This window comes from Streptomyces sp. NPDC094448, assembly GCF_044763775.1.
GTDB lineage: Bacteria > Actinomycetota > Actinomycetes > Streptomycetales > Streptomycetaceae > Streptomyces.
This window is the reverse complement of sequence record NZ_JBIWGU010000005.1, coordinates 391432-449102: the sequence shown is the minus strand read 5'-3', so window position 1 is coordinate 449102 and position 57671 is coordinate 391432. Positions and strand designations below refer to the sequence as shown.

Annotated in this window: 42 protein-coding genes, 1 tRNA gene and 1 pseudogene (2 of these 44 only partly in view); 21 read left to right on the top strand and 23 right to left on the bottom strand. The window is 71.6% G+C overall.

Features of this window, described 5'->3' with window-relative positions; genetic code table 11:
- The 5 genes in view from ACIQ9E_RS12950 to ACIQ9E_RS12930 are tightly spaced (at most 38 nt apart) and all read right to left on the bottom strand, a layout consistent with a single transcriptional unit that may run on beyond the window.
- On the bottom strand, positions 1-73 hold the start of the coding sequence (locus tag ACIQ9E_RS12950) for an AAA family ATPase (RefSeq protein ID WP_403706186.1). The gene continues 458 nt to the left of window position 1, outside the view; only the first 73 of its 531 coding nucleotides appear in the window; the start codon lies at positions 71-73; its stop codon lies beyond the left edge, outside the window.
- Positions 74-111: 38 nt separating this feature from the next.
- Positions 112-987 carry a glycosyltransferase family 2 protein gene (locus ACIQ9E_RS12945; protein WP_403706184.1) on the bottom strand — a complete coding sequence of 292 codons (876 nt, stop codon included), beginning with the start codon at positions 985-987 and terminating at the stop codon, positions 112-114.
- Positions 981-2216 carry a hypothetical protein gene (locus tag ACIQ9E_RS12940; RefSeq protein ID WP_403706182.1) on the bottom strand — a complete coding sequence of 412 codons (1236 nt, stop codon included), beginning with the start codon at positions 2214-2216 and terminating at the stop codon, positions 981-983. Before ACIQ9E_RS12940 ends, ACIQ9E_RS12945 begins: the two co-directional genes overlap by 7 nt.
- Positions 2213-2917 (bottom strand): hypothetical protein, encoded by a 705-nt coding sequence (locus ACIQ9E_RS12935; protein WP_403706181.1) that lies wholly within the window; start codon positions 2915-2917, stop codon positions 2213-2215. The genes ACIQ9E_RS12940 and ACIQ9E_RS12935 overlap by 4 nt, the downstream gene beginning before the upstream one ends.
- On the bottom strand, positions 2914-4071 hold the full coding sequence (locus ACIQ9E_RS12930) for a glycosyltransferase (protein ID WP_403706179.1): 1158 nt from the start codon (positions 4069-4071) through the stop codon (positions 2914-2916). The genes ACIQ9E_RS12935 and ACIQ9E_RS12930 overlap by 4 nt, the downstream gene beginning before the upstream one ends.
- A 124-nt stretch (positions 4072-4195) precedes the next feature.
- Here ACIQ9E_RS12930 and ACIQ9E_RS12925 point away from each other — a divergent pair, with 124 nt between their 5' ends.
- The 3 genes from ACIQ9E_RS12925 to ACIQ9E_RS12915 all read left to right on the top strand — a co-directional run bounded on the left by ACIQ9E_RS12925 (position 4196) and on the right by ACIQ9E_RS12915 (position 9252).
- Entirely contained in the window at positions 4196-5200 is a 1005-nt protein-coding gene (locus ACIQ9E_RS12925) for a helix-turn-helix domain-containing protein (protein ID WP_403706178.1), read from the top strand.
- Positions 5197-5766 (top strand): peptide deformylase, encoded by a 570-nt coding sequence (locus ACIQ9E_RS12920; RefSeq protein ID WP_403706176.1) that lies wholly within the window; start codon positions 5197-5199, stop codon positions 5764-5766. The genes ACIQ9E_RS12925 and ACIQ9E_RS12920 overlap by 4 nt, the downstream gene beginning before the upstream one ends.
- 780 nt (positions 5767-6546) lie before the next feature.
- Entirely contained in the window at positions 6547-9252 is a 2706-nt protein-coding gene (locus ACIQ9E_RS12915) for a tetratricopeptide repeat protein (RefSeq protein WP_403706174.1), read from the top strand.
- A 274-nt stretch (positions 9253-9526) separates the two neighbouring features.
- On the opposite strand, the pseudogene ACIQ9E_RS12910 reads toward ACIQ9E_RS12915, so the two are convergent.
- A pseudogene (locus ACIQ9E_RS12910) lies at positions 9527-9879 on the bottom strand (site-specific integrase); the annotation flags it as partial.
- Positions 9880-10152: 273 nt separating this feature from the next.
- Positions 10153-11433, bottom strand: a complete 1281-nt coding sequence (locus tag ACIQ9E_RS12905) for a transcriptional regulator (protein WP_403706173.1) — start codon at positions 11431-11433, stop codon at positions 10153-10155.
- Positions 11434-11652: 219 nt separating this feature from the next.
- On the opposite strand from ACIQ9E_RS12905, the gene ACIQ9E_RS12900 reads away from it, so the two are divergent.
- The 5 genes from ACIQ9E_RS12900 (at position 11653) to eccCb (ending at position 20448) form a co-directional block, all read left to right on the top strand.
- Positions 11653-12042, top strand: coding sequence for an ATP-binding protein (locus ACIQ9E_RS12900; protein ID WP_403706171.1), 390 nt, complete (start codon positions 11653-11655; stop codon positions 12040-12042).
- A gap of 322 nt (positions 12043-12364) precedes the next feature.
- Positions 12365-12781, top strand: a complete 417-nt coding sequence (locus ACIQ9E_RS12895) for a hypothetical protein (RefSeq protein ID WP_403706169.1) — start codon at positions 12365-12367, stop codon at positions 12779-12781.
- A 190-nt stretch (positions 12782-12971) separates the two neighbouring features.
- Positions 12972-15059 (top strand): restriction endonuclease, encoded by a 2088-nt coding sequence (locus ACIQ9E_RS12890; RefSeq protein WP_403706167.1) that lies wholly within the window; start codon positions 12972-12974, stop codon positions 15057-15059.
- Between the two features lie 192 nt (positions 15060-15251).
- Positions 15252-15704, top strand: a complete 453-nt coding sequence (locus tag ACIQ9E_RS12885; protein WP_403706165.1) for a hypothetical protein — start codon at positions 15252-15254, stop codon at positions 15702-15704.
- The gene (eccCb, locus tag ACIQ9E_RS12880; RefSeq protein ID WP_403706163.1) at positions 15658-20448 is read left to right on the top strand and encodes a type VII secretion protein EccCb; all 4791 of its coding nucleotides are present in this window, start codon (positions 15658-15660) and stop codon (positions 20446-20448) included. The genes ACIQ9E_RS12885 and eccCb overlap by 47 nt, the downstream gene beginning before the upstream one ends.
- 157 nt (positions 20449-20605) lie before the next feature.
- Here the strand turns inward: eccCb and ACIQ9E_RS12875 are convergent, their stop codons facing one another.
- From ACIQ9E_RS12875 to ACIQ9E_RS12850, 6 genes are all read right to left on the bottom strand, one after another.
- Positions 20606-21790, bottom strand: a complete 1185-nt coding sequence (locus tag ACIQ9E_RS12875) for a pyridoxal-phosphate dependent enzyme (RefSeq protein ID WP_403706162.1) — start codon at positions 21788-21790, stop codon at positions 20606-20608.
- A gap of 161 nt (positions 21791-21951) precedes the next feature.
- Positions 21952-23184, bottom strand: a complete 1233-nt coding sequence (locus tag ACIQ9E_RS12870; RefSeq protein WP_403706160.1) for a BTAD domain-containing putative transcriptional regulator — start codon at positions 23182-23184, stop codon at positions 21952-21954.
- 48 nt (positions 23185-23232) lie between these two features.
- A complete protein-coding gene (gene selD, locus ACIQ9E_RS12865; RefSeq protein WP_403706158.1) occupies positions 23233-24258 on the bottom strand; it encodes a selenide, water dikinase SelD in 1026 nt (341 codons plus the stop codon).
- Positions 24255-26150 carry a SelB C-terminal domain-containing protein gene (locus tag ACIQ9E_RS12860; RefSeq protein ID WP_403706156.1) on the bottom strand — a complete coding sequence of 632 codons (1896 nt, stop codon included), beginning with the start codon at positions 26148-26150 and terminating at the stop codon, positions 24255-24257. The genes selD and ACIQ9E_RS12860 overlap by 4 nt, the downstream gene beginning before the upstream one ends.
- On the bottom strand, positions 26147-27616 hold the full coding sequence (selA, locus tag ACIQ9E_RS12855) for an L-seryl-tRNA(Sec) selenium transferase (RefSeq protein ID WP_403706155.1): 1470 nt from the start codon (positions 27614-27616) through the stop codon (positions 26147-26149). The genes ACIQ9E_RS12860 and selA overlap by 4 nt, the downstream gene beginning before the upstream one ends.
- A 52-nt stretch (positions 27617-27668) precedes the next feature.
- Positions 27669-27761 (bottom strand) — tRNA-Sec (locus tag ACIQ9E_RS12850).
- Positions 27762-28230: 469 nt separating this feature from the next.
- On the opposite strand from ACIQ9E_RS12850, the gene ACIQ9E_RS12845 reads away from it, so the two are divergent.
- The 6 genes from ACIQ9E_RS12845 to murF all read left to right on the top strand — a co-directional run bounded on the left by ACIQ9E_RS12845 (position 28231) and on the right by murF (position 32645).
- Complete coding sequence (locus ACIQ9E_RS12845) at positions 28231-28932, top strand: hypothetical protein (RefSeq protein WP_403706153.1); 702 nt, start codon at positions 28231-28233, stop codon at positions 28930-28932.
- A gap of 3 nt (positions 28933-28935) precedes the next feature.
- Positions 28936-29478, top strand: coding sequence for a hypothetical protein (locus ACIQ9E_RS12840; RefSeq protein WP_403706151.1), 543 nt, complete (start codon positions 28936-28938; stop codon positions 29476-29478).
- The gene (locus tag ACIQ9E_RS12835; RefSeq protein WP_403706149.1) at positions 29475-29990 is read left to right on the top strand and encodes a hypothetical protein; all 516 of its coding nucleotides are present in this window, start codon (positions 29475-29477) and stop codon (positions 29988-29990) included. The genes ACIQ9E_RS12840 and ACIQ9E_RS12835 overlap by 4 nt, the downstream gene beginning before the upstream one ends.
- Before the next feature lie 215 nt (positions 29991-30205).
- Positions 30206-30412 carry a hypothetical protein gene (locus ACIQ9E_RS12830; RefSeq protein WP_403706148.1) on the top strand — a complete coding sequence of 69 codons (207 nt, stop codon included), beginning with the start codon at positions 30206-30208 and terminating at the stop codon, positions 30410-30412.
- 54 nt (positions 30413-30466) lie between these two features.
- Positions 30467-31000, top strand: a complete 534-nt coding sequence (locus tag ACIQ9E_RS12825) for a hypothetical protein (RefSeq protein WP_403706146.1) — start codon at positions 30467-30469, stop codon at positions 30998-31000.
- A 259-nt stretch (positions 31001-31259) separates the two neighbouring features.
- On the top strand, positions 31260-32645 hold the full coding sequence (gene murF, locus ACIQ9E_RS12820; RefSeq protein ID WP_403706144.1) for a UDP-N-acetylmuramoyl-tripeptide--D-alanyl-D-alanine ligase: 1386 nt from the start codon (positions 31260-31262) through the stop codon (positions 32643-32645).
- Positions 32646-32661: 16 nt separating this feature from the next.
- On the opposite strand, the gene ACIQ9E_RS12815 is transcribed toward murF, so the two are convergent.
- A complete protein-coding gene (locus ACIQ9E_RS12815; RefSeq protein WP_403706142.1) occupies positions 32662-33216 on the bottom strand; it encodes a hypothetical protein in 555 nt (184 codons plus the stop codon).
- Between the two features lie 127 nt (positions 33217-33343).
- Here ACIQ9E_RS12815 and ACIQ9E_RS12810 point away from each other — a divergent pair, with 127 nt between their 5' ends.
- Entirely contained in the window at positions 33344-34639 is a 1296-nt protein-coding gene (locus tag ACIQ9E_RS12810) for an SGNH/GDSL hydrolase family protein (protein WP_403706140.1), read from the top strand.
- Between the two features lie 19 nt (positions 34640-34658).
- Here the strand turns inward: ACIQ9E_RS12810 and ACIQ9E_RS12805 are convergent, their stop codons facing one another.
- The 3 genes from ACIQ9E_RS12805 to ACIQ9E_RS12795 form a co-directional block, all read right to left on the bottom strand.
- The gene (locus ACIQ9E_RS12805) at positions 34659-35234 is read right to left on the bottom strand and encodes a hypothetical protein (RefSeq protein ID WP_403706138.1); all 576 of its coding nucleotides are present in this window, start codon (positions 35232-35234) and stop codon (positions 34659-34661) included.
- Between the two features lie 94 nt (positions 35235-35328).
- Complete coding sequence (locus ACIQ9E_RS12800) at positions 35329-37284, bottom strand: MFS transporter (protein WP_403706136.1); 1956 nt, start codon at positions 37282-37284, stop codon at positions 35329-35331.
- Between the two features lie 260 nt (positions 37285-37544).
- Positions 37545-39971, bottom strand: a complete 2427-nt coding sequence (locus ACIQ9E_RS12795; RefSeq protein ID WP_403706134.1) for a serine hydrolase — start codon at positions 39969-39971, stop codon at positions 37545-37547.
- A gap of 311 nt (positions 39972-40282) precedes the next feature.
- Between ACIQ9E_RS12795 and ACIQ9E_RS12790 the strand changes: the two genes are divergently transcribed.
- From ACIQ9E_RS12790 to ACIQ9E_RS12780, 3 genes are all read left to right on the top strand, one after another.
- Complete coding sequence (locus ACIQ9E_RS12790; protein WP_403706132.1) at positions 40283-41017, top strand: GPP34 family phosphoprotein; 735 nt, start codon at positions 40283-40285, stop codon at positions 41015-41017.
- 254 nt (positions 41018-41271) lie between these two features.
- Positions 41272-42135, top strand: coding sequence for a helix-turn-helix domain-containing protein (locus ACIQ9E_RS12785; protein ID WP_403706130.1), 864 nt, complete (start codon positions 41272-41274; stop codon positions 42133-42135).
- Positions 42136-42417: 282 nt separating this feature from the next.
- Positions 42418-42627: a DUF397 domain-containing protein gene (locus tag ACIQ9E_RS12780; RefSeq protein WP_403706128.1), complete on the top strand. Its 210-nt coding sequence runs from the start codon at positions 42418-42420 to the stop codon at positions 42625-42627.
- Between the two features lie 153 nt (positions 42628-42780).
- Here ACIQ9E_RS12780 and ACIQ9E_RS12775 read toward each other — a convergent pair whose 3' ends face one another.
- From ACIQ9E_RS12775 to ACIQ9E_RS12765, 3 genes are all read right to left on the bottom strand, one after another.
- Complete coding sequence (locus tag ACIQ9E_RS12775) at positions 42781-45423, bottom strand: NACHT domain-containing protein (RefSeq protein ID WP_403706126.1); 2643 nt, start codon at positions 45421-45423, stop codon at positions 42781-42783.
- Between the two features lie 128 nt (positions 45424-45551).
- A complete protein-coding gene (locus ACIQ9E_RS12770) occupies positions 45552-47150 on the bottom strand; it encodes a N,N-dimethylformamidase beta subunit family domain-containing protein (RefSeq protein WP_403706124.1) in 1599 nt (532 codons plus the stop codon).
- Positions 47151-47289: 139 nt separating this feature from the next.
- Positions 47290-48882, bottom strand: coding sequence for a N,N-dimethylformamidase beta subunit family domain-containing protein (locus ACIQ9E_RS12765; RefSeq protein WP_403706122.1), 1593 nt, complete (start codon positions 48880-48882; stop codon positions 47290-47292).
- A 273-nt stretch (positions 48883-49155) separates the two neighbouring features.
- Between ACIQ9E_RS12765 and ACIQ9E_RS12760 the strand changes: the two genes are divergently transcribed.
- Positions 49156-51744, top strand: a complete 2589-nt coding sequence (locus ACIQ9E_RS12760; RefSeq protein WP_403706120.1) for a bifunctional FO biosynthesis protein CofGH — start codon at positions 49156-49158, stop codon at positions 51742-51744.
- 498 nt (positions 51745-52242) lie between these two features.
- Here ACIQ9E_RS12760 and ACIQ9E_RS12755 read toward each other — a convergent pair whose 3' ends face one another.
- Entirely contained in the window at positions 52243-53529 is a 1287-nt protein-coding gene (locus ACIQ9E_RS12755; protein ID WP_403706118.1) for an epoxide hydrolase family protein, read from the bottom strand.
- Positions 53530-53646: 117 nt separating this feature from the next.
- On the opposite strand from ACIQ9E_RS12755, the gene ACIQ9E_RS12750 reads away from it, so the two are divergent.
- Positions 53647-53865, top strand: a complete 219-nt coding sequence (locus ACIQ9E_RS12750) for a hypothetical protein (protein WP_403706116.1) — start codon at positions 53647-53649, stop codon at positions 53863-53865.
- A gap of 118 nt (positions 53866-53983) precedes the next feature.
- On the top strand, positions 53984-55135 hold the full coding sequence (locus ACIQ9E_RS12745; protein WP_403706114.1) for an ADP-ribosylglycohydrolase family protein: 1152 nt from the start codon (positions 53984-53986) through the stop codon (positions 55133-55135).
- 1 nt (position 55136) lies between these two features.
- On the opposite strand, the gene ACIQ9E_RS12740 is transcribed toward ACIQ9E_RS12745, so the two are convergent.
- Together ACIQ9E_RS12740 and ACIQ9E_RS12735 are read right to left on the bottom strand one after the other, a co-directional pair.
- Positions 55137-57077, bottom strand: coding sequence for a protein-arginine deiminase domain-containing protein (locus ACIQ9E_RS12740; protein WP_403706112.1), 1941 nt, complete (start codon positions 57075-57077; stop codon positions 55137-55139).
- A gap of 227 nt (positions 57078-57304) precedes the next feature.
- On the bottom strand, positions 57305-57671 hold the 3' portion of the coding sequence (locus ACIQ9E_RS12735; protein WP_403706110.1) for a hypothetical protein. It continues 158 nt past the right edge of the window; only the last 367 of its 525 coding nucleotides appear in the window; the start codon falls outside the window, past its right edge; its stop codon occupies positions 57305-57307.

Below are 57671 nucleotides of genomic sequence, written 5' to 3'. Positions count from 1 at the left end.
GGCGGGTCAGGGTCTGGGCGACGGTGGTCTTGCCGGAGCCGGTGAGGCCGACCAGGAGAACGGCGAGGGGCACGGGGTCATCCCTTCCGCGACGGGCGTGCACGAGCGCGGTCATTCTCCCCGATCCCGGGCGGAGCCGGCGGACGGCCGCCAGGTGGTGACGATGTCGCGGGCCTCGGCGGCCCAGCCGTCCGGCGTCCAGTCCAGGCCCACCCGCCGGAACGCGAACTGCGGATCGCCGATGTCGATCGAGCCGCTGTGCCGGCGGACGTGTGACAGGAGACGGGCGGCTTCGCCGCGTACGGCCGGGGTCTGTTCCTGCCAGGTGCCCGTCGAGAAGTGCTGGACCCTACGGCGGAGGTCGTCCAGGACGCCGGAGCGCCACTTGAAGTGGTGAACGGCGCATAGGCGGTCCGGGTCCGGTCTGTGTCCGGGGGATCGGTGGTTGCCGGAGGAGACGGGGATGTCGTGGCGGGCCAGTGCGATCTTGCGGGGGTCCCCGTGCAGGAGCCGGTGGGTGAGATGGCCGCCGAGGGGATACGCGTGATCCAGCCCGTCTTCGGTGCGCCAGCCGGTCAGATGCCCGGTCGCGGTGACGCGGTCGAGCATCAGACCACCCACGACCCGGTGTCCGGAGCGTTCGGCCTGTTCGATCACCTCGGGGAGAGGTGCGGCGTACTGCTGGAATTCATCGGCGTCGGCGAGCAGGTGCCAGCCGCGTCCGGCGTGGTGCCGCAGGGCGTCGCGGAGCTGTGTGTTCGTGTGCTCGTGCCAAGGGCCGGTCGAGGTACCGGTGGGAACGATGCCCAGCTCCCGGCAGGCCGCCTGGAGCTGGTGCTGCTGGGCGTGGGGAACATGCTCGGGGAAATGGAAAGCGATCAAGAATCGCTCGATGCCGAGCTTCCGGTAGTGGTGGACCCATGCTTCGAACAGAGAGGGCTCGACGGGCCCGACGACGGCGATCAGAGCCGGGGGTGTGCTCAGCATCGGGACTCCGTGGCAATGAGCGAGGCGAACATCCGAGTGAGGAAGTCGGCCTGGTCTGCGGCGGTCGGCATCCCCAGAAGGCCGGGAGCCTCAGGGCCGGGTCGCTCAGGCGGTTGGCGGATGACGCTGTGCAGAGCTTGGACGAGGCCGTCCGGGTCGCCTGGGGGGAACGTCCGGGCCCACGGTCGGCCCTGGAGATGGCTGGTGAGCGTGAGGTCGTGATCAGAGAGGATCAGTGGGACGCCGAGGCGGGCGGCGTCCATCACCAGGCCGGACTCCTTGCCGACCCCGGGGCGCCGGGCGACGAGGGCGGCGTCGGCCGCCCCGTAGACCCGTCGTAGCGCGCACTCCGTAACGGGTCCGGGGGTCACGTGCAGGTGGAGGAAGGGCAGGTTCTGCCAGCGTGCGAGTACCGACTCGTCCAGCGGATCGCCCGTGACCACGAGGTGCAGCGGTTCCTTCAGCCGGGCCAGGGCTGCGTCGATGACGTCGAGGTCCTTGTACGGCCACCAGCCGCCGACGAGGCAGACCACGGCATCGGTGACCGGGATCCCGAGGGCCGACCGGCCACTTTCCCGTTCGGAGTCGGCCAGACGGAGACCATCGTCGACCGCGAAGGCTCGGACCACGGCCGGCAGGTCGGGGAAGTCCTCGGCGAACTGGTCGCCGACCGACTCGGTCGGGTACACGGCGATCACTCGGCGCACGCCCCGGCGGGCCAGCCGGCCGATGAGCCGTACGAAGGAGTCTTCAGTCGTGACGGCCTCGTGGACGAACCGGAGATGTGGTTGGCCGCCCAGAAGGGCTGCTGCCCCGTGCAGCGCATCGCTGGCGGTGAGGATCACGACCGCGTCGGCGATGGGCTGAAGCCGACGGGCGGTCCGAAGCGCCGAGGCTTCGGCCAGGCAGCGGGCGATGAGGGTGATCTGGTGTGGCAGCCGCCGCAGACGGTCGGGCCATCGACGAGAGCGAAAGACCCGCCGGACGACCGTCGAAACACCGGCAAGGAGGCGTGATGCGGCGAAGAATCCGGCGGAGACACGCCCCACAGGCACGGTCGCCGTTCGGGCTTCCGTCTCCCGGAGCACGGCCACCGCATCGGGTGCGATTCCGTTCAGGGCGACGACCAGGCTGCAGGGTCGTGCCTGGGCGAGCGCCACCAGAGTGCGCTGATGGTGCCCGCCCAGCCGGTCGGCGTACGGCTCGATCAGGGCGAGTGATCTGGTCACCCGGAGACCGCCTGATCCCCGTGGACCGCAGTGAACCTTTGCCGCAACCACGCCGGATCGTTCAGCCGCTCGAACCGGTCCGGTTGACGGGCGGCCTCACTCGCGAAGGCGACACCCTCCCGAGCCCCCGCTGCGGCGAAGGCGGCGAACTCCCCGTCGCTGCTGCGACTCCAAGCCTCCACCCGCCAGCGGGCGTCGCCGTCGGCCATGCCGTATTCGCTGCCGCGGGTGAGCATCGCGCACTCCCGGAAGCCCGCTTTCCAGGAGTGGAAGGGGCTCTGATTGAAGCGCGTGACACCAGCGGCTTGTTCGGCGAACTCGACGCGCCCGGGCAGCGCGGCGAGGACATCCACCGCCTCGCCCATCTCCCGAAGAGCGCTGCGGCGGATCAGTTTGATGCCGCCGTAGCCGTAGGTCAGTCCGTTGACGGGGTTGACCGCGCGCCACACGCGCATGGAGACATCCTCGTCCAGGGGCTCCACAGCGGCCGGGGCGAAGTCCGTGTCGATGGCGAAGTCACCGTCGGCGAGGAAGAACTGCTCACGGTCGACGGCCTCGGCACACAGCCGGTAGGCCCGGCGCATGCCGTGTACTCCGTGCAGGCGCTTCACAGCGCCCCCGAGGGTCCGCTGGAGGCGGGAGTGGAGGGAGTCGGCCATCGGTTCGTCGTACGAGAGGAAGACGGCGTCGAACCCGGTCACGAGATCGCCTCCAGGTAGCGGGCGGCGACCAGTTCGGGGGTGAAGTCGGCCGTGGAGGCGTGGGCACGCTTGGCGTGCAGGGCGTGGAACGTGTCGTCTGAGGCCAGCCGCTCGGCGAGGGCGACCGCCTCGGACATGGTGGTGAAGCACAGTTCGGGGTCAATGTGCTCGGCGAGCCAGCCCAGTCGCGGCGAGATCACAGGCAGGCCCATGCCCTGGCAGTCGATCACGCTCATCGACCACGGGCAGCCGGGCCGGAACGGGGCGATACCGAAGCGCGCCCCGGCCAGCAGATCCCGATAGCGGACGCGGTCACCCCGGTCCGAGACGATCTGCACATGAGGCAGCGCGGCAAGTTTCTCCCGCATCCTCTCGGGGCTGTCGTTCAGCCCGGTCCGAGCGGCACTGCGCTGCCCGAACAGGTCCATCACCCGAAGCCGCACCGAGCCGGAGGCCGCAAGATCACGCGCCAGGTCCACGAACTGTTCGGTGCCGTAGTGCGCGTACAGCCTGTGGTTGTAGATCCCGATCGGCTCGGCTCCGTCGCCGCTCGGGGTGGTGACGGGCTCGCGGACCAGGCGTTCGTCGCGTGGGGCCGGAACCACCCGCAGCCTGTCGCCCAGATCCACGGTCATCCGTTCAGCCGCGGCCGAGACCCAGGAGGCGGCCGTGGAGGAGTGCACCATCACCCGGTCGCAGACAGCCAGGCCGGCGGCGAACGCCAGCAGCACCGGCCGCCCGAGCCCGCCATCGTCGAGGGATGGGTCGACCAGGAGCCGTCCGCCGTCGTCGAAGGAGTACGGCAGATAGTGGCAGTACCCGGCCAGTAGCGCGCCGGAGCCCGCTTCCAGCAGGGCCGTACGGATCGCGGGGGCCTCCTCAATCTGGTTGGCCACCACGACATCCGGCTTCTCAGCCCGGATGAGTGCCACCAGCTCGTCGATATCTGCCGAGAACCGGGCGCGGTACTTCGTTCCGGGCAGCTTCGTCTGCCGGAAGCCGCACCGGTCGTCCCCGGCCGGTGCCGGCGCGGCGACGGTCACCTCGGCTCCGGCGTCCGCCAGCGCCGGGGCGAGGAGGTCGGCGAAGATCCAGCCGGAGTCCGAGGACAGCCGGTCGGGGTTGGAGATGTTCAGCAGGTACAGCACGCGCATGATGCGTCGCCTCCGTCATCCGCCCGGGGATCGATCCGGGCCGCTGAGGGAAGGAAAGCCGCGACGCGGGCGGTGACGGGATGATGAACTGAGATCACTCACGGTTCATTCATGCTCACCAAAAATGACACGGGGCGAGGATTCGATGGACACCCAGGGCGAGGAGATCACCGCCGAACAGGCAGCCGAGGACTTCGCAGCCGAGGTGGCCCGCTGGCGTGAGGTACGGGGTCTGTCCAAGCGCGCTTTAGCGCAGGCCATGGGCTTCGACCCGTCGTACGTCAGCCATGTGGAGTCGGGCCGCCACAAGCCCAGCGCGGAGTTCGCCCGGCTCGCCGACGAGGTCATGAACTCGGGGAAGGCAATCTGGCGCCGCTGGCTCGACTACGAACAGGCGAAGGCCAGAGAGACCCGGGCACGGCGCCCACCCGCAGCCCCGCCGGCACCGCGAATGCCCGAGCAGCCGTACGCCGCAGGCTCCGCCCTCGTCGTCGAACACGACGCCGCGCACCTCCGCTACGACGGCCGCGCCTACCGGCTCACGATGCGACGCCGACTCCGGAACACCGGAACGGAACCGGTCACCCGCTACCTGATCCGCATCTCGGTCGACCGCTACCCCGGCGACCCGGAACAGTCCAACGCCCACTACCGGGCCCACCCGCTGACGTGGGACGAACTCGACCTCACCGCCACCTGTCGGGGTGAGGCAATGCGCTGGCAGGCCAAGCACGACCGTGACGCCTTCAAGGAGATCTGGCTGCTGTTCGACAACGAACACGGCCGCTTCCCCCTCTACCCCGGCGAATCCGTCTGGATCGAGTACGCCTACACCGTCGGCGACGACAAATGGGGCAACTGGTTCCAGCGTGCGGTCCGCCTACCCACCGAACAGCTCGAAGTCCAGCTCGCTTTCCCCGCCGCTCTTGACCCGGTGGTCTGGGGCACTGAGACCTCCATGACCGCCGAAGCCTCCCCGCTCCGTACCCCACCCGTCCGCCGTGACGACGGCGAACAGCGGGCTTTCACGTGGATCACGACCACACCCGCACTGCACGCTCGGTACCGTTTGGAGTGGCGGTTCCGGGCACGACCCGAACACAAGACGGACCAGGGAGAGTTCAGTTGACGAGCGTTCGGCCCAGCCAGCAGATGCGAGACCTCGGCGTCGTCCAGGAGGGCGCCGCCATCCTCACCACCCCGGCCCGCCCCTTCGACCTGCCCACCGAGCAGGACGAGGCCGAGCGCATCGTGGACGAACTGTTCGCCGCCCTCAACCGCATCAGCCAGGTCCACCCCTTCGCCAAGGGCATGGGCATCGCCGCCCCGCAGATCGGCATCGGCCGCTCCGCCGCCGTGGTCCAGCCGCCGGGGACCGCGCCAGCGATCATCCTGCTCAACCCGTGCATCACCGACCACGCCGACGAGACCGACGAGCAGTACGAGGGCTGCCTCAGCTTCTTCGATGTCCGCGGCCTTGCCTCCCGGCCCCTGGGGATCACGGTCGAAACAACGGGCATCGGTGGCGAAACCGTGGCCAGCATGTACGACCACGGCCTCGCCCGCCTCATCCACCACGAAATCGACCACCTCAACGGCCTGCTCTATACGGCCCGCATGCCGCCCGGCACCAATCCGATTCCTGTGGAGGAGTACCAGCAGACCGGGCGGGCTTGGGCATACGAACAGAAATGACCGGATCAGACCCCACCCGCTTCGCCTCCAACGTGTTGGCCAATCCGGCGTCAGGGCTCGCGGCTAGCTGGTCCACCAACCCCACAGAATGAACGCCAGTACCCTCAGCCCGATACCGGCCATCCACCGCACAACAATCCCGACCACCCGCCGCCGCAGTCTCGGCGTGTGCCATACGTACCGCGCTTTGCGACAGAGAATACGCATTGTCGATCCCATCCGTTGACTTGACCAACCAAGTGATCGGCTACACGACACCTGACCTGTTCGGAATGGGGTTCGGCGAGGCACAACTACCTACGGACCCCAGGTACGCGGTGGTCAGATAGGTGAGGCATAGGGTTCGTAGAAGGTTCGGAACGAACGGGGAACGGCATCGTGGACATCCCGGCAGCAGCCTCGCGTCTGGCTGAGGAGCTGAGGGCAAAGCGGCAAGCATCTGGCCTCTCTCTCGGTCAGATCACCCAGCAGGCCGGGCGGCAGTCTCCTCCCGTCGCCCTGACCAAGAGCACTCTCAGCGCATGGCTCAACGCTCAGAGTGTTCCGCGAGCCGGACGGCCCTTCACCTTCGTCACCGAACTTCTCGACAGCCGCTCTGGTTCGAAGCTCAGACCACGATCCCGTGCCTGGTGGGAGGACCTACGTCGGGCAGCGGCGCAAAGCAGAAGTAGAGATCACCTGGGCAGCGCGCCAACCGGCACCCGAGAAAAACGACAGTCCGGGGGTACTCGCCACGGCTCAAGGCCATTGCGCCTGGGTTTGGTACCCGACCTCGCCGGGGTGCTCGTCGAACGTGAACACCGTGATGTCTTGGCACGTGCCCTGGACACACCGGAAGGCAACGATCTCGGGGACACAGCTGGTACAGCTGTTACTGGACGCTTGATCACAGGGGCCGGCGGAGTCGGTAAAACCTGCCTAGCCGCTGACTACTGCCACCGTTACGCCGACGCGGCGGACAGCGGAGTGGACGTACTGATATGGGTGACGGCAAACAACACGGCGGCCGTGGCTGGCGCCTATGCCCAAGCAGCCCGGAGTCTTGAGCTGGTACCCAGCGATGAGGACACCAAGTCCGCAGCTGAGCGGTTTCTCAACTGGCTTCGATTCACTGATAGTGATTGGCTCATCGTCCTTGACGACGTTCACTCCCCCGGTGTCATGGAGGGATTGTGGATGCCTCGACGCACCACAGGTCGCGGCAGGGTAATCGTCACCACACGTAGCCGCGAGATGGATCTGGCCACAGCAAGTGGACACCCGTTTCTATCTGTTGGCGTCTTCACACCCGAGGAATCCCTTGCCCATCTGCGCAACGCGCTTCAAAGGGCCGCGGCCACCGGCGCCGGTACGGACGAGGAGCTGGCAGGACTCGCCGATGACCTCGGTCAACTTCCTCTGGCGCTGTCACGCGCCGCCGCATATCTCGACTACAACCCCTCCTGCACCATCGCCCGTTATCGACACCAGCTCGCAGACCGTCGGATCACCCTTGAACGACTGATCCCTGGCGTGCGCGGTAGCGCTGCGGCGGGCTCGCTAGCAGCGCTGTGGGACATCTCCATCGACCAGGCTGACCAGCACACCGGCATGCTCGCCCGGCCTATGCTGGAACTGGCCGCCGTCCTAGACGGGACAGTCGGCATTCCCACCCTGCTGTTCACCAGCGAAGCCGCCCTCGCGTGGCTCACCGAGCGCAGCAGGACAGAACAAACCGTGGACGAGCTCGACGCCGAGCACACCCTGGCAACGCTAGACCGGCTACACCTTGTCGATCACATCCCGGGCAAGGATTTTGACGACGCATGGCTAGTCCGCATGCACCAGCTCACCCAGCGCGCCGTGCGCGAGCAACAACCGTCTGAGTCCTCGCGCGGCAATCGATCACAGCGACTGGAATCCGCCCTGCCCGCTGCCGCTCACGCCCTGCTTAGCATCTGGCCAGACACTGGCCTCGACCAAGACCTCGCAGAGCGGCTGCGGGCTAGCGCCCGCTCGCTGGCAGCCCACGATCACCACGACGAGGGTCACCCTCTGTGGCAGGACGACACTGCATACACTCTCCTCTTCCGTCTGGGCACGAGCGCGGGTGAATCTGGCGACGCCTCCTGGGCGCAGGACCATTTCGAGGCCCTCCGCCTCCTCGCCCACCAACATCTTGGAACCGACCACCGGCACACCCTTCTTGCACGGAGCGAGCTCTCCCGTTGGCAAAGAGAAGCCGGCGATCACGCCAGGGCAGTCCGGACCCTGGAAAGTCTTGAGGCGGACCAAATCCGGTTGTTTGGATACGAGGCCGCTGAAACACTCGTCACTCGCCATAACCTTGCAGTCGAGCGAGGCGAGGCGGGCGACACAAACGGCGCCATCACCGCCCTCACAGAGATTCTCACTGTCCGGCAGCGCGACGGAGCCAACCGTGAGGCGATACTTGCCACTCTCCACAATCTTTGTTATTGGAAAGGTGCCGCAGGTGACGCAGCAGAGGCTGCGGACGCCTATCGCAACCTGATCCCCATCATGGAAGAGGAGTTCGGTGCCGATGCCGATGGCACCCTGACCGCCCGCCACAATCTGGCCCGCTGGTTGGGTGAATCAGGCAACGCCGCCGAGGCCGTCAGCTTGCTCGAAGCGCTACTGCCCGACCAAACACGATTGCTCGGGGCCCGTCACCTGCGCGTCCTGACCACCAGGCAAAGCCTTGCCCGTTGGCAGGGAGCGGCTGGCGAGACGAATAAGGCCATCGACGGGTATCAGACGGTGATTCCCGAGATGGGTGAGAACCTAGGCCTAGATCATCCCGAGCTGCTCGCCGCACGCCACAACCTCGCCCATTTGCAGGCAGAAAGCGATCCGGCCACCGCAGCCGAAAGCCTCGCTACCGTGATCGCTGACAGAACGCGGGTCCTCGGCCCTCACCACCCCAGCACACTCACCTCAAGGCAGAGCCACGCCGAGTGCCTGGGCCGGGCAGGGAATCCCCAGAAGGCTGTACAAACGCTAGAGGACGTCCTCCGTGATCAGCAGCACCATCTCGCACCGGATGACTCCGGCACTCTCAGTACGCGTCACAGCCTCGCTGTTATGCGTGGCGTCGCAGGAGCACCCCACGCAGCCATCGCCGCGCTGCAAGAGCTCCTCCCCGATCAGGAGCGCGTCCTAGGTCCTGGCCACGTCCAAACCCTGACATCCCTCGATAGCCTTGGCCACTGGCACGGTGCCACGGGTAACGCACACGCGGCAAGCGACACCTACCAGGCCCTGCTGACCCGCATCGAACGCCACCTCGGCCCTGATCACCTCGGCACCTTGTCGGTACTTGACAAGCTCGCCATGTGGCGCGGACGCATGGGCCACCCAGAGGAAGCGGTCCGCCTGCTCACCCGAATGCTCACCGAAACACAACGCCTCGTAGACCCTACGCATCCCATCATCCCCGTCATCACCAACAACATCGCCTACTGGCAAACGCAGGGAAACCGTTGAGCAACACAGCACCGACGCTGAGACCCACAACCACAGGCTCCATACGGTGGCACTGGGCAGAACGGATGTAGCACACATGCGGCCGGGAAACCTCGTGAACACGTGAGAACTGTGGAGAATTGTTTTCGCAGGTCAAGTAGCCTGCCTAAGAGATTTCCACAGGTCACAGCCATGCCCCAAGAAATCTCCTAAAGCGGGTGTCGCAGGTTCGAATCCTGCCGGGGGCACAACACAGCAAGTCGCTGACCTGGGGTTTATCCCCCAGGGAGGCGTTCTACTCGGCCTCGGACTCCTCGTCCGGGGCCGTTTGCGTGAGCGGTGCGTGAGCGGTGCGTGAGCGGACGGAGAGTTGATCTCCGAAATTTCTCCCAACGGATCAACACCATCCGGCACGGAATCCGGGCCTGGTTCCTCCGCCTCGCCGGGCTCGGGCTCCGGCTTCACGGTGGGCCGCGCACGGGGCACGAGCATGGCGGCGGCCTCGGCGATGGCGAGATCGGCCTCGGGGAGCAGGCTCGTGTAGGTGTCGGCCGTGATGGTGATCGAGGAGTGCCCAAGCATCTCCTGGATGTCCTTCGGGTCGGCACCGGTCACATGCGCGAGTGTCGCCGCGCCGTCGCGGAGGTCGAGACCACTCCACCAACTCCGTAAAGAAGCCGTCGCCCAGCGCGAACTCACCACCGCCCGCCAACCCGCCCGCGTCCTCATCACCCGCATCCGCCAACCGTCGCGCCGAAGCAGCCCGCAGCCGTACGACCCAAGCCGTACTTCCACCGCGCGCCCCGCGCGCCAACGGCTCGCCGCCCACCAAGGCAACCCCAGTCGCTGATCCCCGCCGCGAGTCCCGGCATTAGAGAACAAGTGACAGGGGTGATCACCCCTGTTCGTGTGACGGCTCGGTCAGCGACCGGCCAATACGTTCCCGAACCTGCTCTGGGCCGTGCCGGACATCGTTCGATGCAAGGACTCCGCTCGCGACCGGACCAGCCCCTGGCGGTATGCGTCCGGAAGCCTCGTCCAGATGTCCGAAGCCAGCTCCGCCGCCGCCGACTGATCACCGTCCGCCGACAGGCACAGAGCGGTGTCGATGGACAGGAGAGCGCGGGTCATCACCGAGGGGGACCGGGTCAGGGCGAGCGCCGCTTCCTGCTCCTCGTATGCCTCACGGGTCCGGCCCATCAGGGTGAACGCCTGGGAGAGGTGGACGTGGTGCTTCTGGAGCGGGTAGCCGAACCAGGTGTCGGCGGCCTGGGAGGTGTCCAGTCGGTCGGCGATGGACCGGGCGTCGGCGACCGCGCGCAGAGCGGCCCCGTGGTCCCCGGTTGAGGCGAGGGCCCGTGCGGTGACGGCGGCGGCGAGCGCGGCGGCAGCGGTCGGGGACTTCCCGGCTTCCGTACGGGAGCGCATGGCCAGGGCCGCCGCGGTCTTCGGTGCCCCGTAGTTGAGCGGGACCATGGCGTGCCGGGCCAGGACCCAGGCCAGCATGTGCCGGTCCCCGGATTCCCGGGCCGCCTGTTCGGCGGTCGCGAACCATCCGTAGGCGTCCCGTTGGTCTCCCCGGTCGTGCTGGATGATCGCCACCAGACCGGTGATTCCCGCCGCCGTTCGGGCCAGCTCCGCCCGGGTGGCCGCCGGATGCGGGCGGCCGAGGACCTCTCGTAACAGGCCGAGGTCGGCGGTCATCTCGTCGAGGACGACGCTCGGCGGGCGCCCGTGGTACCCGCCCCGGTGCCTCTCGAAAGCGCCTGCCAGATACGCCAGATCACCGGCGTCGGAGCCGGAGAGGCCGGCGTCGATGCCCTGCCGCGCCTCGGCGATGCCCGGCAGCGAGGCCGTTCCCGCCGTCACCGCCGCCACACCGAAGAATCGTCGTCGTTCCACCGCCGTCTCCTCCTTCCCCTCACCGTCCGGGGCCGCTCGGCGCTGCTGCCTGCGCCGGCGCCTGCTCGCGGCCACAGCGTTGACGATCTCCTCGACCGGACACCCGTAGCCCTTCGCCAGCAACTCGTGCCACACCGGTGTCGGCAGACGGCGTTCGGTCTCCCAGCGTTTGAGGTTCTCCGGGTCGAACCACTTTCCCCCTTGGGCCTCCTGAAGCACCAGGGCCTGTTCCTCGCGGGAACGTCCATCGGCTTCCCGGATTTCCCTCAATAAGGCCCCGATGCCCTCTGGTGCCATCATGCCCATCCCCCAAGCGTCTGAAAGTCCCGTCTCTCATCCTGGCCCCCTGAAGTGGCCCCCCACGCGGAAACGCACCCCTTCCTGGCACCGGTGGCCGGACCGGTCACGGAGTTGACTGGATAGCGGCCGGTCGGCAGGCGGAAGACGACACATACCTTCCCGCGACACGGCCCAACCTCACTCACAGCCCAGGTCCGCCGGCCATCGAAGGGGTCCGTCATGCGCGTACGCGGCAGAAGCTTCTTCCTGGTCCGTGACCCGTCCTCCGTGCCGCTGGGCCGTCGGCGACTCCGCGAACTCCTCACCCAGTGGGGACTCCACCTGGACGAGGACTCCGAGATCGCGCTGATGACCGTCACCTCGGAGCTGGTGGCGAACGGCGTGCTGCACGGCACCGGGACCATGCTCACCGTCGGGATACGCGTCGACCTCGGACACCGCCGGGTCCTGGTCGAGGTGTACGACGACTCGCTCGCCCTGCCGCACCGCCGAGCCGCAGACCTCTACGCCGAGAGCGGGCGCGGGCTGTTACTCGTCGACCGGCTCGTCACCCGCCACGACTCCGGGCACACGCAGGCCAGTGAGACGACCGCCTGCCGGCACAGTTGATCCGTCCCCGAGTACCGCCACCCCTGGACACTCGAAAACCGATCGGTGCTCCCGAGTTCGGGAGCGCAGGAACAGGCTTCCATCGCGGTAGGTGGAGCGATGGCTTCTTCATCCCCCGAACGACACCGCGGATGGGGCAGCTCGGTGCCGGGACGAGCCGCCTGTCCGGGCCGGGCTGCGATCCCGCCGCAGGACCTTCACCGGCCGCAACCCTCCTGTTCCGCTGGGGAGAACGCACCCCCTCCACTGCTCCCGGGCCCAGGAGACATCGGGGGCGGGAAGCAGTCTTCCGCCAGGGTCCCCGCCGCGCGAGGATGGTCATATGGGGGAATCAACCGCGCGCGCAGCGTTCCGTCTGACGTTCACCGACTACCAGCAGGACCCGTACGACAGCGACGTACTTCGACGAGCAGTCACCGCTCACGCCGACCGTATGACATTCGACGACGGGTGCCTCAGTCTCTGGCTTGCGGGCACCCGGGTCGGGGAGTACCCGCTGGAGATCATCGAGTCCGTCTGTCCTCATACGGATTCCGGCAGGAAGCAAGAGTCCCCGGAAGAACTGGCTGCCCGCTACCCGCGCATGGGCCAGCCGTGGCCTCCGGAGGACGACGCCCGTCTGCTCGCGCTCTACCAGCAGGGAGAACACGACATCGACACTCTTGGACGGCGTTTCGGCCGGAAGCCCGGCGCCATCCGATCGCGGTTGGCCAAGCTCGGCCTGGAGAATCTCCTGTGACGCGCAGCGGCCCTGTTCGCGCGGAGTCCGGGAGCACACCGACCGAGGCCGTGGGAGCACCGCGGAGCAGCCGGCGCAAGACCATGGGCGGGCCCTCCGTCGCCGGCTGGAGTCGGGTCCCCACAACTGGTTATGGAGGCAGGGCCCGCTCCATGCACGGCGGGTCGCTGGTGGGGAGGGCCTGTAGAGCATGAGTCGTCGCTCCAGTGGGTTGGTCGGGATCTGGGCCGAGGCGCAGCGGCAGCAGCAGCGGCAGGTGGCGGCGCAGGCCCGGTATCAGCGGGATCGGGAGAGGGAGCTGCGGGCGCAGCAGCGGGAGGTGGCGCGGCGGCAGCGGGAGCAGCGGGCCGCCTATCGCGAGTTGCGGGAGGCGGAGGCGCGGCGGCGGACGCAGGAGATCGACGCGCGAGTAGCCGCCTTGCAGGGGCTGTTGGTGGCGGGGTGCCGGGCTCCGGCGTTCCGGGCGGGGGCGCTGGCGCGGGCCGAGTGGGTGGAGCCGTTCGATCCGGGGCGGCTCGCGGAGCCGGTGCCGATGCCGGACCAGCGCGGGAGCCAGTACCAGGCGGGTGGTGGGTGGACCGCGGCGCGGCGGGCCCAGGCGCAGGCCGAGGCGCGGGCCCGGTTCGAGCGGGACTGGCATGCGGCGCAGGCCGCGGAGGCCCGGCGGCAGCAGCAGCTCGCCGCCTACCGGGCGCAGTACCGGCAGTGGGCCGATGCCCGGCTGGGGGAGATACGGCAGCACAACGCGGGGATCGCCGAGATGACGGCGGGGCTGCGGGGCGGGGATCCGGAAGCCGCGGTGGAGTACTTCTCGGCTGCCTTGTACGCCTCCGAGGGGTGGCCGGACGAGCTGCCGCGCCAGGTGTCGGCGGCGTACGATCCGGGCGCGCGCCAGCTGGTGATCAACTGGGAGCTGCCCCGGTACGGCATCGTGCCGGAGGCGAAGTCGGTGCGGTACATGATCAACGCGGACCAGGAGAAGGAGTCGCCGCGTCCGGTCGCCCAGCGCCGGGCCCTGTACCGCGACGTACTCGCGCAGTGTCTGCTGCTCGTTCTGCACGATCTCTTCGCGGCCGACGAGTTCGGCGCGCTGGAGTCGGTGGCGCTGAACGGTTTCGTGGACGATCACGATCCGGCGACCGGCCGGCGGGCCGCCGTCTTCCTGGGCACGGTGATGGCGTCGCGTTCGACCTTCGCCGGGCTGCACCTGGAGCAGGTGGATGCCGTGAGCTGTCTGGTGGACGGGCTGCGGGGGCAGCTGTCGTCGCGTCCGGACCAGTACGCGCCGGTGCGGCCGGGCCGGGTTCCCGAGGACATCGGTCAGGGTGTCGTCACCCATGGCGGCGGCGATGAGCCCGATCTGTACGCGATGGACCCGATCGCCTTCGAGGAGCTGGTGGCCGAGCTGTTCCGGGCCATGGGTATGCAGGCCGTGTCGACGCAGCGTTCGAACGACGGCGGGGTGGACGTCGATGCGCTCGACCCGGCGCCGATCCGCGGCGGGAAGATCGTCGTCCAGGTGAAGCGCTATCGGAACACCGTGCCCCCGACGGCGGTCCGCGATCTGTACGGCACGGTCCAGGACGCCGGTGCCAACAAGGGTGTGCTGGTCACGACGTCCGGTTTCGGCCCCGGCTCGCACGCCTTCGCCAACGGCAAGCCCCTGGAGCTGGTGTCGGGCCCAGAGCTGGTCGATCTGCTCCACCGGCACGGGCTGCGCGGCAGGCTGGGCGGCGGGGGCGGGCGGCCGGATCCGGCCCCGGTGGCCGCGGCGGACGACGAAGCGGGTACGGACGGCCACAATGTGCTGGGCATGTCCTGGTCGGGGCGGGTCGCCCTGGACGTCTGCGCGCTCGTCTGCCACGGCAACCGGGTGCTGGACGACGACCACTTCGTGTTCTTCAACAATCCGCGGACGCCCGACGGTTCGGTGCGGGCGCTGATACCCGTCGCCCCGGACCGGGCCGCCGTCCAGGTCTACTTCGACGGCCTGCCGGCGCGGGCCGACCGGCTCGTCGTCGTCGCCGCGGTCGATCCCGAGGCCGATCCGGCGGCCGATCTGTCCGGGTTCACCAATGCCGGGATCCGGCTGCTGGACTCCGAGGGCACCCCCCTCGACCGGCTGGACGTGTCGGACGGCCGCCCCGGCGAGACTGCCCTGGTGCTGGGCTCCTTCCGCCGCCGGCCGAACGGCGACTGGGAGTTCGTCGCCGGGGGGAAGGGGTACCGGGGCGGGCTGGAGGAGCTGATTCAGGAGTACGGCATCGAGGTGGTGTGAGGAGGACGGTGCCCAGCGCCCGGAGGGTGCCCGGATGACCGGGGCCGTCGCGGCGCCCGCCCCGGCCGGTAGGCAACGCGCCCTTCACCGGCGGGACAGAAGAAGGGGACGGCATGGCTGCCCGCGGCCGAGGGGCGCGCTATACGATCAGCCGTCGGCTGTGGGTCTGCTCGGGTGGCTTGGGGAGGCAGCGTGTACGAGCTGGTACTGCGCGTGGACGTCGGGGACGAGGCGTCCGCGGAACAGGTGGAGCGTCAGGTCACGTCCCTGTACAAGGACTTGCGTACTTTCGGGCGGTACAGCGTGGCCCGTAAGGAAGCGCCCGCCCCCGAGGGGTCGATGGCCTCCGCCGGGTACGAGATCGGGGCGCTCGTCGTCAGCGGCGCCCTGTCGGCCGCCGGGCTCAAGGCCCTCAGCAATGTGCTGGTGGCCTATCTCCAGCGGTCCAGGGCGCGGGCCGTGAAGTGGGAGTTCGAAGGGAACAGCGGGGAGTTCCGGGCGCTGTCCGCGAAGGACCAGAGCAGGCTGGTCGACGTCGTGGCGGCCCGGATCGCCGCGGGGGGCGAACCGGCCGGTGGGGGCAGCGCGGACAACGGGGATGGCGGGGATGGCGGGGCGCCGGATCGCACTGCTGGTCGCGACTGACGGATACGTCGACCCGGGGCTCAACCAGCTCCGGTCGCCCGCCCGCGGCGCCGACGAGCTGGCGGCCCTGCTGAAGGACGAGGCGGTGGGCCGCTTCGATTTCGTCCGCACGCTCACCAACCGCCCCAAAGAGGAGATCGAACGCGAGATCGAAGCCCTGCTGAGCCATCGCGCTCCGGGCGATCTCGTCCTGCTCTACCTCGCCTGCCACGGTATCCGCAACGACACCGACCGGCTGTTCTTCGCGACCATCGGGACGGATCTCAACCGTCCGCACACCACCGCCGTCCGGGCCGACCTCATCCATCAGCTGCTCGACGAGTGCGAGGCCCGCACCAAGATCGTGCTGCTCGACTGCTGCTACAGCGGACTGTTCCACCGGGCCACCCCGATGTCCCCGGCGCCCGTCGACGTCGAGGCCGCGCTCGTCGGCCGCGGCACCTTCGTCATCACCGCGTCGACGGCACTGGAGTACGCCTACGAGGGCGAGCAGCTCACGATGGACAACGCGCGGCCCGTGTCCCGTTTCACGGCCGCGCTCAACGAGGGGCTCGGCACCGGCTACGCCGATCTCGACCGCGATGGCGTGATCACCCCCGACGAGCTGTACACATACGTCCACGACGCGGTCGCCAACCAGAGCGGCCCCGAGCAGACGCCCACCAAGTCCGGCCAGTACGAGGGCCATGTGGCCATCGCCTACGCGGCCCCCGCCGACCCGGTCACCGGGCTGCCCCGGCAGAGCGCCAAACGGGACCAGCTGGTGCTGGGCTCCCTGCTGCCGCCGCCCGTCGACACCCCCGACCGGGGGTTCATCTGCGATGCGTGGGAGGGCGCGTCCCGGCTGCTGGTGCCGATCGGCCGGACCCCCGCGGCCTCCGGCGGGGACCTCGCCTGTCTGGACCTCTCCAGCCGCAGCGGAAACGTCGCCGTCATCGGCCGGCTCGGCAGCGGGAAGACCACGCTGCTGCGGTCCCTGACGATGTCGCTGACGCTGACCCACACCCCGCGCGAGGCCGAGTTCTACCTCCTGGAAGGAGCCGTCAACCGGCTCGGGGTGCTGCGGTCGATGCCGCATGTGAAGGAGCTGGCCGCGGCCCATGAGCACGAGGCCGTCGGCCGGGTCCTCGCCGCCGTCAGGGACGCCGTCGCCACCCGCCGGGCCCTCTTCCGCGATCTCGACATCGACTCCGTCGAGGAGTTCCGCGAGCTGCGGGCCGCGGGCCGGCTTCCGCACGACGGCGGCAGCGACGTCTTCCTCGTCGTCGACGGCTGGCTGGATTTCGACTGGGAGATGACGGGCTTCGCCCAGGAGGTGCACCGGATCATCAACGCGGGCCTCAACTACGGCGTCCATCTCATCGCTTCCGCCCGCCGCTGGTCCGACTTCGGCCCCAGCCTGCTCGGCCTTCTCGGCACCCGGGTCGAACTGCCCCTCGACGATCCGGCCGAATCCCAGATCGACACCGTCCTCTCCGGCGGTCTCGGCATCGGCTGGGGTCTGTCGCACCGGCGCCGGTTCCAGGTGGCCGTCCCGCAGCTGGAGGAGGTCGACGGCGCCGCGGAGGCCCGCCGTTCGCTGGCCGAGACGGTCCGGCGGATGCGGGACCACTGGCTGGGCGTACCGCCGGATTCGGCGGCCGCACCGCGTACCGACATCCCTTTCACCGAGCTGTACGGCATCGAGGACGCCGAAGCGTTCGACGCGGACACCGCCTGGGCGCCCCGCACCCCCGGGGACCGGCTCCGGGTGCCGATCGGGGTCGGCGAGGACGGCCGGCCGGTGCTGCTCGACCTGAAGGACTCCTTGCAGGGCGGGGACGGGCCGCACGGTATCTGCGTCGGCGCCACCGGCTCGGGGAAGTCCGAGCTGCTGCGCACCCTCGTCCTGGGGCTCGCCGTCACCCACTCCCCCCGCACCCTGAACTTCGTCCTCGCCGACTTCAGGGGCCGGGCGACCTTCGCCGGCCTGGAACGGCTGCCTCATCTGTCGGCCTTCATCACCGGCCTCTCGGAGGATCCGGCCCTGGTGGAGCGGATGAGCGACGCCCTCGACGGTGAACTCCGGCGCCGTCAGGAGCTGCTGCGGGGCGCCGGGAACTACGCCGACGCCGCCGCCTATGAGAGGGCGCGCGCGGAGGGTGCGCCGCTGGCCCCGCTGCCCTCGCTGCTGGTCGTCATCGACGAGGTTTCCGAACTGCTGGCCGTCCGGCCCCACTTCATCGAAGTCCTCGTCATGACCGCCCGGATCGGCCGCTTCCTCGGAGTGCATCTGCTGCTGGCATCGCACCGGTTCGACGACGGGATGCTGCGCGGCCTGGACGTGTACCTCTCGTACCGGATCGGCCTGCGCGCGCTCTCCTCCGCGGATTCCCGTCGGGTGATCGGGGCGCCGGACGCCTACCATCTGCCACCGCTGCCGGGCTCCGGCTATCTGCGGCACCGCGACGACCGGACGGTCCGTTTCCGGGCGGCGTACGTCTCCGCACCGCCGGGCCGGGTCTCCCTCCCGGGGCTTCCGGAGGCCCCGGTGACAGCCGAGCCTGAATCCAAGCCGGTTTCCAAGCCGGAACCCGAGCCGGAACCCGAGCCGGTTTCCGAGCCGGTTTCCGAGGCGGACACGGAAGTGGGTCCCGGGGCGGGTCCCCCGGCGATTCCGCAGCCGGGCTCCGCAGGGCAGCCGCCGCAGGAGATTCCGGTGGGAGCGGCACCCGGGCAGGGGCCCGGGGGCAGGGCCTCCGTACCGCCGCAGGGGTCCGGGGACACGGTGTCCTCCGGGTCCCGGATGCCGGTGCCCGGCCACCGGCCGGGCGCCGGTCCTGCGGGCGATCCCGTCGGTGCACCCGCCGGAGCTGGAATCGGTGCCGGGATCATTGCCGCCGGATCCATTGCCGCCGCTCATATCGGGGCGTTGATCGATGCCGATACCTCCGCCGGTACGCCCGGAGGGCACCCCGGCTCCGCCGCCCCCGGCGCACCCGCCGACCCGGGCGCCCTCGGCGACAGCCTCCTCGACGTCCTCGTCCGCCGTACCGCAGGGCAGGGGCCGCCCGCGCACCAGGTCTGGCTGTCACCGCTCGGCGATCCCGTCGCCCTCGACACCCTGCTGCCGCCGCTGGAATCCACACCCGAGCGCGGTCTGCACCCCCCGGACTACGCCGCGTCGGGCCGGCTGCGCGTACCGGTCGGGCTGGTCGACCGGCCCGACCGGCAGCGCCGCGAGCCGCTCGTCCTCGACTTCCCGGGCACCGGCGGGAGCGGGCTGATCGTCGGCGCGCCGCAGTCCGGCAAGTCCACCCTGCTGCGGACCGTCGTCCTCTCCCTCGCCCTCACCCACACCCCCGCCGAGGTCCAGTTCTACTGCCTCGACTTCGGCGGCGGCGGACTCCAGCAGCTCGCCGGACTGCCGCATACGGGCGGTGTCACGGGCAGGCTCGAACCGGACCGGGTACGGCGCACCGTCGCGGAACTGACGGGGATCCTCGAACAGCGGGAGGCGTTCTTCGCGGCCGAGAACATCGAGTCCATGGCCGTCTACCGCCGAGGCCGGGCCGAGGGGCAGTGGCCCGGCCACCTGTGGGGCGACGTCTTCCTCGTCGTCGACGGCTGGGCGGGCTTCAAGGCCGACCACGAGGAGCTGGAGGATGCCGTAGCCGATCTCGGCAGCCGCGGCCGGGACTGCGGAATCCATCTGCTGCTGACGGCGGTCCGGTACCCGGAAGTGCGTCCGCTGCTCCGCCGGCTTCTCGGCACCCGGGTCGAACTGCGTCTCTCCGACCCCATGGAGTCGGAGATCTCCCGAAAGGCGGCGCAGGACGTCCCGGTCGGGGTACCCGGGCGCGGTCTGGCCTCCGGCACGTTCCACTTCCTGGCCGCCGTACCGAAGCTGGACGCCCTGTCCGCCCCCGATACCGGTCTCGCGGAGGCCACGGCACAGCTCGTCGCCGCCGTCCGCAGGCAGTGGCCCGGCCCGTCCGCACCGCCTGTACGGGTACTGCCCGTACTGCTGCCCGAGAGTTCGCTGCCCGCCGAGTCCGGCCGCTCGGACGGGGAGATCCTGCTCGGTCTGGACGAGACGACGCTCCAGCCCTTCGGTATCGACTTCGAGACCGACCCCTGGCTGGTGGTCTTCGGGGAGTCGGAGTCCGGCAAATCGTCGCTGCTGCGGCTGCTGGCGCACCGGATCGCCGAACGCTACACCCCCGCGCAGGCACAGCTCTTCGTCGTCGACTACCGGCGTTCGCTCCTCGGCGAGCTGCCGCCGGAGCATGTGGTGCAGTACGTTCCGGCGGCGGGGCTCCAGCCGCATGTCGCGGCCCTCACCGACCTCGCGCGGCGGCGGCTGCCGACCCACGACGTCACCCCGGACCAGCTACGGAACCGGTCCTGGTACTCCGGGCCCGATCTGTTCCTGCTCGTCGACGACTACGAACTGGTCGCCACCGGGTCCGGCAATCCGCTCCTCCCGCTCCTCGAACATCTGCCCTTCGCCCGGGACGTCGGCCTGCGCCTGGTGCTGTGCCGGAGTTCGGCGGGGGCGAGCCGGGCGGTGTACGAGCCGCTGCTCAACCATCTGCGCGAGCAGGGCACGCCCGCGCTGATGCTCTCGGGCGACCGCTCCGAGGGGCCCCTCTTCGGCTCGGTCCCGCTGTCCAGGCAGCCCCCGGGGCGCGGCACCCTCACCGGCCGCCGCGGCCGTCCCCGTCAGGTCCAGCTCGCCTACCGGCCGGTCCGGAAGGGCTGACGGGGCGGCCGGCGGTACCGGGGCTCGGCGGGCTTCGCCGCGCAGGCCGTCGGGGACCGTCGCGCGGGAGAGGCCGAGCAGGGTCGCCGGGGTGTCGGCCCGGGGGCGGGGGCGGCAGGGTCCGGTGCCGCGGTACGGGGGCGGGGCACGGGTCCCGTCATCGCGGGGCTGCCGCGATCACGCGCTCCATCACCGGGGCCGTCTTCAGCGCCGAGCCGGTGAGGACGACGACCGTGGTCTGTCCCGGTTCGATCACCCCCCGGCGGGCAAAACCGGTGACCGCAGCGGCCGCGGTGGCGCTGGTGGGCTCCGCGTACAGCCCCTTCCTCGCCAGCCCCCGGACGGCCTCCTCGATGCCCTGTTCCGGGACCGCGAGCAGCTCGCCGCCCGAGGCGCGGATGGCGCGCAGCACCTCCGGAAGGCGTACGGGGTGCCGGATCGCGGTGCCTTCGGCGATCGTCGGGGCGGTCTCGACCGGGACCTCGGTCTCCGCTCCGGCGCGGAAGGCCGCGTACAGCGGGGCGCAGTTGGCGGGCTGGGCCACCAGCAGGCGCGGCAGCCGGTCGATACGGCCCGCCGCCAGGAGTTCGCCGAAGCCGATGGCGCAGCCGAGGACGGTGCTGCCCGCGCCCGCGACGGTCACCACGTTGTCGGGGGCGCGGAAGCCGAGGTCCTCCCAGATCTCGTAGGCGAGGGTCTTGGTGCCCTGGAGGAAGAAGGGGTGCCAGTTGTGGCCCGCGTAGACCGCGCCGGCCGCGGCCCGGCGCAGCGCTTCGGCGGCGGTGGCCTCGCGGTCGCCGGGGATGCGTTCGATATCGGCGCCGTACGCCCGGGTCTGGAGGATCTTGGCGGGTGAGGTGTGTTCGGGGACGAGGATCCGGGCGCGGATGCCCGCGGCGGCGCAGTAGGCGGCGATCGACGAGCCGCCGTTGCCGGAGCTGTCCTCGATGATCTCGGTGATGCCGTGGTGGGCGAGGTAGGAGACCAGCAGGCTGGCGCCGCGGTCCTTGAAGCTGCCGGTGGGGTTGGCCCATTCGGCCTTGTAGAAGACCGGTACGCCTTCCCAGTCGCCGTCGAGCAGCGGGGTGCAGCCCTCCCCCAGGGTGACGGGGGCCAGGGGCAGCGGAAACGCGGCGCGGTAGCGCCAGAGGGAGCGGCGGGCGGTGTCCACGTCGACGGGGGCCGGGCCGGGCAGCGGGGTGACGGTCAGCGGGGCTCCGTCGTCGCCGCGCCAGCGGTGGGGGTCGGTCAGGGGGTAGCGGCGGCCGGAGCGTTCGTCGAGATAGGCGGGGGCGGGGCGGGCGGTCGTCGGGGCGGACGCAGCAGACGCAGCAGCAGACATGATCGACAGATTTTCCAGGACCGGACGCTCTGTCAAGGACGGCGGGGGTGCGGGGCGTGGGCGCTGTCCAGGGGTACGGACTCAGGGGTACGGGCGCGGAGGGGCCGTCGGTCGGCGGACGACGGCTCCCCGGGTCCCCGCCGCGGCGGGGCGGGCCTCCGTCAGCGGCCGATGACGCGGCCCCTGGCCTGCTTGAGGATCTCGCCGGGCGCGATGCCCAGGGACCGGTTCAGCCGGTTGCGCATGTGCTCGTAGACGTCGAGCGCCGCGACCCGCATGCCCGCCGCCGTCAGCGCCTCCATCAACAGCGCGTGCGAGGACTCGTTGAAGTGGTCCTCCTCGCAGGCGCGCCGGGCCGCCACGATCGCCTCGCGCGGTCTGCGGGCGTCCAGCGCCGCCCGCGCCAGGTCCTGGAGGTGACCTGTGTGTTCCAGCATCAGCGACTGCTGGGCCTGGTGGTCGACGCACTCGGGCGGTATGCCCTCCAGCAGTCTGCCGCGCCACAGGGAGTGGGCGTGCTGGAGGTGGCGCAGCCTGCGCTGCGGGTCGGCGAGTTGCCGGGCGCGTTCGGTGGCGTGGCGGAAGCGGGCGAGGTCGGTCGGCATATCGCCGCCGGTGAGGGCGTATCCCGAGGGCTGGGTGACCACGCCGAGGCCGCCGTCGGTGGCGTTCAGCAGCCAGGAGCGGAGCCGGTGGGCGCCGGTGTGCAGGCACTGCCGGGCCTGGGGTGCCGTGCGGTCGGGCCAGAGGCGGGTGGCGAAGGTGTCGGCGTTCACCGGGTGGGGGTGGGCCAGGGCCAGGCTGCCCAGCAGGGCCCGGACGACGGATCCGGAGGGTGCGGTGGGGCCGTCGGGGCCGAAGAGGACGACCGGGCCGAGGATGCCGACGCTGTGGACCGGCCCGGCCTCCGGTTCGTCGGCGGGGTCTTCGGCGGGGTCCGCCGGGCCGGGGCCTGCGGACCTGCTGTGGGCGGTGTGCCGTTCGTAGGCGGTGAGGGGCGCCGGCGGCTGATGGCGGGCGCCCGCCGGGTCGTGGCGGCCGGGCGGGGTGGGGACGGCGGACGGGTAGGGGGCCGAGGGCCCGTGCGGGACCGGCGGCTGGTGGGAGACGGACGGGCCGTGCGGGGTGGTGGGCAGGGTGTGGGGTACGGAGGGTGGGTGCGGGAGCGGCGGGCCGTAGGGGGCCCGCGGGCCGTACGAGGTCTTCGGATCGTTCTTGGGATCGTTCTTCGGATCGTAGGGGCCCCGCCGCGCGGGCCGCGGCTTCCCCTCCGCGCCCGCTCGTCCGCCCGCCACGGCCCGCTCCCCCGGCCGGGTCGGCGGCGCGTCGGTGCCGGCCGGCCAACCGTGGCTCTGGTCGAGGAGCCCCGGGTCGATGTCACCGGCTCTCTGCATGGTGGAACCCCGATTCGTCGATGGTCGGTGTCGCGTGGGTCCGTCGGTTCAGCGGAGCAGTACGGTGCTGCCCCCGAAGGGAAGGACCTCTCCGATGACCGGATGACCTGGCAGCTCTCCGGCCAGAAGCAGACCGCCCGAGGTCTGGGCGTCGGCCAGCAGGAGGGCCGTGGTCTCGTCGGCCGCGGAGAGGTCGGCGTGCGGCGCCACCCAGTCCAGATTCCGGCGGCTGCCGCCGCTGATGCTGCCCCGCGCCGCCGCGGTGCGGGCGGCGGCGAGGACCGGCACCCGGGCGGTGTCGATGGCGAGGGTCACCCCGGAGGCGCGGGCCACCCGGTGGGCGTGGCCGAGGAGTCCGAAACCGGTGACATCCGTTCCGGCCCGGATCCCGGCGGCGACGGCGGCGGCCGACGCGTCCCGGTTGAGGGTGGTCATCACCTCGACGGCCTCGGGGAACACCTCGCCGGTGGCCTTGTGGAGGGTGTTGAGGACACCGACGCCGAGGGGTTTGGTGAGGGTCAGGGGGGTGCCGGGGGCGGCCCGGTCCACGGTGATCAGCCGGGCGGGGTCGGCGGTGCCGGTCACGGCCATGCCGTAGAGGGGTTCGGCGGCGTCGACGCTGTGGCCGCCCGCGACGGCGCAGCCCGCGGACCTGGCGGCGTCCAGACCGCCGCGGAGCACCTCGCGGGCGAGGTCCATCGGCAGCGTCTCGCGCGGCCAGGCGAGGAGGTTGACCGCCATGACGGGCGTGCCGCCCATCGCGTACACGTCGGACATGGCGTTGGTGGCGGCGATCCGGCCCCAGGTGTAGGGGTCGTCGGCGACCGGGGTGAAGAAGTCGGCGGTGGAGATGACGGCCAGCGGGCCGTCGACGCGGACGGCGGCCGCGTCGTCGCCGTGCTCCGGCCCGACGAGGAGGGCGGAGGTGCCGGGCCGGCCGTCGGCGGACGGGGATCCGGGTACGGCGGGCGCGGCGTCGGTGAGGCCGTTGAGCAAGGTCTCCAGTTCGCCGGGCGGGATCTTGCAGGCGCAGCCGCCGCCCCGCCCGTACCGGGTCATCCGTAAGCCGGTCATGTGCTGTTCTCCCTTGTGAGGCGGGTGGGGCACAGGGTGCGCAGATCGTCGGGGCCGCGCCGGGTGACCCCGGTGTGGTCGAGATGCTCGATGAGTGGGAGGGCAATCCGGCGGGGTACGTTCCACCGGATCCGCGCCTCCGAGACGGTGAACGGATTTTCGGCCAGGGGTACGAGGGCGTCGGCCGCGCGCTCCGGGACTCCGGGGGCGACATGGACGGTTTCGGAGAGCCGGATCAGCCGCCCGGCCCGGACGGCGAGCGCCAGCTCGCGGCGGCCGATGCCGAGTCCGGCGAGTTCGGCGGGGGTCGGCGCGAGGAACTCGCCCCGGGCGAGGCCCGCTTCGAGCGCCGCCACCAGGGCGCGGGTGGCCGCCGGGAGGGCGTCGGTGCGGTCGGCGCGGACGATCCGGCCCTCGCGCAGGGCCCGTTCCGCGGGCAGCAGCGCGGCCAGCAGGGCCCGGTCGGGCAGTCCGAGGCGCCGGATCAGGCTGTGCGCGTCGACGGGTTCCCCGTCGGCGGTGGCCTCGGTCACGGCGCCGGTGATCCGGCGGCGTTCGGCGGCCGAAACCAGCCAGTCGCCCGCTACCGGGGCGGCCTCGGCGCAGTCGACACCGATCCGGCTCAGGGTGCCGGTGCGGACCAGGCCGCGGACCGCGGTCTCGTGTCCGAGGTCGGGTGTGCCGGGGTGGGCGGCGAGGGATTCGGCCCGCAGTCCGCCCGCGCGGCGCGGTCCGACGTACGGCGGTACGGGGTCGAGGACGAGCGCGCTGCCGACCACCCGGCGGTGTTGGGTGACCACCATCCGGTCGCCGATCCGCAGCGGCAGCGGGCGGCCGAGGACGAGCCGGGCGGTGCCCCGGCCGAAGCGGCGGACCTCGGCGGGTACGGCGGCGGAGCCGATGTGCACGGTCAACCGGGGCGAGGCGCCGCGCAGTACCGCACCGGCCAGGCGGACATCGGCGGTGCCGGTGAGGGTGAACGTCCCGGGTGTGCAGAGCGCCGTACCGCGCAGACCGCCGCGCGGCGCGTCGCCGCGCAGGCTGAGGGCCACCCGGGCGGGGCCGGTGGAGCGTCCGGTCGGGCAGCCCAGTTCTTCGAGTCCGCGGACGGTCAGGGACGGTCCTTCGGGGCCGGTGTGCAAGATGTCGCCCCGGGCGATGCTGCCCTCGGTCAGGGTGCCGGTGACGACGAGGCCGTGGCCGGGTCGGGCGAAGGCGCGGTCGGCCCAGAGCCGTACCGGCGCGTCGTTACGCGCTGCGGGCAGCCGGTTCCTCAAGGCGGCGACGGCGGTACGGAGTTCACCGAGGCCCTGTCCGGTGCGGGCGCTGACGGCGACCGCGGGCAGTTCGGCGAGCCCGGTCCCGGCGAGCGCGGTCCGGGCGCGGGCGAGCGCGGGCCCCGGGTCGGCGAGGTCGCAGCGGGTGACGACGAGCAGCCCTTCGCGGACCCCGAGGGCGTCGAGGGCGGTGGCGTGCTCCTGGGACTGGGGCATCCAGCCGCCGTCGGCCGCGACGGCGAAGAGGACGGCGGGGACGGGTCCGGCACCCGCGAGCATGGTGGCGAGAAAGCGTTCATGGCCGGGGACGTCGACGAAGGCGACGCGGTGGTCGGGGGCGGGCCTTCCGGGGGCGGGGCGGTCGGCGGGAGCCGGACCGCGGGCGCCACGGGCTTCGGTACCGTCCGGGCCCTCGGTACCGTCCGCGCCGTCCGGACCCTCCGCGCCGTATGGACCCTCCTCAGCGTCCGGGATCGTCGTCCAGACATAGCCCAGGTCGATACTGAGGCCCCGGCGCCGCTCCTCCTCCGTACGGTCCGGCTCCATTCCGGTCAGCGCGCGCAGCAGCGCCGACTTGCCGTGGTCGACGTGGCCCGCGGTCGCCAGGACCATCATCGGACGGCTCCCGTACCGCACTCCCCGCCGCCGGACCTGCGCTCCCATGCCCTGAGCACCGCACGGGCCACCACCTCGTCGTCCTCGTCGGGGACCGACCGCAGATCGAGCAGGAGACGGGACTTGTGGACACGGGCCAGGACGGGGACGGGGACGGCGGTGCGGAGGAGGGGCGCCAGGTCCGCGGGGAGCGCGACGGCCGCCGAAGGGAAGGTGACACCGGGCGCCCCGCCCCCGCCGACGACCGATTCGGAGGGTTCCGAGGCCGCGTCGACGCCCGCGGCGCGCAGCCGCCGGGTCAGCGAATCGGCGCGGGCGGTGAGTTCGGCCAGCGGCCGGGTCAGGGCGGTCTCCAGCGGGGAGGCCGGTCCGCGCAGGGTGGCCTCCAGGGCGGCCAGGGTCAGCTTTCCGGTGCGCAGGGCGCGGGCCAGCGGATGGCGGCGGAGGCGTTCGACGAGTCCGGCGTCGCCGAGCAGCAGTCCGGCCTGGGGGCCGCCGAGGAGTTTGTCGCCGCTCGCAGTGACCAGGGCGGCGCCCTGGGACAGGGCCGTACCGGCGTCCGGTTCATCGGGCAGCAGGGGGTGCGGGGCCAGCAGTCCGGAGCCGATGTCGACGACCAGGGGGCGGCCGAGCGCGGCGAGTCCGGCGATCGGCGGGGTGCTGACGAACCCGGTCATGGCGAAGTTGGAGGGGTGGACCTGGAGCAGGAACGCGGTGTCGTCACCGATGGCGCGGGCGTAGTCGTCGACCGTCGTTCGATTGGTCGTACCAACTTCTCGTAACCGTGCTCCCGTGCTCTCCAGCAGCTCCGGGAGGCGGAATCCATCGCCGATCTCGACGAGTTCGCCCCGGCTGACCACGATGTCCCGGCCGGTTCCGGCAAGGGCGGTGGCCACCAGGACGAGCGCCGCGGCGTTGTTGTTGACCACGTGGACGCCGCCCGCGGCGGGCACGGCGGCGCGCAGGGCGTCGAGCGCGCCCCGGCCGCGCGGCCCCCGGCGGTTCTGTTCGAGGTCCAGCTCCAGATCGGAGGTTCCGGCGAGATGGGCGACCGCGTCGACCGCGGCGCGGGACAGGGGCGTCCGGCCGAGGTTCGTGTGCACCAGCACACCCGTGGCGTTGACGACCCGGCGGTGCCGGGTGGGCGCGGGCGGCAGTCCGGCGACCACCTCGGCAACGGCGTCCGCGACGGTACGGAGGGGGTCGGAGGGACGGGTGGGGTTCACGGTTCCGGAGGACGTACCGCCGCCGGAGGACCCGGCCCCGGAACCGGATTCCGATCCCGACCCGGCCCCGGCGTCCGGCCCGGAATCCGCGATCCGCCCGGCCCGTAAGGAGCGCTGCACCCGGCGCGCCGCCTCCCGTGCCTCCGCCGGTCCGAGGGCCTCCGCCGCGTCCCGCAGCCGCGGATCGTCCATGATCTCCCGCACCGACGGTATCCGCCCGGGGGCGCCGGTCTTCCTCATCTCACTCCTGACGCTGTCCCGGGCAGAGGCGCCGGCGTGCTGACGAATGGGACGGAGGTGGACGGGAGTCGAACCCGCTGACGCGTAAGGGACAACGTCCACCGGTTTTGAAGACCGGGACCGGCACCGGCCGGCGGACACCTCCGGACAAGATCTTCCAAGCCGGGCTCTGCTCTGTCAACGAACGCAAACGCTAAAACCCGCACGTCAGGGGGGTGTAAGCGGACTGTCAGCCGGTGGCGAGAAGGCCGTTTGGCGGCGGCAAGCGGGGGGCGACCCGCTCCCCAGCGGCAGTACAGCGCCCCGGAAGCCGTGGCCCAGCGGCCTCACAGCACCACCGCAGCAACTCCACAGCACCACCGCAGCGCCTTCTCAGCACCGTCACAGGCGCCTCCCAGCCGCCCCGCAGCAGCCGCACAGCCGCCCCGCAGCGAACGGGCAGCGGCTGCGCAGAAGACCGTCAGAGAACGGACAGAAGCGGGACAGAAGGGCCTTCTACGGTTCTTCCGGGCGCACTTCCCACGGCCCTCAGGACCCTCATGGGCCCGTGGCGTGGTCCGCCCGGAACAGTCCGTACGTCCCGCTCCTGACGAACTTCGACGACTGGAGGTCTCATGCAGGCCACGTTGCAGACCGCGAAGGCACTGGCGCCCAACGGGCGCTGGGTGTCCTTCGCCTGCCGCGCCCGCTCCGTACAGGAGGACTGGTTCTGGCACTTCCGCCTCACCGGCCCGTCGCTCGGTGTGGGCATCAGTATCACCGACCGCGGCTACCCCGCCGGACTGATCGAGGTCCACAAGTCGCGGGTGGTCCAGGAAGTCACCTACGACGGCCGGCCGCTCCAGCTGCTGGCCAATGCCGACAGCAGCGGCTGGCAGGGCATATGGACCGGCCCGCACCACTGCCTGATCATGGAGTTCTCCGGCAACCGGGTCGACGCGGGTGCGGTCACCCAGGTCCTCGACCGGCTCGCCCTCACCGACACCAGGGCCGGTCTGGTCGTCAAGCCGCGCTCCCGCGATCTGCGGGCGTGGAGCATGTACGGGGTCAAGTTCACCTCCGGCGGCTCCGTGACGATCTACCCCGCCGACGACGCCACCCAGCTGGTGCCGGAGAGCGCGGGCAAGTCCGTGGAGAACGGCGAGGTCTGGGTCAAGACGATGGGCATCGCGGGGGTGACCCGGGGGCGGAAGTTCCTGCACTCCGGGCCCCAGGCGGTCTGCCTCGTCGACGACGACGCCTCGGCCGATATCGGGGTCTCCACCACCGACCAGGAGGAGCTGCTCCAGTCGCTCGACGTGCGCTGGGGAGCGTGAGGCGTGCAGAGCCTTCTGTGGGCCCTCCTGATCCTCGCCTGGGTCGCCGTGGTCTTTCTGACGTTCGGTTATGCCGGGCTGGTCGCCAAGGTGCGGGAGCTGGAGGTGAACGGCGGCGGATCCGGTTCCGCGGCCAACGACCGCTCGCGGCAGTGGCCCGATCTGGCCGCGCCCGACACCGCGCACCGCACGCTGGCCCTGGTGGTCTCCTCCACCTGCCCCACCTGCGAGGAGGTCGCACCGGCCTGGTCCGGGCTGCGGGGCGCCCTCACTGCTGCCGGGCACCGCACGGTCCTGGTCGACATCGACGGCTCGGGCACCTGGGACTCCATCGGCGCCGGTGAGATCGTCACCGGCCCGGGGCTGTCCTCGCCGCTGCTGCTGGCCTACCAGCCGGCCCTGCTGGTCCTCGACGCGGACGGTTCGCTGCTGTCGGCGGAGCCCGTGGGCTCCGTGGATTCGCTGACCGCGCTCACCGAGGAGTACTCCGGCGGCGCCACCCCGCCGTCCACCACCTCTTCCCTCACGACGGGAGTCGCATCATGAGCAGTGTCTTCCTTCAGTCCATCCCCGAAGTGACCACGACCCCCACCTCGGGCGATCTGCGCTCCACCGCGCCCGTGCCGTCCCCCGCCCCGGCGGTGAAGACCTCCGGCGGCTTCGGCCGCCGGACCTTCCTGCGGACCACGATGGCGGGCGCGGCAACCCTCGCGATCACCGGTCTCGGCTGGGTCGGCGGCACCCCGTCCTGGGCCTTCAGCCGCACCTCGCGCCACCCCGCGCACTGCATGAACGTCGACGTCCCCGGTGATACGCCGTGTTGGGGCCGCCAGTACATCAGCTCGGTGTACTGCGCCTCGGACGGCTACCACCGCACCGACACCGAAACCCACCAGTGGTACACCCGCAAGTACGGCTGGGAGGCCGCCTGCGGCGGCTACGCCGGCTGGTACTGGCGGATGGCGAACGGTTCGACCGTGCACTGCTGGGACGGCTACTTCGAGGACATCAAGCCCGGCCACTCGGCGCGCTTCACCACGAGCTGCAAGAGCGGCTGAGGTACCGCCCGGCCGGCCGCCGGGCGCTGCGGGGCACCCCGGCCGCCGTCGCTCCTCCCGCGCGACGGCGGCCGGCGGACCGCGGCGCCGGGCGGCCGGGAGACCGCACCGGTCTCCCGGACCCGTCCGGACCGGGCCCGCCTCGTCGAGCCCACGCGTATCCGAAGAGGCCCGAGAACATCTCCGCAGAGGCCCCAGAACACCCGAGGACACCTATGGCGCTCACCCATCCGCCGGACACCCGGCGCCCCAGCACCCCCGGAGTCTCCGCGCTCGTCGCCGGGGCGGTCGGCCTGTTCATGACGGCAGTCGCCGGCGCCGGGGCGGCCTGGGGCCCGGCCGCACTGAACGGGGTGCTCACCGCGGTCGCCGCCTGCGCGGTGGCCGTCCTGGCCGGCTATTCGCTCTCGGGATCCGTTTGAAGCCACAACTCAGCGGGTCTGCTGACCTCGTCGGTCTGGCGGGGAACGAGAAACGTGCAGTACTTCGTCCGGGGACTCTTCCTCGGCGGCTTCGCCACCGGGCTGCTTCTGCTGCTGCCCGCGGCACTGGTCCAGGCAGTGGCACCCGATGCAGTGCGCACCGGCGCGCTCACGGCGGCGGCGGTCGTCTTCCTCGGCATCGAGATCCGGCTCCTGCCGTTCCGTATGCCGCAGAACGCCCGGCTGGTGCCCAGTGACATCGTGGTCCGCACGGACGGCAGCGGTGCGCTCCAGTTCGGCTTCGAGATGGGGACCGGTCTGCGGACCTTCGTACCGTCCCATCTGCCGTACGTGGCGATCGCGGCGCTCCTGTTCGCGGGACCGTGGTGGGCGACCCCGCTCGGCGGGCTGGCCTTCGCGCTGGGGCGGGCGCTGATGGTGCGCTCGTCGGTCCGCTCGGGCGACGCGTCCGCGTGGGACGCGGCCTTCGTCGAGCGGCGGCGGCGGATCCTGTGGCTGCTGTGGGTGATCGCGGGCTGCGCGGGCACGGTGGCGGTGCTGATCCGGCACGGCAACCTGCCATGGTAGCCCGGACCGGATAATTCCGCCCCGGTCGGCGGGTCGGGCCGCGAGTCCGCCCGCCGCCCGGGCGGGCACCCACCGGCAGAGCGGGCGGGCACCCACCGGCGGGTCGGGCCCGGACGGAGAGACGCCAGGCCCCGGGGGAGTGACCCCGGGGCCGGGCTCCGCCGTGTACGGGCCCCCGGTGCCCCGCCTGTTGCAGACTGGGCCGGTGCGCCCGCCCCGGGCGGGCGCGGGAGTTCCGTCCCGTCCCCCGAGGAGAACAGTGATCCCTCTGACCCTGGCCGAGATCGCGGAGGCGACCGGCGGCACGCTTCACCGGATCGGCGATTCCGCGGTCCGAGTGACCGGCCCGCTGTCCTTCGACACCCGGGACATCGCGCCCGGCGGGCTCTTCGCCTGTCTGCGCGGCCGGTCGGCCGACGGACACGACTACGCGGACCGGGCGGTGGCCGATGGCGGCGCGGTCGCGGTGCTGGCGGCGCGCCCGGTCGACGCGCCCGCGGTCGTCGTCGACGACGTCCTCGACGCCATGGCCCGGATCGCGCGGCTGGTCGCCGCCCGCTACCCGGGGACGGTCGTCGGGATCACCGGCTCGGCGGGGAAGACGTCCACCAAGGACGTTCTGGAGACCGTCCTGGCCGCGCACGGTCCGACCGTCGCGAACGCCCGCAGCTTCAACAACGAGATCGGCTTCCCCGTGACGGTCTCCCGGGTCGGGCCCGACACCCGCTTCCTGGTATTGGAGATGGGCGCGCGCGGGAAGGGCCATATCGCCGAGCTGTGCGGGATCGTCCGCCCGCGGGTGGCGACCGTCCTCAATGTCGGCTCGGCGCATCTGGGCGAGTTCGGCAGCCGGGAGGCGATCGCGGACGCGAAGGCGGAGATCGTACGGGCGCTGCCGCCGGACGGTGTCGCGGTGCTCAACGGGGACGATCCGCTGGTGGCGGCCATGGCCGGGGAGACGGCGGCCCGGGTGCTGACATTCGGCACCGCACCGGAGTGCGCGGTACGGGCCGAGGACGTCCGGACCGAATCGGGGCATCCCGCCTTCACCCTGTCGTACGGGGCCGAGCGCGCCGGTGTCGTCCTGCACGGCATCCACGGCCGCCACCATGTCACCAACGCGCTGGCCGCGGCGGCGACGGCGCTCGCAGCGGGGGTGCCCTTCGGGACCGTCGCCGCCGGACTGCCCCGGGCCCGGATCTCCTCCGGCGGCCGGATGCAGGTCCTGGAGCGGGGCGACGAGGTGACCGTCGTCAACGACGCCTTCAACGCCTCCCCGGAGGCCGTGCTCGCCGCCCTCGACGCGCTCGCGGACATCGCGGGCCCGGCGCGCCGCAGGGTCGTCGTCCTCGGCGAGATGGCGGAACTCGGGCCCGACGCGGGCGACTGGCACGACGCGGTCGCCCGCAAGGTCGTCGCGACGGGCGTCCACCGCACGATCGGCGTCGGCGGCGAGCTGGCGGCCCGGATGGTGACGGCGATCCGCGCGGCGGGCCTGGACGCGTACCACGCCGAGGGCGTCCGCGGCCCGGCCCTCACCGACCGGGTCCACGGCGAACTGCGCCCCGGGGACGTGGTCCTGGTGAAGGGCGCGAACTCGCTGGGCCTGGAGGGCGTCGCCAACGATCTGGCCGGACGGGCGTAGACCGCACAGGCAGCCGTCAGCAGGCGGTGGCCGTACCGTCCAGCATCGCGTACGCGTCCACCTCGACCTGCTTCCGCGCGGGCAGGAAGACCACGGTCACCATCACGGGACCGTTCTCCAGCCGCTTTTCGAAGCAGAGGTCCGCGGGGTCGACGGGCACGTCGGGAAGGTCGGGATCGGCCTCGACCGGGCCGCGCTGCCAGCCGTCCCGCTCGGCGACGGCCCGGAAGCGGTCCGCGACGGCCTGTTTGTCGCCGGTCAGCCGATAGGTCCGGTACGCGGTGACCAGTTCGTCCCCGCTGTCGTCCAGACAGCCGGCCTCGCCGCCGGGGGCCTCGAACCCCCGGGCGGGCACGGCGCCGGGCGGGGGCGTGGTGAAGAAGGGCAGTGCGTCGATCTCCCGTTCCAGCGGGCCCGTCGTCGCGCAGTCGTCGACGACGTTGAGGAAGGCGCCGTCGACGGATTGGAGGATCCGGTCCTTCGCCGTGATCCCCAGGACGAGCAGCAGCGCGAAGGCAGCCGACAGCCCGGCCGTGATCACCTGCCACGGTCGGCTACCCCGTGCCCGCATGCCCCACCCCATTCGGTTGTCAGAAGCCGAAGCTCCACAGATTTAAACAGCCGTACGATTCCGAAGGAATTCTCGAACTGTCCCACGTTTACGGCTTGTTGAGCCGTCGGGAAGGCGGTACGGCACCATGCGCCCGGCACTCCGGCACATCTTCTCCCCCACCTCCGTCGCGTTGGTCGCCACCCTCGCGCTCGCCCTGGCCTCGGCCCCGGCGACGGCCGCACCGGCCCCGCAGGGCGGCTCCGAGTGGTCCGCTTCCTGGGGGGTTTCGCACAAGTACCCGGGCGCGCCCGCGGGGTGGCCGCCCAACTGGTCGTCCGACGGCTTCGCCGACGAGAGCGTCCGTCAGGTCCTGCGGGTCTCGTCGGCGGGCTCCCAGGTCCGGCTGCGGGTGTCGAACCGGTACGGCACCAGACCGCTCGTGGTCACCGCCGCCACGGTCGCCCGCAGCGGGGAGGGTGCGGCGGTCCGGCCCGGCACGGTACGGACGCTGCGGTTCCAGGGCGGGCGGGGGCTCACCGTACCGAAGGGGCGGGACGCCGTATCGGACGCGGTCGCCCTGCCCGTACGCCCTCTGGAGAAGCTCACGGTCACCCTGCACTTCGCACCCGGCGGCACCGGACCTGTCTCGTACCACCCCGAAGGGCTGACGACGAGCTACCGGGCCGCCGGCGACCGGACCCGCGATACATCCGGGCGGCCCTTCGGGGGCGAGTCCAGTTACGCCTACTACGTGATCTCCGGGGTCGAGGTCGCCGGGCCGCGGACAGAGGGCACGGTCGTCGCGTTCGGGGACTCCATCACCGACGGCGCGGGCTCCACCCCGGGCGCCGACAACCGCTACCCGGACCAGTTGGCGGAGCACCTGGTCGCCGCCCGGTCACGGCTCTCGGTGGTCAACGCCGGGATGAGCGGCAACACGCTCCTGTCGGACTCGCCCTGCTTCGGCGAGAAGGGTGTGAGCCGCTTCCGCCACGATGTGCTGGACCGGCCGGGCATCCGTACCGCCGTCGTCCTGATCGGCATCAACGACATCGGCGCGGGCGGCGGACCGGACTTCGGCTGCGGCTTGGCCCCCGAGGTCACCGCCCGGGACGTCATCGACGGCCACCGGACCCTGATCCGGATGGCGAAGGCCCGCGGGGTGCGGATCGTCGGCGCGACCATCACCCCCTTCAAGGGCGTCGAGTACGGCGGCTACTACTCGGAGGCCAAGAACGCGGTCCGCAAGGAGGTCAACCAGTGGATCCGCACCAGCGGCGCGTACGACGCGGTCGCGGATCTGGACCTGGCCCTCCGCGACCCGGCCGACCCGGACACCCTGCTCCCCGCCTACGATTCGGGCGACCGGATCCACCCGGGCGACGCGGGCATGGAAGCGATGGCCCGGACGGTCCTGCCGCAGGTGACCGGCGAGGAGTGACCCGGAAGGGCCGCCCGGCTCAGTCGTCCCCGTCGTCGCCGTCGTCCTCTTCGCGGTCTTCGCCCCACTCTCGGTCCCAGCCGCGGTCCCGGTCCCGGTCCCGGTCCTTGCCCCGGCCGCCGTCGCCCCGGCCCGGTGCGGCGTCGGGGCGGGTGGTCGGGCGGGGGGCGGCGGAAGGCGTGGGGCGGTCTGCCGGGCGGGGCGCGCTCCGCGGGGGCGCCGGGGCGGCCGCGGGGCGGGCCGGTGCCGGGGCGGGATCGGCGGCCGCCGCCGGGCCGCCGGTGGGAGGCCGGTGCGGACGGGGTGGTGCCGGGGGGTCGGTGCGCGGTGCGGCCGCGGGGGCGGGGGCGCCGGCGGGGGCCGGGGGCTCACCGAGGTCGAGATCGGCGGAGCCCGCGTTCCGGTCGTCGGCGCGGGCGCCGGTGCCGTCGTCCTGCGCGAGGAGCGCCGTGCTCGCCACGCCCGCGCTGAGGGTCAGCGCCACCCCCGTACCCAGCAGGGTCCGCCCGACCCGCGACAGCGGGGACAGCGGTGTCTCGTCGGTCAGCCATATGCCGTCGCCCGCACGGTGACGGCCCTTCGTCCTGCGCACCATGGCGGACACTATGCAGCAATCGCGCACCTCGGGGCAGGGGTCTTCGCAGAACGCGACCGTTGCCCCATGCACCCACCCCGGTGGCCGGGGCGGGCTACTTCAGCTCGTCGGGGCAGGGCGTGCCGCGCGGTACGTCGTAGGGCCCGGCGATCCGGTAGGTCCCGGCGTGCGGGGCGAGCAGTTCCGTCCACTCGTCGCCCTCGGTGTCCTTCTCCGTCTTGATGAGACAGCCGTTGACATTGGTGAAGCTCTTCGGTTCGCCGTCCCCGCGCTGCTCGGACTCCTCCGTCTCCTCCGGGCCCTTCATCCGCTTGCCCTTCTCGTCGACGATGCTCAGCCACGGCGAGTAGGGGATCCGGATGAGGACCCGGCCCGGGTCCTCGACGGTGATCCGGAGCTGGTCGGCGCCGGTGTACTCGGCCTTCGCGGGGTTGTCGGCCAGCGGTACGGGGTCCTTGACGGCGAAGATCTGCCAGTTGGCGTCGCCCCAGACCCGGGTGAGGTACGGCAGCCCGCTCTTCACCAGCTCGGCCTCCTGCTTGGCGCCCACGTCGGGGCTGCCCTCGGGCAGGACCACGTAGCGCACGGCCCAGCGGTCCAGCCAGGCCCGGTAGTCGGCGGCGGTGAGGGTCTTCTCGTCGTCGTAGAAGAGGGGGTTGCGCTCCATATCGGCCTGCCGGTTCCAGCCGCGGGCCAGGATGACGTACGGGGCGAGCGCCGAGGCCTCGCGGTGGCTGCGGGCCGGGACCACCTCGACCCGGCCGCGCTCGGCGTCCAGATCCTTCAGCTTGTCGACCAGCGGCGCCAGCTCGAAGTTCCAGGAGGCGGTCGGCGCGGTGCGCACGACGTCGTCGACGGCCTTGAAACCGATCCAGAAGTTCAGCCCGGCAAAGGCGACGGCCAGCGCGTACCAGCGGCGTGAGCGAGGCACCGCGTACGGCAGGGCGGCCAGCAGCACGACGCCCGCGAAGAGCATCGCGAGACGGGTGATGTTCGAACCGATCTGCGAGTCGATCACCCAGGTCAGTACGGTCCCGAGGGCGTAGACCGCGGACGCGGTACGGACCGTGCGCCACTCCTTGGGGACCAGCACGAACACCAGCGCCGAGAAGATGAACGGCAGTGACACGGTCCCCAGCGACATGGGCTGGGTGCCCGAGAAGGGGAACAGCCAGGAGGAGAGGGCGACGACCGCGACCGGTGCCAGACCCAGGGCGTAGGAGCCCGGCCTGCGTTTGTTCAGGAAGAGCGCGGCCGCGACGACTCCGAGGAAGAGCCCGGCGACCGGGCTGGAGGCGGTGGCCAGTCCGGCCAGCGGGGCGGCGACCGCCGCCTTCACCCAGCGTTTGGTGCGCCAGCGGTGCGGCCAGCAGAAGACCGCGGCGACCGCGCCGATCGCGAACATCATGCCGAGGCCGAAGGTGACCCGGCCGGAGAGCGCGTTGCAGAGGAAGGCGAAGACCCCGGCGAGCGCGCAGGGCAGCGGATTGCGGACCGCCCTGACCCGGACCAGGACCAGCGCGGTCAGCGCGGCGGAGACCGTACCGGCGACCATCATCGTGGGCCGGACGCCGATGACGGACATCAGATAGGGGGAGACCACGCTGTACGAGACCGGGTGCATCCCGCCGTACCAGGCGAGGTTGTACGCGGAATCGGGGTGGCGTCCGACGAACTCGGCCCAGGCGTCCTGGGCGGCCAGGTCGCCGCCGGTGTTTGCGAAGAAGAAGAACCAGATCAGATGGCCGACCGCGGCCGCCGCGGCGGTGACGACGACCGGGCGGCGGGTCAGCCGGTCCCAGAGGTCGGCGAGCACCCCGGGCCGGGTACCGGAGGGGCCGGAGAAGTCGGAGGACCCCCGGGGACCCGGAGCCCCCGACGATCCCGATGGTCCGGGCAAATCCACCGGAGCGGATGAACCGGACTTTACGGACGGTCGGGGTACCAGAAGTGAGCCGGACGATTCGGTCCCGTCCACGGGCCGGCGCCGTATTCGCGACCCCGTCCCGGGTCCGCCGCCGTCCGTCCTGACCGGCTCTGCGGTGCTCACTGCGGCTCTCCCCGTCTGTCGTGTCACGGCGTGATCGTGGCGGTCGTGGTCCGTGGGACCGCTGTGGTCGGTCTACCGACGGTACCCGAGAGGGTCGTCCTTCCATCAGGACGCCGGACCGGGCGGCCGGGGTTGCCCCGCCCGGACGGGTCCCGGCGCCCCGGCGGCTCCGGGACGCTAACACGGGGGCGTCCCGGAATCCGGGACGCCCCCGTGGCCGCTCCCCGCCCGGACAGCGTCCGAGGCGGGGGCTCCCGCCGTCAGCCCAGGCGGGTCAGCTTGTCGGTCAGGCCGGGCTCGGTCAGATTCTCCCGGAGGGCGACCGGCACGATCTCCCTGGCCGGCCCCGACCCGATCGACAGTTCGCCGATCACATCGCCCGCGTTGCCGGAGCGCGGCAGGTCGCCCTTCTTCATGGTGAGGTTCAGCCGCAGCTCCAGTCCGCCCCAGCCGACCGCCTTCAGATCCTTGGTGGCGACGACGGGCACCCGGCCGCCGAGACCGTTGTCGAGATAGCCGACGGGCTCGCCCTTCTTCACGATCGTCGCCCCCGCCAGCCCCTTACGGGCCGCGTCGATCATCGCGATGCTGTAGTCGATCGCCTTCTGCGTCTTCTGGTACGGCGAGTCCCCGGTCCGGACGTTCATCGCGATGCCGTTGACCCGGTAGAGCGTGCCGTCGATGGGCTTCACGAAGGACCAGAGGAGATTGCCGCCCGCCGGGGTGGAGGAGCCGGTCTTGATGCCGTCGACACCGTCCAGCAGCAGCGCCCGGTCGTTGCCGTTGCGAATCGGCCCGGCACCCGGGACATCCGTCATGGTGGTGTTGGTGATCTCCCGCAGCACCTCGTCGTTCATCACCGCTTCGGCCAGCTTGAGCTGGTCCTCGGGGGTGGAGGTGGTGGTCTTCTTGAAACCGCTGGGGTCGGTGTAGACGGTGTTGTTCATACCGAGGCTCTTCGCCGCCTCGTTCATCTTCGCGACGAAGGCGGCCTCGGAACCGGAGTGCCAGCGGGCGAGCAGCCGGGCGGCGTTGTTCCCGGACGGGATCATCATGAGCTGGAGCATCTGCTTCTGTGTGTACTCCTGCCCCTCGGAGATCTCCGCGACGGACTCGGAGTCGCGCCGCTTGGTCTCCTCCGCCGCCTGCTTGTCGACCGTGATCTTCCTTCCCTCCTGCCCCTTCTTCAGGGGCCGGTCGCGGAGGATGACGTATGCGGTCATGGCCTTGGCGACGCTGGCGGTCGGGGCGACCTCCTGGGGTCCGTAGGCCCCGATCATGCCGACGCCCTCGACGGCGACGGCGCCCTGGCCGTCCGCCGGGAAGGGCAGGGTGAGCTTGGTGCCCTTGAAGGTGAAGGTGGGCTGCGTGGACAGCTCCAGATCCGGCGGCGGCAGCGGGCGCAGTATCTGCGCCACCGCGCCGACGACCATGAGCAGCAGGACCAGCGGGGTCCAGATCTTGAACCGCCGGGCCACCTTGCGCATGGGGGTGGGCGGGGTGTTCGTCAGCTCGGCGAGCAGGTCCATCGGCGGCAGCGGCGGCACCGGCTGCTGACGGGTCCGCTCGGCCTCCGCGAACCCGGCGGCCGCCGGAGCGGGCGGCGCGGCGGCGGCCGGGACCGGGGCGGGGGGCACGGCGGGCGCGGGCTTCGGCCCGGTGCCCTTCAGCGGTACGAAGGTGCTCGCCCTGCGGTCGGCTCCGTCACCGTCCTTGCCGTCGGTCTTGTCGTCGGTCTTGCCGTCGGTACCGCTGCCGGTCTCGGCGGCCGGGGCGCTCTCCGGACGGGGCGCGGGAGGGAGCTTCAGCGCGGTGGTGGGGCTGTCCACGGCGGGCGCGTCCGCGACCGGCTTGCGCAGCGCCCCGAGGACGGCGGTCGGCGTATCGACGGCCGGCTTGTCGCCGTCCTTGCCGGAATCCGCGTCCGCCTCCGCGTCCTCGTCGGCGTCTTCGTCGGCGTCCTCTTCGTGCCGGTCCGGGTCGGCCTCGGTGTCGGACTCCTCCCGCGTCACGGTGGCCACTGCGCCGCGCCCACCGTCACTGTCGTCCTCGTCCCGGTCCCCGTCCGGGCCCGTCGTCGCCGTCGCCCTCGCGGAACCGGCCGCCAGGACGGTCGTCGCCCGGTCCACCGAGCCGGATCCTTCCTCGCCGGCGGTGTCCGCGGCATCCCGGGGCCCGTCCGCGACGGCGTCCGGTGCGTCCTCAGCGGCCTCCGTGGCCACTTCCGCACCCTCGGGCGTCTCCGGGGCCTCCGGGGCCTTCTCAGGGGCGCTCAGCGACAGCGCGGGTACCACCGCGGTCACTTCGGCGGTCGGGGCGTCCGCGGCGGCTGCCAGTGCGCGCAGCCCGGCCTCCCGTACCTCCGCGTCCTCTTCCACGTCCGCGGCATCGCCGGAATCGGCATCGGCATCGGCAGGGGCGTTGGTGTCGGCGTCGGTGTCGGCGTCGGCGTCCGGGCCGGTTTCCGTCTCGCTGCCGGTGTCCCCGTCCCTGTCCGCGTCGTGCTCCGCGTCCGTCTCCCCGTCCGTCTCCCCGTCCGTCTCCCCGTCCGGATCCGGTGGCAGAGTGAAGACCGCCGTCGGCTGGTCGGGGTGGACCGCCGTCCCGAGCCGGGGTTCCCGCTCAGCCGGGGCCGTCTCCCCCGACGACTTCCGCTGCTCCGACTTGTCGGGGGACTCGCCCGCCACCGTGCCTCCTCGATGAACCATGAACGTCGCTCTGCACCTGCCGCCGGGAACCGCAGCCGACCGTACGTCCGTCGGACGATCCGGTGGGTGGTCCAGCAGAGGATCCTTCAGAAATACAGGCGGTCGCTGCGCTCCGCCCAACCGGGGCCCGTGTTGTCCGAACCATCTCTCAGTGTCCTGTGTGAGAACACGCTCCCTGCCCCTAGACGAGAACGACATACCTACTGGTTCCCGTACAAAGCACTCAGGCACTCTCGACAGACCAATGTGAGAGGGGTCACCCTGTCATTCATCCACGCGGGGAGGCATGGATGGGCAGGAGCCGCAGAACACTTCCGGAAGAGCTGCTGCTGCTCGCTCTGGACCCGGCCACGGGTACCACAGCGCAGCCGCAGTCGCTCGACCTCGGCCTTGCCGGAGCACAGCTTGTGGAGCTGGCTCTGGCGGGACGGATAGCCCCGGACGGGGATCGTATCGCCGTGGTGATGCCACGGCCGACAGGAGATCCGACACTGGACTCCGCACTGGAGTTGCTGCGCCGTCGCGGCAGCCCGGTCCGGGCGGTCCACTGGATCGGCGGACCCCGGCTGGGGCTCCGTCAGATCTACCTCGCGCATCTGGAGCGCTGCGGCATGGTCCATGCCGTCGCCGGCCAGATGTGCGGCGTACTGCCGACGACTCGCTATCAGGCGACGGACACGGCGATCAGCCGCGACATCAGGGCCCGGCTGGACAGTGCGATCCGCACCGGTGTGCCACCGGACCCGCGGACCGCGGCGCTCGCCGCGCTGGCCCATGCGGTCGGACTCGGCAAGCATCTGTACCCCGGCAACGAGGGTCGCTCGTCACGTTCCCGCCTTCGGGACCTGATCAGGCACGACCCGATGGGCGGTCTGGTGGCGCACGCCGTCATGGACGTCCAGAACGGCGCGGCCGTGCAACCGCGCCGGGCCCCGGGCACTCCGGGCGGCAGCAACCGGCAGAGCGCGAGTGTCGCGATGCCGGCGCGCCGCTCCGCCGGAATGGCACGGGTCGCCGCGCACTGAGCCGTACGGACGCGCCGCCGGGTCAGGGCGGCGCGGATCCGGGACGTTCGGGAGCCGCACCAGGGATGCGCGGGACGGCCGAGGGCCGTCCCGCGCATCCCCCTGTCCGGGCCCGCCGCCCGGCCGGAGTCCTGAGGGCTGTCCCGTAGGCCGTGTCGTCATCTGTGTGGCCATTTCGCAGCGCACCGGCATCCGTTGGTGGCAATCTGCTGAGCAGTAAGTACGCTCAGCTACTTCAGCGGAGGTGCTGTTCCGTGGCATCCAACGTCAACCCCACCGTCCGGCGGCGCCGTCTGGGCCAGGAGCTGCGCCGGTTGCGCGAACTCCAGGGCATGACGGCGGAGGAGGTGGCCGACCGCCTCCTGGTCTCCCAGTCGAAGATCAGCAGACTGGAGAACGGCCGCCGGTCCATCAGTCAGCGGGATGTCCGGGACCTCTGCGGGGTGTACGCGGTCGAGGACCACCGGGTCGTCGAATCGCTGATGCAGATGGCCAAGGACTCGCGGCAGCAGGGCTGGTGGCATGCCTTCGGCGATATCCCGTACAGCGTCTACATCGGTCTGGAGACGGACGCGGCCAATCTGCGGGTGTACGAGCCGCAGGTGGTGCCGGGGCTGTTGCAGATCCGGCCGTACGCCGAGGCCGTGGTCGCGGGTGCCGCGCCGGAGAACAGCCAGGCCGAGATCGACAAGCGGGTCAACGTCCGGATGCGCCGCCAGGGCCGGGTGAAGGACGACGGGCAGCCGCTGCGCCTGTGGGCGGTGATCGACGAGGCGGCGCTGCGCCGGGTCATCGGCAGCCGCCATGTGATGCAGGAGCAGTTGGAGTATCTGGTCGAAATGGGCCAGCTTCCGCATGTGACCGTGCAGGTGCTGCCGTTCGACATGGGCGCCCATCCCGGGATCAACGGCCAGTACGCGATCCTGGAGTTCCCGGACGCGGCCGACTCCAGCGTCGTCTACATCGAGGGCGTCACCAGCGACCTCTATCTGGAGAAGAGCGGGGACGTCCACAAGTACACGGTCATGTACGAGCACCTGCGGGCGCAGGCGCTGAATGTGGAGCAGTCACGGGCCTTTATCGAAGGCATCGCGAAGGAGTACGCGCGCAGGCCCTGAGGCGGCCCTGCCCGGGGTGGTCACCGAGCTGTCCGAAATGGAGCGGCGAAAGATACACCCCTGCCCGTACCTCAAGGAAGGGTCGGATGGAATATGCCATCCGACCGAGTGAATGGCAGCCCCGCCCCCGGGATCCGGCGAGTAGCGTCGAAGACGTCAACGGTTCACCAATAAAGCACCAACACAACGTCAACGGAGGGCACGGAAGCACTCGCTTCCACCGCACGTTGTCGGTGCTCGGTCCCCTTACTCACTGCCGGAATTCCCGAAGCGGAGACAATCATGGCCATCATTCAGGGCGCCACCGACACCTGGACCAAGTCCTCCTACTCCGGAGGCAACGGCGCCTGCGTCGAGGTGAAGTCCCCCGTCGCCGCCGAGATCGCGGTCCGCGACTCGAAGGTGCCCGCGGGCCCACGGCTGACGTTCGTGCCCGATGCGTGGAACGCGTTCGTGACCGAGGCCGGCCGGAGCGCCTTCCGGGCGAGCTGAGTCCCCACGGGCAACGTCCTCGGGCGGCGGACGGTCGCCCACCGCACGACCCGCACACCAAGCACGACGAGCACAGAAGCGTATGAAGAGCATGCAGAGCCCTCTCGACTGGTCCGCCGTCCCGGCCGAGGGGGCTCGGCCCGTTCCGGACGGTCACGGCAAGGGGTCGGGATCCGGGTCGAGATCAGGGTACGGATCGGGGACCACCGGACGCGGCGCGCTCCACGTGGCGTCCGTCGGGCGCCCGTACATCACGGTCAGATGCGACGGCAGCGCGGACGGCAGCAGATAGTCCCCTTCGGGTATGACCAGTGTCCGCAGCCCGGGAAAGGCGTCCAGCCACCGCCCCTCCGCGTGCAGATAGCCCTCCCGCAGCCAGAGATGGGTCAGCAGTCCGGGGTCCAGGTTCTCGGTGAGGTCGCGGGGGAGGTAGGGACCGGCGATCTGGACGCGGGACCGGCCGCCCAGCTCCCGCAGTGCCCGCAGATGGTCGAGGCTGTGGACGGTGAAGTAGAGGCCTTCGGGGTCGAGATGGGCGATGATCTCCCGGGCGTACCGCTCGGTGTCGAACCGGTCCCAGGACCACACGAGCTGCCGCCGCACCCGGCGGGAGGGATGGCCGCGGTAGCGGATCAGCACCGAGAGGGCGGCTTCGGTCCCGATGTGCGTGGCAGCGGTGACCACGTTCAGGGCCTGCTCGGGGGTGAGACCCTCGGGTCCCGGCAGCATCCGCGGCACCAGCGGGCCGCCGGCCTCGGCGAGCATCCGGGCGAAGGGCGCGCTGGGCGGCGGCAGCAGCTCCGACACCAGGCCCTTGACCCGGCCGCTGACGTCGGGGTCGATCTCGACGGCCTGGTCGAGGCAGGAGGCGGCGAGCAGCAGGCTCCGTACCGTACGGGACCCGATGCCGCGCTCCCCTCCGACATAGCCCAGCAGGCCCTGGACGACCCGCTTGCGCTCGGCGGGGCGGCCCAGCGCGACCGCCATCCGGACCACGTCCTCCCACTGGTCGTCGAGGGCGTTGTCCAGCAGCAGCGGGAAGTCGCCCTCCTCCACCAGTGCCTTGGCGGCCAGATAGTCCTGGAAGGTGCGGTGGACGAAGTCGAGGTGTCCGGGCGCGGGTTCGCGGAGCAGTCCCGAGCGTTCGACGAGCTGCCTCAGCACCCGCTCAGGGGTCTCCCGCACATGGCCCATGGCGCCGAGGGCGCGCTCCAGCTGGGCGAGGGCGTCCTCGTGGGACATCTCCAGCCGGTTGTTGCGGATCATCCAGTGCGCCAGCTTCTGGAGCAGGGTGATGCTGGTGTCGGTGGAGAACCGCAGCTCGTTCTCCGTCACCACACCCCGCTCCACATCACGCCGCTCCAGCAGCATGCGCAGGGCGGCCTCGTACAGCTCCTTGCGGCCCTGCGGGAGGAAACCGTGGCGCTCCCGGTGCAGCGCGCACAGCAGTCCGCACATCAGGGGGTTGACCGCGAGCCTGCCGAGATCGTCATGGGTGTGGACGGCGTCGATCAGCGCGTCGTCGAGGCCCTCTTCGGCGCCGGCCGCGGTATGCCAGCGGCGGACGAAACGCTCGACCTCGGTGCGCTGCATGACGGAGAGGTTCAGCTCGGTGAACCGCTCGCCGGTCAGCCAGCCCTGGCCCACGGACGAGGGGCGGGTGGTGACCAGCCACAGATTGCCGGGGAACTCGGCCATCAGCTCCCGCATCCAGCGGCGGGTGGCCTCGCGTTCGTACCGCGGGATCTCGTCCATGCCGTCGACGAGGAGGAGGGCGCGGCCCGCGCGCAGCACCCGGTCGGCCCACCCCGCGGGCTGGGCGGCCGCGATGTTGCTCCGCACGGCGTACAGGAAGGTGTCGGGTGTCGGCGGCTCTCCGTCGCGCATGACCCGGCGCAGCGGGAGGACGAACGGGACCCGGCCGACAAGATGGCCGAGCCGGCCGCCGAGTTCGTCGAAGTCCTGCCGGGCGGTGGCGACGGCGAGCCACTGCACCAGGGTCGTCTTCCCCGATCCGGCCGGTCCGCGCAGCAGCACTCGGTCCCGGCCGGAGAGGGCCCGGTCGGCGGGCAGCGGGACGGGGACGTCGTCGGGGCCGGCGGTGGTGGCCTCCAGGGAGACGTACGCGGCGTCGAGCGGCCACTCGCGGGCGTGGTTGAGGTCGAGGCCGTAGATCGTCAGCTCGCCGTACTTGTGCCGGATGTGCTCGGCGTACCGCTGCTCGAAGCGGGTGTCCTCGGCGAGCCGGGACGGGATCCGGTCGAGGAGCAGATCGGTGGCGGCGATCAGCCGGTCGATGGCCCGGGTCTGCTCGACGAGGGTGCGCGGGACGAAGGTGGAGCGGGTGGTGAAGAAGTTGAGGATGTGGAGGCAGGCGGTCTCCAGGAGGGGATCGAAGTACGCCTCGGTCTCCTCGGCCATCGCCCGGGGGCGGGTGAGCCGGGCGGCGAGCGCCTCGGGCCCGAGCGCCACGGCCTGGACGTCCTCCATATCGAGGTCGCCCAGGCTGTGGAGGGCGACGACGAGGGCTTCGGTGAGCTGGTGGCGTACGGAGACGGGCAGGGCGTCGTGCGGCCCGCGCTCCTGGACGGCACGGTCGACCAGCTCGGTCGCGAGGACCCGCAGATGGGTTTCGCCCAGGGCGGTCTGCTCCTCGCCGCGGAAGGAGACCAGCTTCGCCACCCGCACCGGCCGGTCGGTGAGCCCGGCCCCCGCGGTCCCGGGCACGAACAGCTTCTTGACCAGGGGGGCGATGGCACTGGACGCGATACGGACGGTGACGGCGGAGGCATCCATGGCCCGATGCTAGCCAACAGCACTGACAGCGCGTCCGGTTGGCGGAGCCGCCTGCCGGACGCGGGCGGGCCGTTGGTCCGCGGCCCGCCGCCGCGGCCGCCGCCCCGGGGGCAGCGAGGTCAGCTGGGTCAGCGGGGTGCGCCCGCTGTCATCCGGCTGACCAGGTTGGCCGTCGCCCGCCGGATCTTCGCCTTGGTGACGGCGTTCGCCTTGACGGCGTTCTGGGCGTAGATGTCGTCGTCGACCAGGGTGAGCGGCCAGTGGAAGGTGCCCGCCATGAACACCGTCCCGCCACCTTCGTGTTCGGTGACCGCGGTGTGCTGGATCTTCGTCTTCGCCTGCTTGGAGTCCTGGTAGCGGGATTCCGCGAGGAGCGTGCGGCGGCCCTGGGGTGCCGGGGAGGCCGCGTCGTACCCGTCGGCTTCCACACCGATGAGACGGGGGAACTGTTCGCCGTCGCGGACTCCGGTGCCGCGCCACAGCCAGTGGCCGGGCTGCCGCACCACGAGCGGTGTGGGCGCCTTCACGATGCCGTTGAACTGGATGCCCAGAAGCCGCTGCTCGGCCAGGGACCGGTCGGGGCGGATCGACCGCCAGAGGGTGGTGGGTCCCGCCGCGTCGGGCGCGGGGTCGGTGGTCGTCTTGTAGCAGGCCATGACCCGGTTGGGCCGGCCGTTCGCGGACTTCTCCATCCGAACGTGGAAGTACACGTTGTTCGCGCCGAGGAAGGCGAGGTTCCGCCCGGCGTCGACGGCCCGGCTCGCGGACGCGTACATCGGCTCCGACCAGTACTCGTCGTGGCCGGGGAAGAACACCGCACGGTAGCGGCCCGGGTCGACCGTACCGTCGTGCAGGTCGAGACTACTGGCATAGGTGATGTCGTAGCCGCGTTCCTCGGCCCAGCGGACGAAGGCGGTGTCCATGTTGAACCAGGCGGGGGCGCCGGAGCCCGCGTACGGCCGGTCGAAGGAGACCTTGAGCGCCCGGGTGGTGGTGCCGCCGGCGGCGCCGCCGGGGAGGTAGCCGCGGTACAGGTTCTTGCCGTTCTTCCCGTCGTTGGGCCACATGTTGTACGCCTGGTACGTGGTGAACGGGATCACACACAGCAGCGCCGAAGCCCGCTCCGGTTCCCGCACCACGAACGGCGTGCTGCTGCGGTAGCCGTCGTCGGTGGTGAACACGGCCTGATAAAGACCGGAGCGCCAGCCCTTGGGGATCCGCACGCTCCAGGAGCGGGCCCAGGAACAGCTGATCGCGCCGGTCGCGGGGTCCGTGACCGGCGCCGCCTGGCGGCGGCCGGTCAGGGCGGCGCTGGTGGTCATCAGCCGGGCCCCGAGACCCCCGTAATGCCCGATCCGGAAGACCGACACCCGGTACGTCCGGGCGCTGCGCACCGAAATATGGAAGTCGACGGTCTCCCCGTGCCCCGCCGAGGTCGTGGAGGCATAACCCATGATGTGGCCGTGTCCGTCGCTGGAGGCGCGGCGGATGTTCTGGTCCGGAATCCAGTTCCGGGAGCCCGGGAGCCGGTTCTCCTCGCTGATGCCCGGGAGCCGGGCGGCGACGTTGGCGACGGGCTCGACCGCTTCGAGCGGGACCGGCGCCCCGGCGGCGAGCCGGCCGGGGCGGAGCAGTTTCTCGCGCAGCGTGTGGGCGGCGGCCACGGTGCCTGCGGTGGCCAGGGCGAACATGGACAGTACGGCGCGGCGTTGAACTCTTGATGACATGGGTTTCTCCTGGGGTTTCACAGCAGGCAGATGCCTGGGGTGGGCGCCGGGTTGTACCGGATGTGTGCCGTGTGTCCCGCGCCACGGTCGAGTGCCCGGGGGCCCCGGGGGCCTGCGGGTCCCCGGGGCGCCCCTGGGCTCAGCGCGGCGAAGGAGCCGTGAGCCGGTTGACCAGGTTGACCGTGGCCCGGCGGATCTTCCTCCGCGTCGCAGTGTCGATGCTCAGGTTCTCGGTGTAGGAGTCGCCGTCGACCAGGGCGAGCGGCCAGTGGAAGGTGCCCGCCATGAACACCTTGCCGCCGCCGTGGTGTTCGGTCAGGGCGGTGTGCTGGATCTGCGGTCCGGGGAGTCGGTCGTCGAGGTAGCGGGAGTCGGCGAGGAGGGTACGGCGGCCGCCGCGCGGGTCCGGGGACTTCGCGTCATAGGCGTCGGCCTCCACTCCGACGAGGTCGGTGAGCTGTTCGCCGTCCCGGACTCCGGTGCCGCGCCACAGCCAGTGGTCCGGCTGCCGCACCACGAGCGGTACGGGTTTCTGCACGATGCCGTTGAACTGGATGCCCAGCAGCCGCTGCTCGGAGAGGGAGGCGTCCCGCCGGATCTGCCGCCAGCGGGTGGTGGGTCCGGCGGCGCCGGGGGCGGGGTCGTCGAACGACTTGTAGCAGGCCATGACCCGGTTGGGCCGGCCGTTCGCGGACTTCTCCATCCGAACGTGGAAGTACACGTTGTTCGCGCCGAGGAAGGCGAGGTTCCGCCCGGCGTCGACCGCCCGGCTCGCGGACGCGTACATCGGCTCCGACCAGTACTCGTCGTGGCCCGGGAAGAACACCGCACGGTAACGGCCCGGGTCGATCGTACCGTCGTGCAGGTCGAGACTACTGGCATAGGTGATGTCGTAGCCGCGTTCCTCGGCCCAGCGGACGAAGGCGGTGTCCATGTTGAACCAGGACGGGACACCCGCTCCCGCGTACGGCCGGTCGAAGGAGACCTTGAACGCGCGCCGGTCGAAGCCCCCGATGGCGCCGGAGCGGAGGTAACCGCGGTACAGGTTCTTGCCGTTCTTCCCGTCCTTGGGCCACATGTTGTACGCCTGGTACGTGGTGAACGGGATCACGCACAGCAGCGCCGAAGCCCGCTCCGGTTCCCGCACCACGAACGGCGTGCTGCTGCGGTAGCCGTCGTCGGTGGTGAACACGGCCTGATAGAGACCGGAGCGCCAGCCCTTGGGGATCCGCATGCTCCAGGAGCGGGCCCAGGAGCAGACGACGGCGCCCGTCTTCGGGTCGGTTTTCGGGGGCGGCTGCCGGTAGCCCTTCAGCGGGCTGCTGACGGACATCAACCGGGCGCCTTCGCCCCCGTAGTGGCCGATACGGAAGATCCCGACCCGGTAGGTGCGGGCGCTGCGCACCGAAATATGGAAGTCGACGGTCTCCCCGTGCCCCGCGGAGGTGGTGGAGGCGTATCCCATGATGTGGCCGTAGCGGTCGCCGGAGGCGTTGTGGGCGCTCTTGTCCTTCAGCCAGTCCGGGGAACCGGGCAGCCGGTTCTCCTCGGCGATGGTCCGGGCCTGCGTACCGAGGGGCACGGCGGGCTCGGTCACCGGCGGCGGGGTCGGCGGGGCGGTGGGCCGGGCCGGACCCGACTCACCGCGGAAGGCGCAGGCGGATGCGCCCGCACCGGCGGTGGCGACGGCGAACAGGGACAGCAAGGCACGGCGGCGGGGTCTCGACGACACGGGTTCCTCCTGGGTACTCACAGGAGGTAGGTGCGGTGGGGCGGGGGTTGCGTTGCAGGGGATTCGGGGCCGGGACTCGTGGGCCGGACGGCACGTTCCGGACACGACCTGCGCTGGTCGCGTGCAATCCGGAAACGGCGGGTATCCGGGCAGGGCGGTGCGGTGCTTGCTCCCCCGGCGCGGGATTAAACGCGGAGCGCGCATGTTGTCCACTACATGCCCACTTCGCAGCCGGCCTCCGGAAAGCCGTTCCCGCGCTCGTATGCTCGAACCATGACAGATGACCAGGTCGGACGCCCCACCGCCAACGCCATGCGGCGTGCGCTCCGGCGTGCCAGGGACGGGGTCGCCCTCGATGCCGGTGAGGCGGCCGTGCTGTTGCAGGCGCGCGGCGAGGATCTGACGGATCTGTGTGCCTCGGCGGCCCGGGTGCGGGACGCGGGCCTGGAGGCCGCCGGACGCCCCGGGGTGATCACGTACTCGAAGAGCGTGTTCATTCCGCTGACCCGACTCTGCCGGGACAAATGCCACTACTGCACCTTTGTGACCGTGCCGGGGAAGCTCCGGCGCGACGGGCACGGGATGTTCATGTCGCCCGACGAAGTGCTGGCCGTGGCGCGCCGGGGGGCCGAGCTGGGGGTCAAGGAGGCGCTGATCACCCTCGGGGACAAGCCGGAGGACCGGTGGCCCGAGGCGCGGGCGTGGCTGGAGGCCGAGGGGTACGACTCCACGATCGACTACGTCCGGGCGATGTCCGTCCGGATCCTGGAGGAGACGGGTCTGCTGCCCCATCTCAATCCCGGCGTGATGAGCTGGACCGACTTCCAGAAGCTGAAGCCCGTGGCGCCTTCCATGGGGATGATGCTGGAGACCACGGCGGTCCGGCTGTGGAGCGAACCCGGCGGGCCGCACCACGGTTCGCCGGACAAGGAACCCGCCGTGCGGCTGCGGGTGCTGGAGGACGCGGGCCGCAGCTCCGTGCCCTTCACGAGCGGTCTGCTCATCGGGATCGGTGAGACGTACGAGGAGCGGGCCGAGTCCCTGTTCGCGCTGCGCCGGATCTCCCGGTCGTACCACGGTATCCAGGAGCTGATCCTCCAGAACTTCCGTGCCAAGCCCGATACGGCGATGCGCGGGATGCCGGACGCCGAGCTGGACGAGCTGGTCGCCACGGTCGCCGTCGCCCGGCACATCATGGGGCCCTCCGCCTGCCTCCAGGCTCCGCCGAATCTGGTGGACGGCGAGTTCGCCCGGCTGATCGCGGCCGGGGTCGACGACTGGGGCGGGGTCTCCCCGATCACCATCGACCATGTCAATCCGGAGCGTCCTTGGCCCCGGATCGACACCCTCGCCGAGCAGTCCGCCGCGGCCGGCTTCCGGCTGGAGGAACGGCTCTGCGTCTACCCCGAGTTCGTACTGCGCGGCGAACCGTGGCTGGACCCCCGGCTGGTGCCGCACGTCGCCGCGCTCGCCGATCCGGAGACCGGTCTCGCCCGGTCCGACGCCCGCCCGCAGGGGCTGCCCTGGCAGGAGCCCGACGAGGCGTTCACGGCCTTCGGCAGCGGCCGCACCGATCTGCACCGCACCATCGACACCGAGGGCCGCACCGGCGACCGGCGCGACGATTTCGACGTGGTGTACGGGGACTGGGAGGCGCTGCGGGAGGCCGCCGCGCCCGGGATGGTGCCCGAGCGGATCGACACGGACGTCATGGCCGCCCTGCGGACCGCCGCGGACGATCCGACGCGGCTCACCGACGGCGAGGCCCTCGCCCTGCTGCACGCGGACGGCCCCGCGCTGGACGCCCTCACCCGGATCGCGGACGAGCTGCGCCGGTCCGTCGTCGGCGACGACGTCACCTATGTCGTCACCCGGAACATCAACTTCACCAATGTCTGCTACACCGGCTGCCGGTTCTGCGCCTTCGCCCAGCGCCGTACGGACGCCGACGCCTACACCCTCTCCCTGGACCAGGTGGCCGACCGGGCCGCCCAGGCGTGGGACGTCGGCGCGGTGGAGGTGTGCATGCAGGGCGGTATCCACCCCGACCTCCCCGGTACGGCGTACTTCGACATCGCCCGCGCGGTGAAGCAGCGGGTCCCCGGCATCCATGTGCACGCCTTCTCCCCGATGGAGGTCGTCAACGGCGCCTCCCGTACCGGGATGTCCGTCGAGGACTGGCTGACCGCGGCCAAGGAGGCGGGCCTGGACTCCGTCCCGGGCACGGCGGCGGAGATCCTGGACGACGAGGTCCGGTGGATCCTCACCAAGGGCAAACTGCCCGCCGCGACCTGGATGGAGGTGATCTCCACGGCGCACCGGCTGGGGCTGCGCTCCTCGTCGACGATGATGTACGGCCATGTCGACCAGCCCCGGCACTGGCTGGGCCATCTGCGGACGCTGGCCCGGATGCAGCAGGAGACGGGCGGCTTCACCGAATTCGTGACGCTGCCGTTCATCCATACCAACGCGCCGGTGTATCTGGCCGGGATCGCCCGCCCCGGCCCGACGGTCCGGGACAACCGCGCGGTGACCGCGATGGCCCGGCTGCTGCTCCACCCCCATATCACCAATATCCAGACCAGTTGGGTCAAGCTGGGTGCGGAGGGTGCGGCGGAGATGCTGCGCTCCGGGGCGAACGACCTCGGCGGCACCCTGATGGAGGAGACCATCTCCCGGATGGCGGGCTCGCGTTACGGCTCGTACCGGTCCATCAAGGACCTGGTGTCGATAGCGGAGCTGGCGGGCCGCCCGGCGAAGCCGCGGACGACGCTCTACGGGGAGGTGCCGGAGGAGCGGGTGCGGTCGGCGGAGGCCTCGGACGGCCATCTGCCGAAGCTGCTGCCGCTGACGACGGACTGACATCCGGCGGGGGCCACGGCCCCGCCGGGCCGCCCGGGGAGCCCGGGGAGCCCGGGGAGCCCGGACCCGCTCGCCGGGCCGGAGCCGCCGGTGCTGTCGCAGGCGTCGGCCCGGCGGGCTCTACGGCCCCGGATGGTGGCCGAGCGGCTCGGCCCGAGCGGCGTTCCGGGCCCCGTGCGGGCGGAAGCACGGGCCGTGGCCGGGCCGCTTCGGGAGTGCCCGGCCGCCCCGGCCCGGCTCCGTGCTCCGGCTCCCCCGACGGCCCGGGTTCCCGGCAGCCCGCCCTCCGACGGCCCGGCTCCGTGCTCCGGCTCCCCCGACGGCCCGGGTTCCCGGCCCGGCTCCGTGTCCCGGCTTCCCCGACGGCCCGGGTTCCCGGCCCGGCTCCGTGTCCCGGCTTCCCCGACGGCCCGGGTTCCCCGCAGTCCCGCCCTCCGACGGCCCGGGTTCCGGCAGTCCCCGTTCTCCAGCAGTCCGGATCCCCGGCGATCCGGCTCCTCAGCGGACCCCGGCGAAGAAGAGGCCCAGGTCCGCCGCCAGGACGTCCGGTGCCTGCATGGCGATGAAGTGGTGGGTTACCGGATTGTCCGTGGGCCAGTGGACGATCGTGTTGTCCCGCTCGGCGAGCCGCCGGATCGCGGGCGGCCCGCTGTAGACACCGGTCGGAACCGCCTTCTGGCCCTCGGGCCAGCCGAAGGACGTGCTGTCGTACATCGGCCAGGAGGAGGTGCCGAAGGTCCCCGTGAACCAGTACACGCTCACGTTGTCCAGGAACAGATCCCGGTCGACGGCCTCTTCCAGCGGCTTCCCCGAGGAGTTGAACTCACCGAACTTCTGCAGCATCCATGCCAGCGCCGCGACCGGGGAGTCCTGCCAGCCGTAGGCGAAGGTCTGCGGTGCGGCGCGCAGCAGCGCGTGGTGGTCCACGCCGTTCATCCAGTCCTGTGCGTACAGCTCCGCGTAGGCGGCGCGTTCGTCGTCGCTCATACCGGGCAGGTCCTCGTCGGTGGGAAAGCCGAGCCCGCCCAGGACATAGACGCCGACGACGTGCCCGGGGTCGGCCAGGGCGACCTGCGGGGCGATGTAGGCGCCGAGATCGCCGCCCTCGACCCCGTACCGCTCATAACCGAGCCGCCCCATCAGCGCGGCCCAGATCCGGGCCACCCGGGCCGTGGTCCACCCGGCCGTGCTCGGCGGTGCGGAGAAGCCGAAGCCGGGGACGGACGGTACGACGACATGGAAGGCGCGGGACGGATCGCCGCCGTGGGCGCGGGGATCGGTGAGGGGGCCGATCAGCTCGGCGAACTCCACGAACGAGTTCGGCCAGCCGTGGGTGAGGAGGAGCGGCAGGGCGCCGGGCTCCGGGGAGGTGATGTGCAGGAAGTGGATGTCATGGCCGTCCAGTTCGGTCACGTACTGCGGGAACGCGTTCAGTTTCGCCTCCCGGCTGCGCCAGTCGTAGCCGTCCCGCCAGTACGCGGCCAGCTCCTTGAGCTGCGCCACGGGCACCCCACGGCTGCCCTCCTCGCCCGGCAGCTGTCCGGCCCACCGGGTCCGGGCCAGCCGGTCGCGCAGATCGTCCAGGTCGGCCTGGGGGACGCCGATCCGGAAGGGGCGGATCTCCGTCCGCCCGGTGGCCGTTCCCCGGCCGTCCGTTGCCCGGCCCTCCGTCGCCCGGCCGGTGGTCTCCCCACCCGTGAACCCCGCTGTGACCATGGTCTTCTCCTCGCCCGCTTCGGTGATGCGACGACCGTAGAAGCCATGGCGGACAACGTACGTCCTCATGTGACGTCCCGCAGCTGCCCACCGCTGCCGGCTTCCGGGCCCGGTCGGTCACCCCTGCCGCCGTCCGGGGCCGGCTGGAAGACTGGGGTCCACCAGCGGGCGGGAAGGCAGTGGTGCATGAGGGAGCGAGTGGGCGTCGAACCGGCGGAGGAGGCGGGGGCCGCCCTCGACCGGGCGCTGCACGGCCTGGGCCGTACCGCGGAGGCTGCGGAGGACCTGGCGCGGGCCGTCGAACTCGATCCGTCCGTCCCGGCGGATCCGGTGCCGGCCGCCGTACCGGAAGCGCACTCGCCGAGTCAGGGGCTCACGGATGCGAGCGGGGGCTCGGGGACGTGAGCCGGATCCCTCCGCCGCCTGCCGGGCGGTGCGTTCGATTACAGTGCTGGGCCGGGCGGGCCGTCAATGGGGACGGCCGTACGGGACCGATCGCGGGCGACGTCGGAGGGGGCGCGGAGTGAGCGCAGCGGCCACGGGCGTCTGGGGACGCGCCGAACAGCAGGACTTCCGCTCCCGGGTGCGCGGCGCCCTGCTCGGTGCCGCTGTCGGGGACGCGTTCGGCGCGGGTGCCGGCGCGGCGGCCACGGCAGCAACGGCGGCTACGGCGGCGGTAGGCGAGGCCCCCGGCGCGGACGGGGTCACCGGCCCGGACGGGGTCACCGAACTCGTTCCGGCGCACGGCCGGCGGGGCGCGGTGACCGCCGTGACGCAGCTGACCCTGTTCACCGTGGACGGGCTGATCCGGGCGCAGGTCCGCCGGGACACCGGCGCCTGGCATCCGCCGACCGACGTCCACCGCGCCTATCTGCGCTGGGCGGCCACCCAGCGCGACTGGGGGCCCGACGAACGCCGCAAGGACAACGGGTGGCTGGCGTGCGAGGAGTGGCTCTACGTCCGCCGGGACGCCGACAGGGCGAGCCTCCTCGGTCTCGCCGACTCCGCCATGGGCACCCTGGACGCCCCGAAGAATCCCGCTGCGGGCGACGGCGGGGCGCTGGCCCGTTCGGCGCCGTTCGGTCTGCTGGTGGGCTGGGAGCCGCAGCTCGTCTGCCAGTTGGCGGTCGAGTGCGCGGCCCAGACCCACGGCGCTCCCGCCGCCTGTGTCGCTGCGGGCGCTTTCGCGGTGATCGTCCACGGGCTGGCCCGCGGCGGGACGCTGGAGTCCGCCGTCCACCGCGCCCTCGAACTGATCGCGCCGCGCCCCGGCCACGAGCCCGTCACCGACGGTTTGCAGGGCGCGCTCGATGCCGTACGCCAGGGAGTCCCCGGCCCGGAACGCGTCGCGGCCCTCGGCGACGCGCACCGTGCCGAAGGCGCTCTGGCGGTTGCCGTCTACGCCTCCCTGGTGGCCGAGGACATCCGTCACGGCCTGCGCCTGGCGGCCAACCATGAGGGCCCGTCCGCCACGACCGCGTCCCTGACCGGCGCCCTGCTGGGTGCCCTGCACGGCGAGACGGCCCTCCCCCCGGCCTGGCTGGCCGAGCTGGAGGGCCGTCCGACGGTGCTGGAGCTGGCCGACGACTTCGCGATGGAGATGACGCAGGGTCCGGCGCTGCACAGCCCCACGCACTCGTCACCGGGCTGGCTGGCCCGCTACCCGCGCGCCTGAGTCAGCGGCGCCACCAGGCGGCTGAGGTGTCGCGCAGGGTGTTGGTGCCGCAGTGCACCTCGCCGCTGCCCAGGTGGTACGGGTAGTAGTCGTCGATGTACGAGATCTTCATCCCGGCCCCGCTGTAGGCGGCGGAGACGGCGGTGGTGAAGATGTCCTTGCCGCCGATGACGGGACCCCACTGCTTGGGCGCCAGGTAGCGGTCCTTGCCGAGCAGCAGACCGTTTACGGCGCCGGGCACATAGGCGCTGGTCGGCTCGGGTGCCGCGGCGGAGCGGCGGGCGGTCGCGGCGCCTTCCCGGGCGGCGGCGGGCAGGGCGGCGCTCCGCTGGTCGTGCCGGCGGGCGCTGTCGGACGCGCCGGGGGACGCGCCCAGCCGGGACAGGCGGCCGGCTTCGGCGCCCCACTTGCCGGCGCGGCTGAACAGGGCCGGGACGCGGACGATCTCGGCGTCGGTGATCCCGGTCTCGCGCTTGAGGACCTCGACGTTCTCCGCGATCTTCCGGGCGGCGAGTCCGTTGTCCTCACGGAGCTGCTTCGAGGCGAGCACCTGGTCGATGCTGTCCTTCGGCGAGGGGTAGCGGCTGCGTTCGGGCCGGGAGAACATCCGGGTCCCGCCGTGCCCGGCCTGCTGGGCGTCCTTCAGCAGCTTCGTCCCCAGCTCCGGGTCGGCTACCGCCATCCGCCAGCCGCGCGGCGTGTCCGCGGGCAGGAACTGCACGAACTCGTCGACATGGCCGACGTGCAGCCAGCCGGTGTCCAGCAGCAGCGGGCTCTGCATGCCCTGCGACGCGAGCATCGTCCGCATCGACTTGGCGGGCTTGGCCCGCTCCTGCCGGTTCTCGCCCATGATGATCCGCCCGGCGGGGAACGACTTGCCGTTGTGGGTGTGCGGCGGGATGGTCTCCAGGTTGCCCATGGAGTTGAGCGTGGGCTCGTACGGGTCGGTCAGGCTGCCGCCGGGGAGCTGGACCCCGCCGACACCGGGTCCGCGCAGATGGGTGAAGACCTGGCGGCCCGCGGGCCGCCACGACTGGGCGGAGCGGATCATGACCCGTATCGCCTGGGGACGCCCCCTGGGGCCCGTCATGCTGGTGTAGCCGGGTTCCAGGAAGTCCTGGGTCCAGATGTCGTCGTCACCGTCGAGGATCTTCATCCCGGGCAGCTTGGCGGCCTGGTTGTGGCCCGCCAGGTCCTGGACGAACTTCTGCTGGGCCTTGGAGTCGGCGTCCTTGCCCTTGACCCGGGTCACCAGGACCCGCTGGGTCTTCTGGGCATGGTGGTGCGTCAGCAGCGGGGCGACCCGGAGGGTGACATCGTCGGTGGCGCTCTTCCCGCCGGAGACGACGGTCAGCCGGACGACGGCCCGGCCGTCCCACACGGCCCGGTCGCGGATGATGTCGCGGCCCTCGATGCCCAGCTCCACTCCGGCGCGCAGCTCGGCGGCGGTCAGCTTCGTCCCGGGCGTGACGGGGCTCCACTTCCCGGCCCTCTTGATGTGGAGCCGGGTGTACTCGGCCCCGGTCACGATCCGGACCCCGCCGGTCGCCCCCTTGGCCGGATTCCTGACGGGTACGGTACGCAGCCGGGCGAGGTCGTCGGCGTCGGCGGCCCCGTTGATCACGGTGTCGGCGGCGTCGTTGCAGCGCGCGAGCTGGGCGTCGGAGAGCTTCTTGCCCTTCGGCCCGGTGGTCGGACAGCGTTTGGTGTCGTCGTCGATATTGGGCAGGAAGACCGCGCCGCGGGCGGTGGACCAGGTGTCCTCGCCCGCGGTGTCGGTGGTGCCGGTGGTGTCCACGGTGCCGTTGCGGTCGACGTCGGCCCGGAGATCGGCGGCCGGCGGAGCGGCGGCGTGGACGGGCGAAGCGAGAATGCCTGTGGTCAGCAGGGCGGTGGCCGCGGAGACGACGAGTGCGGCTCGTCCGGCGGTGGGGATGCGCACGGGGGGTGTGTCCCTTCGTGGTGCTGCATGGTCACCGAGAAGGACGGGACACCCGTGCCGAAGCGTTGCTTCTGGGGCGAACGGGGCTGAAACCAGGCGCCACCTGTCCGGTTTACCGGGCGTTCGCCGGATATTCCCTTACCGGGAGGGGTGTTCATCCCGGCCCAGCCCGACCGGGCAGAAGGCCCCGGAGCGGAGGCTTTACGCCGTGCCCCCGCCGTCACCCGTCACCCCTCTCTGTCGGCCTTCAGGGCAGCAAGCCGGATCGCCCACTCGCGTTCGGCGACGCCGAAGCCGCGCTCCAGCGTCTCGACGAACGAAGCCCGGCTCACCGAGACCACCGCCGACGCCCGCGGAGCCGTCTGGCCGAGTACCCGGCAGGCGAGATGGATTCGGTCCCCGTCGGGGAAGGCGAACGCGAGCACGTCGTCGGTGCACTCGCCCCATTCCAGGATCTCGCAGTTCGCGTACTCGGCACCGGTCGCGTCTCCGGTACCGGCGTCGCCGTAACTCCAGACCGCCTCCGCGAGACGGAAGGCCTCGGACGGCGAACCGAACCCCACCGGTGGCGCGGCCGGTCTACGGAACCGCCGC

What these genes read in the sequence shown, in the direction of transcription:
- ACIQ9E_RS12945 (WP_403706184.1), bottom strand. Translation starts at nt 987, where the DNA reads ATGCTGAGCACACCCCCGGCTCTGATCGCCGTCGTCGGGCCCGTCGAG.
- ACIQ9E_RS12930 (WP_403706179.1), bottom strand. Translation starts at nt 4,071, where the DNA reads ATGCGCGTGCTGTACCTGCTGAACATCTCCAACCCCGACCGGCTGTCC.
- ACIQ9E_RS12925 (WP_403706178.1), top strand. Translation starts at nt 4,196, where the DNA reads ATGACACGGGGCGAGGATTCGATGGACACCCAGGGCGAGGAGATCACC.
- ACIQ9E_RS12905 (WP_403706173.1), bottom strand. Translation starts at nt 11,433, where the DNA reads ATGATGGCACCAGAGGGCATCGGGGCCTTATTGAGGGAAATCCGGGAA.
- ACIQ9E_RS12900 (WP_403706171.1), top strand. Translation starts at nt 11,653, where the DNA reads ATGCGCGTACGCGGCAGAAGCTTCTTCCTGGTCCGTGACCCGTCCTCC.
- ACIQ9E_RS12895 (WP_403706169.1), top strand. Translation starts at nt 12,365, where the DNA reads ATGGGGGAATCAACCGCGCGCGCAGCGTTCCGTCTGACGTTCACCGAC.
- ACIQ9E_RS12890 (WP_403706167.1), top strand. Translation starts at nt 12,972, where the DNA reads ATGAGTCGTCGCTCCAGTGGGTTGGTCGGGATCTGGGCCGAGGCGCAG.
- eccCb (WP_403706163.1), top strand. Translation starts at nt 15,658, where the DNA reads ATGGCGGGGATGGCGGGGCGCCGGATCGCACTGCTGGTCGCGACTGAC.
- ACIQ9E_RS12875 (WP_403706162.1), bottom strand. Translation starts at nt 21,790, where the DNA reads ATGTCTGCTGCTGCGTCTGCTGCGTCCGCCCCGACGACCGCCCGCCCC.
- ACIQ9E_RS12870 (WP_403706160.1), bottom strand. Translation starts at nt 23,184, where the DNA reads ATGCAGAGAGCCGGTGACATCGACCCGGGGCTCCTCGACCAGAGCCAC.
- selD (WP_403706158.1), bottom strand. Translation starts at nt 24,258, where the DNA reads ATGACCGGCTTACGGATGACCCGGTACGGGCGGGGCGGCGGCTGCGCC.
- ACIQ9E_RS12860 (WP_403706156.1), bottom strand. Translation starts at nt 26,150, where the DNA reads ATGATGGTCCTGGCGACCGCGGGCCACGTCGACCACGGCAAGTCGGCG.
- selA (WP_403706155.1), bottom strand. Translation starts at nt 27,616, where the DNA reads ATGAGGAAGACCGGCGCCCCCGGGCGGATACCGTCGGTGCGGGAGATC.
- ACIQ9E_RS12845 (WP_403706153.1), top strand. Translation starts at nt 28,231, where the DNA reads ATGCAGGCCACGTTGCAGACCGCGAAGGCACTGGCGCCCAACGGGCGC.
- ACIQ9E_RS12835 (WP_403706149.1), top strand. Translation starts at nt 29,475, where the DNA reads ATGAGCAGTGTCTTCCTTCAGTCCATCCCCGAAGTGACCACGACCCCC.
- ACIQ9E_RS12830 (WP_403706148.1), top strand. Translation starts at nt 30,206, where the DNA reads ATGGCGCTCACCCATCCGCCGGACACCCGGCGCCCCAGCACCCCCGGA.
- ACIQ9E_RS12815 (WP_403706142.1), bottom strand. Translation starts at nt 33,216, where the DNA reads ATGCGGGCACGGGGTAGCCGACCGTGGCAGGTGATCACGGCCGGGCTG.
- ACIQ9E_RS12810 (WP_403706140.1), top strand. Translation starts at nt 33,344, where the DNA reads ATGCGCCCGGCACTCCGGCACATCTTCTCCCCCACCTCCGTCGCGTTG.
- ACIQ9E_RS12805 (WP_403706138.1), bottom strand. Translation starts at nt 35,234, where the DNA reads ATGGTGCGCAGGACGAAGGGCCGTCACCGTGCGGGCGACGGCATATGG.
- ACIQ9E_RS12790 (WP_403706132.1), top strand. Translation starts at nt 40,283, where the DNA reads ATGGGCAGGAGCCGCAGAACACTTCCGGAAGAGCTGCTGCTGCTCGCT.
- ACIQ9E_RS12780 (WP_403706128.1), top strand. Translation starts at nt 42,418, where the DNA reads ATGGCCATCATTCAGGGCGCCACCGACACCTGGACCAAGTCCTCCTAC.
- ACIQ9E_RS12775 (WP_403706126.1), bottom strand. Translation starts at nt 45,423, where the DNA reads ATGGATGCCTCCGCCGTCACCGTCCGTATCGCGTCCAGTGCCATCGCC.
- ACIQ9E_RS12770 (WP_403706124.1), bottom strand. Translation starts at nt 47,150, where the DNA reads ATGTCATCAAGAGTTCAACGCCGCGCCGTACTGTCCATGTTCGCCCTG.
- ACIQ9E_RS12760 (WP_403706120.1), top strand. Translation starts at nt 49,156, where the DNA reads ATGACAGATGACCAGGTCGGACGCCCCACCGCCAACGCCATGCGGCGT.
- ACIQ9E_RS12755 (WP_403706118.1), bottom strand. Translation starts at nt 53,529, where the DNA reads ATGAGGACGTACGTTGTCCGCCATGGCTTCTACGGTCGTCGCATCACC.
- ACIQ9E_RS12750 (WP_403706116.1), top strand. Translation starts at nt 53,647, where the DNA reads ATGAGGGAGCGAGTGGGCGTCGAACCGGCGGAGGAGGCGGGGGCCGCC.